This window comes from Streptomyces asoensis (assembly GCF_013085465.1).
Taxonomy (GTDB): domain Bacteria; phylum Actinomycetota; class Actinomycetes; order Streptomycetales; family Streptomycetaceae; genus Streptomyces; species Streptomyces cacaoi_A.
Window position 1 is genome coordinate 1,653,093 of the sequence record NZ_CP049838.1, and the last position, 57,671, is coordinate 1,710,763.

General features: G+C 70.1%; 48 protein-coding genes and 3 pseudogenes (1 of these 51 only partly in view). 21 read left to right on the forward strand and 30 right to left on the reverse strand.

Going from position 1 to position 57,671, the window contains the following annotated elements; all coding sequences use genetic code 11:
- The first annotated feature begins 110 nt into the window (after window positions 1-110).
- The 4 genes from G9272_RS07280 (at window position 111) to G9272_RS07295 (ending at window position 4,484) form a co-directional block, all read left to right on the forward strand.
- Window positions 111-1,130, forward strand: coding sequence for a LacI family DNA-binding transcriptional regulator (locus G9272_RS07280; protein ID WP_171395772.1), 1,020 nt, complete (start codon window positions 111-113; stop codon window positions 1,128-1,130).
- 86 nt (window positions 1,131-1,216) lie between these two features.
- The gene (locus G9272_RS07285; protein WP_171395773.1) at window positions 1,217-2,557 is read left to right on the forward strand and encodes an ABC transporter substrate-binding protein; all 1,341 of its coding nucleotides are present in this window, start codon (window positions 1,217-1,219) and stop codon (window positions 2,555-2,557) included.
- 64 nt (window positions 2,558-2,621) lie between these two features.
- The gene (locus G9272_RS07290; RefSeq protein WP_171395774.1) at window positions 2,622-3,620 is read left to right on the forward strand and encodes a carbohydrate ABC transporter permease; all 999 of its coding nucleotides are present in this window, start codon (window positions 2,622-2,624) and stop codon (window positions 3,618-3,620) included.
- 9 nt (window positions 3,621-3,629) lie between these two features.
- On the forward strand, window positions 3,630-4,484 hold the full coding sequence (locus G9272_RS07295; protein WP_171395775.1) for a carbohydrate ABC transporter permease: 855 nt from the start codon (window positions 3,630-3,632) through the stop codon (window positions 4,482-4,484).
- A gap of 166 nt (window positions 4,485-4,650) precedes the next feature.
- Here the strand turns inward: G9272_RS07295 and G9272_RS07300 are convergent, their stop codons facing one another.
- Complete coding sequence (locus G9272_RS07300; protein ID WP_171395776.1) at window positions 4,651-6,435, reverse strand: glycoside hydrolase family 6 protein; 1,785 nt, start codon at window positions 6,433-6,435, stop codon at window positions 4,651-4,653.
- An 808-nt stretch (window positions 6,436-7,243) separates the two neighbouring features.
- On the opposite strand from G9272_RS07300, the gene G9272_RS46390 reads away from it, so the two are divergent.
- From G9272_RS46390 to G9272_RS07325, 6 genes are all read left to right on the forward strand, one after another.
- The gene (locus G9272_RS46390) at window positions 7,244-7,903 is read left to right on the forward strand and encodes a cellulose binding domain-containing protein (RefSeq protein ID WP_437184257.1); all 660 of its coding nucleotides are present in this window, start codon (window positions 7,244-7,246) and stop codon (window positions 7,901-7,903) included.
- A 55-nt stretch (window positions 7,904-7,958) separates the two neighbouring features.
- Window positions 7,959-8,465, forward strand: coding sequence for a glycoside hydrolase family 48 protein (locus tag G9272_RS46395; protein WP_437184361.1), 507 nt, complete (start codon window positions 7,959-7,961; stop codon window positions 8,463-8,465).
- 441 nt (window positions 8,466-8,906) lie between these two features.
- Window positions 8,907-9,929: a LacI family DNA-binding transcriptional regulator gene (locus tag G9272_RS07310; protein ID WP_171395777.1), complete on the forward strand. Its 1,023-nt coding sequence runs from the start codon at window positions 8,907-8,909 to the stop codon at window positions 9,927-9,929.
- Window positions 9,930-10,158: 229 nt separating this feature from the next.
- A complete protein-coding gene (locus G9272_RS07315; protein WP_171395778.1) occupies window positions 10,159-11,289 on the forward strand; it encodes a GH12 family glycosyl hydrolase domain-containing protein in 1,131 nt (376 codons plus the stop codon).
- A 509-nt stretch (window positions 11,290-11,798) separates the two neighbouring features.
- On the forward strand, window positions 11,799-13,403 hold the full coding sequence (locus tag G9272_RS07320) for a glycoside hydrolase family 43 protein (RefSeq protein WP_171401890.1): 1,605 nt from the start codon (window positions 11,799-11,801) through the stop codon (window positions 13,401-13,403).
- 55 nt (window positions 13,404-13,458) lie between these two features.
- A complete protein-coding gene (locus tag G9272_RS07325; RefSeq protein WP_171395779.1) occupies window positions 13,459-15,474 on the forward strand; it encodes a non-reducing end alpha-L-arabinofuranosidase family hydrolase in 2,016 nt (671 codons plus the stop codon).
- 260 nt (window positions 15,475-15,734) lie between these two features.
- Here G9272_RS07325 and G9272_RS07330 read toward each other — a convergent pair whose 3' ends face one another.
- Entirely contained in the window at window positions 15,735-17,210 is a 1,476-nt protein-coding gene (locus tag G9272_RS07330; protein ID WP_216377810.1) for an RICIN domain-containing protein, read from the reverse strand.
- A 38-nt stretch (window positions 17,211-17,248) separates the two neighbouring features.
- A complete protein-coding gene (locus G9272_RS07335; protein WP_216377811.1) occupies window positions 17,249-18,619 on the reverse strand; it encodes a pectinesterase family protein in 1,371 nt (456 codons plus the stop codon).
- A gap of 596 nt (window positions 18,620-19,215) precedes the next feature.
- Here G9272_RS07335 and G9272_RS07340 point away from each other — a divergent pair.
- Entirely contained in the window at window positions 19,216-20,112 is an 897-nt protein-coding gene (locus G9272_RS07340) for a LysR family transcriptional regulator (protein ID WP_171395781.1), read from the forward strand.
- Window positions 20,113-20,182: 70 nt separating this feature from the next.
- Here the strand turns inward: G9272_RS07340 and G9272_RS07345 are convergent, their stop codons facing one another.
- From G9272_RS07345 to G9272_RS07355, 3 genes are all read right to left on the reverse strand, one after another.
- Window positions 20,183-20,953, reverse strand: a complete 771-nt coding sequence (locus G9272_RS07345; RefSeq protein ID WP_171395782.1) for an SDR family oxidoreductase — start codon at window positions 20,951-20,953, stop codon at window positions 20,183-20,185.
- 245 nt (window positions 20,954-21,198) lie between these two features.
- Window positions 21,199-21,501, reverse strand: a complete 303-nt coding sequence (locus G9272_RS07350; RefSeq protein ID WP_171395783.1) for a protealysin inhibitor emfourin — start codon at window positions 21,499-21,501, stop codon at window positions 21,199-21,201.
- Window positions 21,498-22,712, reverse strand: a complete 1,215-nt coding sequence (locus G9272_RS07355; protein WP_171395784.1) for a M4 family metallopeptidase — start codon at window positions 22,710-22,712, stop codon at window positions 21,498-21,500. Before G9272_RS07355 ends, G9272_RS07350 begins: the two co-directional genes overlap by 4 nt.
- A 471-nt stretch (window positions 22,713-23,183) precedes the next feature.
- Here G9272_RS07355 and G9272_RS07360 point away from each other — a divergent pair, with 471 nt between their 5' ends.
- Window positions 23,184-25,346 (forward strand): ATP-binding SpoIIE family protein phosphatase, encoded by a 2,163-nt coding sequence (locus tag G9272_RS07360; protein WP_171395785.1) that lies wholly within the window; start codon window positions 23,184-23,186, stop codon window positions 25,344-25,346.
- Between the two features lie 325 nt (window positions 25,347-25,671).
- Here G9272_RS07360 and G9272_RS07365 read toward each other — a convergent pair whose 3' ends face one another.
- Window positions 25,672-26,856, reverse strand: a complete 1,185-nt coding sequence (locus G9272_RS07365; RefSeq protein WP_171395786.1) for a type III polyketide synthase — start codon at window positions 26,854-26,856, stop codon at window positions 25,672-25,674.
- A gap of 301 nt (window positions 26,857-27,157) precedes the next feature.
- Window positions 27,158-27,949, reverse strand: coding sequence for a hypothetical protein (locus G9272_RS07370; protein WP_171395787.1), 792 nt, complete (start codon window positions 27,947-27,949; stop codon window positions 27,158-27,160).
- Between the two features lie 391 nt (window positions 27,950-28,340).
- On the opposite strand from G9272_RS07370, the pseudogene G9272_RS45185 reads away from it, so the two are divergent.
- Window positions 28,341-28,603 (forward strand): annotated as a pseudogene (locus G9272_RS45185) (IS630 family transposase); the annotation flags it as partial.
- Window positions 28,604-28,648: 45 nt separating this feature from the next.
- On the opposite strand, the gene G9272_RS07375 reads toward G9272_RS45185, so the two are convergent.
- Complete coding sequence (locus G9272_RS07375; RefSeq protein WP_253267748.1) at window positions 28,649-29,128, reverse strand: hypothetical protein; 480 nt, start codon at window positions 29,126-29,128, stop codon at window positions 28,649-28,651.
- Window positions 29,129-29,264: 136 nt separating this feature from the next.
- Window positions 29,265-29,840, reverse strand: a complete 576-nt coding sequence (locus tag G9272_RS45190; RefSeq protein WP_253268182.1) for an OsmC family protein — start codon at window positions 29,838-29,840, stop codon at window positions 29,265-29,267.
- On the opposite strand from G9272_RS45190, the pseudogene G9272_RS45195 reads away from it, so the two are divergent.
- From G9272_RS45195 to G9272_RS07400, 4 genes and pseudogenes are all read left to right on the forward strand, one after another.
- Window positions 29,832-30,029, forward strand: a pseudogene (locus tag G9272_RS45195) (O-acetyl-L-homoserine sulfhydrolase); the annotation flags it as partial. The gene G9272_RS45190 and the pseudogene G9272_RS45195 sit on opposite strands and share 9 nt — an antisense overlap.
- Window positions 29,957-30,478, forward strand: a pseudogene (locus tag G9272_RS07390) (homoserine O-acetyltransferase); the annotation flags it as partial. The pseudogenes G9272_RS45195 and G9272_RS07390, both read left to right, overlap by 73 nt.
- A gap of 174 nt (window positions 30,479-30,652) precedes the next feature.
- Entirely contained in the window at window positions 30,653-31,687 is a 1,035-nt protein-coding gene (locus G9272_RS07395) for an MDR family NADP-dependent oxidoreductase (RefSeq protein ID WP_171395790.1), read from the forward strand.
- A 53-nt stretch (window positions 31,688-31,740) separates the two neighbouring features.
- The gene (locus G9272_RS07400; RefSeq protein WP_171395791.1) at window positions 31,741-32,127 is read left to right on the forward strand and encodes a MerR family transcriptional regulator; all 387 of its coding nucleotides are present in this window, start codon (window positions 31,741-31,743) and stop codon (window positions 32,125-32,127) included.
- A gap of 148 nt (window positions 32,128-32,275) precedes the next feature.
- On the opposite strand, the gene G9272_RS07405 is transcribed toward G9272_RS07400, so the two are convergent.
- From G9272_RS07405 to G9272_RS07465, 13 genes are all read right to left on the reverse strand, one after another.
- Window positions 32,276-33,637, reverse strand: coding sequence for an aminomethyl transferase family protein (locus G9272_RS07405; RefSeq protein ID WP_253267749.1), 1,362 nt, complete (start codon window positions 33,635-33,637; stop codon window positions 32,276-32,278).
- A gap of 175 nt (window positions 33,638-33,812) precedes the next feature.
- Window positions 33,813-34,748 carry a LacI family DNA-binding transcriptional regulator gene (locus tag G9272_RS07410; protein ID WP_171395793.1) on the reverse strand — a complete coding sequence of 312 codons (936 nt, stop codon included), beginning with the start codon at window positions 34,746-34,748 and terminating at the stop codon, window positions 33,813-33,815.
- Between the two features lie 128 nt (window positions 34,749-34,876).
- Window positions 34,877-35,740, reverse strand: a complete 864-nt coding sequence (locus tag G9272_RS07415) for a bifunctional 5,10-methylenetetrahydrofolate dehydrogenase/5,10-methenyltetrahydrofolate cyclohydrolase (protein WP_171395794.1) — start codon at window positions 35,738-35,740, stop codon at window positions 34,877-34,879.
- 95 nt (window positions 35,741-35,835) lie between these two features.
- Window positions 35,836-36,741 (reverse strand): formyltetrahydrofolate deformylase, encoded by a 906-nt coding sequence (purU, locus tag G9272_RS07420; RefSeq protein WP_171395795.1) that lies wholly within the window; start codon window positions 36,739-36,741, stop codon window positions 35,836-35,838.
- The gene (locus G9272_RS07425) at window positions 36,738-37,610 is read right to left on the reverse strand and encodes a methylenetetrahydrofolate reductase (protein ID WP_171395796.1); all 873 of its coding nucleotides are present in this window, start codon (window positions 37,608-37,610) and stop codon (window positions 36,738-36,740) included. The genes purU and G9272_RS07425 overlap by 4 nt, the downstream gene beginning before the upstream one ends.
- A gap of 40 nt (window positions 37,611-37,650) precedes the next feature.
- Entirely contained in the window at window positions 37,651-38,994 is a 1,344-nt protein-coding gene (locus tag G9272_RS07430; RefSeq protein ID WP_171395797.1) for an aminomethyl transferase family protein, read from the reverse strand.
- Between the two features lie 248 nt (window positions 38,995-39,242).
- Complete coding sequence (locus G9272_RS07435) at window positions 39,243-39,995, reverse strand: SDR family NAD(P)-dependent oxidoreductase (RefSeq protein ID WP_171395798.1); 753 nt, start codon at window positions 39,993-39,995, stop codon at window positions 39,243-39,245.
- Window positions 39,992-40,963, reverse strand: coding sequence for a fumarylacetoacetate hydrolase family protein (locus G9272_RS07440; protein WP_171395799.1), 972 nt, complete (start codon window positions 40,961-40,963; stop codon window positions 39,992-39,994). The genes G9272_RS07435 and G9272_RS07440 overlap by 4 nt, the downstream gene beginning before the upstream one ends.
- Before the next feature lie 77 nt (window positions 40,964-41,040).
- Entirely contained in the window at window positions 41,041-41,973 is a 933-nt protein-coding gene (locus G9272_RS07445; protein ID WP_171395800.1) for a VOC family protein, read from the reverse strand.
- A gap of 5 nt (window positions 41,974-41,978) precedes the next feature.
- Window positions 41,979-42,986, reverse strand: coding sequence for an amidohydrolase family protein (locus tag G9272_RS07450; protein ID WP_171395801.1), 1,008 nt, complete (start codon window positions 42,984-42,986; stop codon window positions 41,979-41,981).
- Window positions 42,983-44,113: an FAD-dependent oxidoreductase gene (locus tag G9272_RS07455; protein WP_171395802.1), complete on the reverse strand. Its 1,131-nt coding sequence runs from the start codon at window positions 44,111-44,113 to the stop codon at window positions 42,983-42,985. The genes G9272_RS07450 and G9272_RS07455 overlap by 4 nt, the downstream gene beginning before the upstream one ends.
- A 23-nt stretch (window positions 44,114-44,136) precedes the next feature.
- Complete coding sequence (locus tag G9272_RS07460; RefSeq protein WP_171395803.1) at window positions 44,137-45,099, reverse strand: cyclase family protein; 963 nt, start codon at window positions 45,097-45,099, stop codon at window positions 44,137-44,139.
- A complete protein-coding gene (locus G9272_RS07465; protein ID WP_171395804.1) occupies window positions 45,096-46,118 on the reverse strand; it encodes a fumarylacetoacetate hydrolase family protein in 1,023 nt (340 codons plus the stop codon). Before G9272_RS07465 ends, G9272_RS07460 begins: the two co-directional genes overlap by 4 nt.
- A 125-nt stretch (window positions 46,119-46,243) precedes the next feature.
- Here G9272_RS07465 and G9272_RS07470 point away from each other — a divergent pair, with 125 nt between their 5' ends.
- Both G9272_RS07470 and G9272_RS07475 read left to right on the forward strand, forming a co-directional pair.
- Window positions 46,244-47,182 carry a LysR family transcriptional regulator gene (locus tag G9272_RS07470; protein ID WP_171395805.1) on the forward strand — a complete coding sequence of 313 codons (939 nt, stop codon included), beginning with the start codon at window positions 46,244-46,246 and terminating at the stop codon, window positions 47,180-47,182.
- Between the two features lie 274 nt (window positions 47,183-47,456).
- Window positions 47,457-48,755: an MFS transporter gene (locus G9272_RS07475; protein WP_171395806.1), complete on the forward strand. Its 1,299-nt coding sequence runs from the start codon at window positions 47,457-47,459 to the stop codon at window positions 48,753-48,755.
- 46 nt (window positions 48,756-48,801) lie between these two features.
- Here G9272_RS07475 and G9272_RS07480 read toward each other — a convergent pair whose 3' ends face one another.
- On the reverse strand, window positions 48,802-49,278 hold the full coding sequence (locus G9272_RS07480) for an RrF2 family transcriptional regulator (protein WP_171395807.1): 477 nt from the start codon (window positions 49,276-49,278) through the stop codon (window positions 48,802-48,804).
- A 182-nt stretch (window positions 49,279-49,460) separates the two neighbouring features.
- Between G9272_RS07480 and G9272_RS07485 the strand changes: the two genes are divergently transcribed.
- Window positions 49,461-50,192 (forward strand): SDR family oxidoreductase, encoded by a 732-nt coding sequence (locus G9272_RS07485; protein ID WP_171395808.1) that lies wholly within the window; start codon window positions 49,461-49,463, stop codon window positions 50,190-50,192.
- 34 nt (window positions 50,193-50,226) lie between these two features.
- On the opposite strand, the gene G9272_RS07490 is transcribed toward G9272_RS07485, so the two are convergent.
- The 6 genes from G9272_RS07490 to G9272_RS07515 form a co-directional block, all read right to left on the reverse strand.
- Window positions 50,227-50,895 carry a potassium-transporting ATPase subunit C gene (locus G9272_RS07490; RefSeq protein ID WP_171395809.1) on the reverse strand — a complete coding sequence of 223 codons (669 nt, stop codon included), beginning with the start codon at window positions 50,893-50,895 and terminating at the stop codon, window positions 50,227-50,229.
- Window positions 50,896-50,901: 6 nt separating this feature from the next.
- Complete coding sequence (gene kdpB, locus G9272_RS07495; protein WP_253267750.1) at window positions 50,902-53,031, reverse strand: potassium-transporting ATPase subunit KdpB; 2,130 nt, start codon at window positions 53,029-53,031, stop codon at window positions 50,902-50,904.
- Complete coding sequence (gene kdpA, locus G9272_RS07500; RefSeq protein ID WP_171395810.1) at window positions 53,028-54,692, reverse strand: potassium-transporting ATPase subunit KdpA; 1,665 nt, start codon at window positions 54,690-54,692, stop codon at window positions 53,028-53,030. The genes kdpB and kdpA overlap by 4 nt, the downstream gene beginning before the upstream one ends.
- A gap of 6 nt (window positions 54,693-54,698) precedes the next feature.
- Window positions 54,699-54,788, reverse strand: coding sequence for a K(+)-transporting ATPase subunit F (kdpF, locus tag G9272_RS07505; protein WP_016434100.1), 90 nt, complete (start codon window positions 54,786-54,788; stop codon window positions 54,699-54,701).
- Window positions 54,785-54,952, reverse strand: a complete 168-nt coding sequence (locus tag G9272_RS07510; protein ID WP_171394565.1) for a hypothetical protein — start codon at window positions 54,950-54,952, stop codon at window positions 54,785-54,787. The genes kdpF and G9272_RS07510 overlap by 4 nt, the downstream gene beginning before the upstream one ends.
- A gap of 85 nt (window positions 54,953-55,037) precedes the next feature.
- Window positions 55,038-57,500, reverse strand: coding sequence for a SpoIIE family protein phosphatase (locus tag G9272_RS07515; RefSeq protein WP_171395811.1), 2,463 nt, complete (start codon window positions 57,498-57,500; stop codon window positions 55,038-55,040).
- 136 nt (window positions 57,501-57,636) lie between these two features.
- Here G9272_RS07515 and G9272_RS07520 point away from each other — a divergent pair, with 136 nt between their 5' ends.
- On the forward strand, window positions 57,637-57,671 hold the 5' end (the start) of the coding sequence (locus tag G9272_RS07520) for a SpoIIE family protein phosphatase (RefSeq protein WP_171395812.1). It continues 2,032 nt past the right edge of the window; 35 of the gene's 2,067 nt are visible here — the first part of the coding sequence; the start codon lies at window positions 57,637-57,639; its stop codon lies off the right edge, out of view.

A 57,671-nucleotide genomic window follows, 5' to 3' on the forward strand; every position in this document is an offset into this window, starting at 1 on the left:
ATCGGCCCAAGTAAATATGAACGCAAACGCTTGCGCAACAAGGTGGTCGGGTTTACGGTCACGTCACCCACAGATCACACCGACGTGAAACCAACGGGAGGAACTGCGCCGTGACGGCCAGCATCAACGACGTCGCTCAGGCGGTCGGCGTCTCCGCGTCCACCGTGTCCCGCGCCCTGCGCGGCCGGCCGGGCGTCTCCGACGAGGTGCGGGACCGCATCGCGGCCGTCGCCGCCCAGCTCGGCTACACCGCGTCCCGCTCCGCCTCCAGCCTGGCCAGCGGCCGCACCTACACCATCGGCGTCCTGGTCCCCTACGTGGGCCGCTGGTTCTTCGGCACCGTGCTGGACGCCGCCGAGCAGGTGTTCAGCGCAGCCGGATACGACGTGCTGCTGTACAACCTGGGCTCGCCGGAGACGCGCAAGCGTTTCTTCACCAAGCTGCCGGTCCGCAAGCGAGTGGACGCGGTGCTGTCGCTCCTCATTCCCGACGACGAGGAGTCTGCGGCGCTGCGCTCACTGGGGGTGCCGCTGGCCACCACGGTCGGCGGCGCCCGGCCCGGCTTCACCGTCGTCGGCATCGACGACCGGGTCGGCACCGAAAGCGCCGTACGGCATCTGGTCAACCTCGGCCACCGCCGCATCGGCATGATCAGCGGAGCCAGCGGGCCGCTGCACTGGACCACCCCCATCGAGCGCCGCAACGCCTACCTGGACGTCCTGGCCGAGGCGGGGATAGAGCACGACCCGGCATTGGAGGCGGACGGTGACTACACCGTCGAGGGCGGCGAGCGGGCCATGACCGAACTGCTGGCCGCCTCCCGACCGCCGACCGCCGTGTTCGCGCAGTCCGACGAGATGGCGATGGGCGCGCTGCGCGCCCTGCGCCGCCACCGGCTCAAGGCGCCGGACGACGTGTCCGTCGTCGGGTTCGACGACCACGAACTCGCCGACGTGGTCGGACTGACCACCGTCGCCCAGCCGGTCGCCGAGCAGGGCGCCGAGGCCGCACGGCTGCTGCTGCGCCGGCTCGACGAACCCGACGCCGAACCTCCGGGGCATGTCCGGATGCCCATCCGCCTCGTCCTGCGCGAGACCACCGCCCCGCCCCGCCCGCGCGGACCTCAGTAACACCCACCCCCCTGCGCCCCCACACCCCCACGCCTCGAGAGCACTCCCGCACCACGAACCCTCGCCACAGCACGGAGGCACACAGCATGAGCTCGACCAGAAAGTACCGCCGCACAGCCTGTACGGGCCTGGCTCTCGTCCTGCCCCTGGCGGCACTGGCCGCCTGCGGCGGGGGCGGCGGCGCCGACGCCTCCGCGGAGGCGGGCAGCGGCAAGGGCACCATCAGCGTCTGGGCCCACCAGGGCCAGAAGAGCGAGGACGCCGCCGTGCAGGCCGCGGTGAAGTCCTTCAACTCCTCGCAGCGCGACATCAAGGTCGAGCTGAAGCTGATACCCGGCAACGACTACACCAAGACCATCACCGCCACCAGCGCCTCCGAGCTGCCGGACGTGATGGAGTTCGACGGCCCGACGATGGCGAACTTCGTCTACAACAAGAAGCTCGCCCCCATCGACGACTACGTCTCCTCCAAGACGATGGCCAACGCCACCGACGCGAGCAAGTCGCAGGGAGAGATCGGCGGCAAGCACTACGGCCTGGGCATGTACGACTCGGGCCTGGGGATATACGGCAACAAGAAGCTGCTGGACGCGGCCGGCGTGAAGTACCCGACCGGCCTGTCCGACGACTGGACGGCCGCGCGGTTCACCGCCGCGCTCAAGGCGCTGAAGGCCAAGGACTCCGACGGCAAGACCCTCGACATCCAGGAGAACAACGGACTCACCACCGAGTGGGGCACCTACGGCTTCGCTCCCGTCGTCTGGTCGGCCGGCGGTTCGCTGATCAAGGGCGACAAGGCGGAGGGCGCCCTCGACACCCCGGCCGTGATCTCGGCCCTGGAGACCGTCCAGTCCTGGAAGACGTACGTCGACCCCAACACCGACGGCAACGCCTTCGCCAAGGGCCGCGTCGCCCTGAGCTGGGTCGGCCACTGGATGTACCCCACCTACAGCCAGGCCCTCGGTGACGACCTCGTCGTCCTGCCGCTGCCCGACTTCGGCAACGGCCCCAAGACCGGCCAGGGCTCCTGGGCCTGGGGCATCGGCGCCGACAGCAAGAACGCCAAGGCCGCCGGCGCCTTCATGGACTACCTCCTCAACGACACCAACGTCACCGCCATGACGACGGCCAACGGCGCCCCGCCCGCCACCAGGACCGCACTCGCGGCGAGCCCCCTCTACAAGCAGGGCGGCCCGCTCCAGCTCTTCGCCGACCAGCTCGCCAAGCCCTGCGGCGACAGCGACATCACCAAGACGTGCGTCGCCGTCACCCGCCCGGTGACCGCCGGATACCCCACCATCACCGCCAAGTTCGGTGAGGCCCTCAGCTCGATCTACGGCGGCGCCGAACCGAAGAGCGCCCTGGAGAAGGCCGCCCGCGCCATCGACCAGGACTTCTCCGACAACGCCGGCTACAAGATCCCGTAGGACCATCGGCCGGGGGCGGGCACGCTTGCGCCGCGCCCGCCCCCGCCGGGAACAGGACTCATCCGTGAAATCCGTCGAACCGGCGCACGCCGCGCCCCCCGCCCGGGAGAAGGCCCCACCCGTGACCGCCGCCGAACCCGCGCGTCCGGCGCGTTCCGTACGCAGGAACCGCGACTGGTTGCACGGACTGCTCATGTCCACGCCCGCCGTCGCCGGACTCATCGCCTTCGTCGGCATCCCGTTCGGGTACGCCGTCGTCCTCTCCTTCTACAACGTCCGCCTCGGCTCCCCGCTCGCACCGACCTTCTTCGGCCTGGAGCAGTACCGGCGCCTGTTCACCGACCCCGACCTGTCCGGCCCGTTCCTGCGGGCCCTGCTGAACAACCTGACCTTCGCCGTGGTCGTCGTACCCGTCCAGACGGCTCTGGCACTCGGGCTGGCGATCCTGCTCAACCGCAAGCTGAAGGCGATCGGTGTGTTCCGGTCCCTCTTCTTCATGCCGGTGGTCTTCCCGATGGCGCTGGTCGCCGTGATCTGGCGGCTCATTCTCGCCCGCAGCGACCAGGGAATGCTCAACTCCGCACTGCACACGGTGAGTTTCGGCAACTGGGGGGCCGTCGACTGGCTCGGCGACTCCGCCACCGCGATGGCCTCGATCATCGTGCTGTCCATCTGGCAGGGCGTCGGCTTCCAGATGGTCATCCTGCTCGCCGGTCTCCAGCAGATCCCGGGCGAGCTCTACGAGGCCGCCGAACTCGACCGTGCCTCCCGTTGGCAGCAGTTCCGCCACGTCACCCTGCCCGGCATCCGCGGCACCCTCGTCTTCGTCGCCATGCTCACCTCGGTGTTGTCCTTCCGGGTCTTCGACCAGGTCTACGTCCTCATCCGCGGCGGCGGCCTCGACGAGGACGCCGCCCGCACCGTGATGTACCAGGCCGTCACCACCGCCTTCGACCAGAACAACGTCGGTCAGGCGGCCGCGATCACCGTCGTCTTCTTCCTGATCGTCGTCGCCCTGACCCTCATCCAGCGCCGCGTCGTCCGGCCCGACAACGAGGACTGAGGACTGACCATGAGCACCCACACGGGCCTCACCCGCACACCCCTGCGCCGCTTCCTCGACTACGCCGTCCTCAGCGTGCTGGCGTTCATCTTCGCGCTGCCGGTGATCTACCTGTTCATGGGCAGCCTCAAGCCGTCCGACGAAGTCCTGAACGGCCTGTCCGGCTTCCTGCCCACCCACCTCTCCTTCGACAACTACACGGCCGTCCTCGACAGCCTCGACTCCGACAGCACCGGCTACTTCTGGCGCTTCATGGGCATCTCGCTGCTGCTGGCGTTCGTGGTGGTGACGGGTGGTCTCTTCGTCAACTCAATGGCCGCGTACGGACTGTCACGACTGAAGTGGCGCGGGCGGAACGCCGTCTTCGCCCTCGTCCTGCTGCTGATGCTGGTCCCGTTCGAGTCGGTGGCCGTCCCGCTCTTCTACATGTTCAACGGCCGGCGCAACACGCTCTTCATCCAGGCGATCCCGTTCATCGCCAACGCCTTCTCGGTCTACCAGTTCCACACGTTCTTCCGCACGATCCCGCCGAGCATCGAGGAAGCCGCCCGCCTCGACGGCGCGGGCCCCTGGCGCACCTTCTTCGCGATCATCGTCCCGATGTCGAAGCCGGCCTTCGCGTCCGTGGCGATCCTGACCTTCCTCACCCAGTGGGGCTCCTTCCTCTGGCCGGTCCTGATGGTCTCCGACCCCTCGGTACGCCCGCTGCCCCTGGAGATGAGCGTCTTCCAGGCCCAGCTGCCCCCGGACTGGGGCCAGATCCTCGCCTTCGGCGTCCTCCTCGTCCTGCCCGTACTGATCGTCTTCGCCTTCTTCCAACGCTGGTTCGTCCAGGGCGTCGCCAGCTCCGCCGTAAAGGGCTGAGAGTCCGTTCCGGTGGGAGGCAGTCCCGCACCGCGGCCTCGCCGGCAGGGATCAGCAGGCCGGGCCGGACCGCGCCCGACCCGTGGAGCGCGGGATCCGCCGGGATCGGTCCCTCGGCCCTGCCGAGCGGGACCGATCCCGGCGGTGAATTCACCGCGTCAGCGGGTCACGACAGCGGCGGGTACGCGTTCCGGATCAACTGCTGGAACTGGGCGGAGAACCAGTGTCCGGCCAGCGGCGAGTTCGACAGCGCACCCGTGGGGTTGTTGCCGTTGCGGGGGTTGCCGCCGTACGTCGGGTCGCACATTCGATCGAAGCCCTTGCCCTCGTCGTTGGGGACGGCGGCGCTGTTGCCGTCCGACTCCCCCGGCGGCTTGACCCACACATAGGCGTCGATACCGGCGGCGGGAGCCGCGGTCGGCCGTTCGCCGATGCCTGCGCCGCTCTGGTTGCACCAGTTGCCGGCGTGGATGCGCCGGTCGATGCGGCTGGCGTCGACGTAGCCGTCCACGGAGGTCGGCGATCCGGGACCGGTGGGCCGGGCGGAGCCGCCCCAGCCATTGCGTGAGGTGTCGATCAGCATGCCGAGTCCCGAGTCGAATCCGGCCGCGACGAGCTTGTCGCGCAGCGCCTGGGCGAAGGACTGCTCGTCCACGTACTGGTTCCAGTCCACCCACTTCGACTGACGTACGGTCTGACCACCCACCGTGTCGGTGACCTTGAGGTACGGCTCCTTGGTGGGACTGTAGTTCGCGGTGTTGACGATGAAGCCGGCCACGTCGTTCACGCTTGCGCCGTTCGTCGTCGCAACCTTGTGGAACTGCTGCACCGCGGGGCCGAGGTTGCTGTCCCAGCCGAGCCAGCCGTGGTGGGCGGCGTCGATGTAGTTGTAGACGTTGGGGATCGCGCCCAGCTTGTCCAGGGCGTAGCCGACGCCCTTCTCGTAGTTGCCGTTGCTCTTCATGGTCACGCAGGCGTCGGTGGTGGTGTTGGTGCCGCCCGCGTTGGTGACCAGGTTGGGCAGTGAGTCGGGCTCGATGACGGTGGCGATCCGCAGGCCCGCGTACTTGGATTCGGACAGGATCGACGTGATGGGGTCGATGTACTGGGACTTGTACTTGTCGAGGTCGTCGGGCCCCAGCTCGCCGTTGGAGGCGAGGGCGGCGCAGTCGCGGCCGGGCAGGTCGTAGATGACGAGCTGGACGACCAGCTCACCGGCGCCCTTCTGCTTCAGGGCCTCGTCGAGGTGGGCGCGCAGACCCATGCCGCCGTTGACGCCGTTGATGGCGGCGATACGGTCGAGCCAGACGGCAGTGGGCTGGTCGGCGATACGGCTGCCGCCCGGTTCGGCGGCGGCCTTGGCGGACCACTCGGGGTTCACGTACACCTTGGCGCCGGTGTAGGGGTTGCCGGCGCGGCTGCCACCGCCATCGCCATCGCCACCACCGGTGCTGCCACCCGTACTGCCGCCGCTGCTGCCGCCGGTTCCGCCGCCGGTGCTGCCGCCGGTGCTGCCGCCGGTTCCGCCCCCGTTGTCGACGCTGCACGTGACGCCGTCGAGCGTGAACGTGGCGGGCACGCTGTTGGTGCCGCTGTAGGAGCCGTTGAAGCCGAAGTCGACCGAGCCGCCGGTGCCGAGATTGCCGTTGTAGCTCTCGTTGGCGACGGTGACGTCGGTGCCGTTCTGGGTGACCTTCCCGTTCCAGCCGTTGGTGACCTTCTGGTTGCCGCCGTACGACCACTTCAGCGTCCAACCGGACTTGGCGGCCGCGTTGTTGGTGATGGTCACCGCGGCGGTGAAGCCGGTGTCCCACTGGCTCTGCACCTTGTAGTCGACGGCGCAGGGGACGGACGAGGTGGCAGCGCCGGCCTGGCCGACGAGCAGCGCCGTCCCCGTCGTCCCGGCGACCAGCGCCAGGGCGGTGAGCAGCGATGTCCTGGTGTAGCTCATGAGTGCGGGTTTCCTTCTCTCGATGGGGCCTTGCGAACGGAGGGCGCGCGAAAGTCGCGCTGCCCGACGCACTACGCGGTGGCTGTGCCGCCGCAGGCTGAGTTCAGGGACGGACCGGAGGAGCGGTGCCACGCGTTTCCTGTCCGCCCGGACAGGACGGCTCGCGCTCCTACCACTTCACGCCCCGGGCTTCCGTGAGCGGGTGCTCACGGACGCCTGGTGGTGCCTCGCATCGCCGGCCGCCGAAGCGCAGATGGACGGGGCGTGCGCCGTGCCCGTGCCGACGGGCGCGACCGCGGGATGCGCGTCCACGGTGCATGTCGTCCCGTTGAGCTCGAACGTCGTCGGTGCGGGATTGCTCGTCGACGGCACGGTCGTCGATCGGCTCAAAGCCCTGGGAGCCGCTGTGCCGCCGGCTGGTGACGGTGTGTCCCACCGTGCACGCGGCCGTGGCTCCCCGGGCCGAGAACACCGGCGGGCCCGCGCTCGGGACGAGCGCGACCGGACCGTCGCTGACTAAAAGTACTGAATGCGGGGGGTGTCGCATGAGCGGGTCCTTACAGCTTGGCGCGCCGCTACGGACGCGTCGAGTGATGGAACCGCTCCCACTGGTGAGGGGGAAGTTAGCGCCAACAGGCGAGGTTTCATAGGGTCCTTGCGAAACTTTCGCTCCCATCGGCCCAGTTCGAACATTGAACTTCTCGACGTCTTGACCGCGCCCGCCTTCATCTCCACGATGGGAGCGCTCCCACTGGATTCAGGCCTTGGCATCTCTCCGTGAGTCGCGTGACGCAAGGAGGAACAGCACATGGATCCCGGACGCAAACACAGAGCCGTACGGCGGCTCTGGACCGCCGTCGCCGCCGCGTTCGCCCTACCCCTGTCGATGCTCGCCACCGGCACGACCACCGCGAACGCGGCGTCCGTGCGGTGCAGCGTCGACTACAGGACCAACGACTGGGGTTCCGGCTTCACCGCCGACCTCACCCTCACCAACCGTGGCACCACCGCGATCGACGGCTGGACCCTGACCTACGGCTACACGGGCAACCAGAAGCTCGCGAACGGGTGGAACGGCAGCTGGTCCCAGGCCGGTCAGGCCATCACCGTCAAGAACGCCTCGTACAACGGCACCATCGCCCCGGGCAGCGCCGTCTCCACAGGAGCACAGTTCGGCTACAGCGGCACCAACACCGCCCCGACGGACTTCGCGGTCGACGGCACCAGCTGTGTCGGCGCTCACCAGCCGCCGATCACCGTGCTGACCAGCCCGGCCGTCGGCGCGGTCTACTCACGGGGTGACGTCGTGCCGCTCGCGGCGACCGCGGCGGCCGCGGACGGCGCGACGATCAGCAGGGTGGAGTTCTACGACGACACCACGCTGCTGGGCACGGACACGAGCGCGCCCTACACGCACTCCGCCTCTGGTTTGACCGTGGGCAGTCATTCCCTGCTGGCGAAGGCGTAAGCTGGGCGGGCCGCTACGCGACCCCGCCGGCCGGGACCCGGACGGCAGCTACCAGATCCCCTCCACCCTCCAGTGGTCGGGCCGGCCCGACACCTGGAACCCGTCAAGTCCCGGCGCCAACAGCGGACTTCACGTCACCGTCACCGACTACACCAACGACGTCGGGGTGGCCGCCGCGTACGCCAAGACACTCACGTACTACGGCGCCAAGTCCGGTGACGCGAAGGCGAGGTCGACGGCGAAGGCGCTGCTGGACGGCATGTGGGACCACCACCAGGACAGCCTCGGTGTCGCTGTTCCGGAGACCCGCAGCGACTACAGCCGGTTCGACGACAGCGTCTACGTGCCGAGCGGCTGGAGCGGGAAGATGCCGAACGGCGAGACCATCAACTCGTCCTCGACGTTCTCCTCGATCCGGTCCTTCTACAAGAACGATCCGGCCTGGTCGAAGATCGAGGCCTACCTCAAGGGCGGCGCCGCGCCCGTCTTCACCTACCACCGGTTCTGGGCCCAGGCGGACATCGCCCTGGCCATGGGCTCGTACGCGGAACTCCTCGAGTAGCCCCCGCCGGCGCTCCGCGTACGCGACCCCGTCATTAGGCGACGGGGTCACCCGGCCGGGCGGCCCCCACCCCTCACGGGGGCCGCCCGGTCCTCGCACCGGATTCCGGCAAGGCCTCGCACGATGCACGCGGCGGCTCATGCACGAGCACAGATACGCCGCCGCACGTGGTGCCCGACGCACGTCCAGGACCCCCTGGCGATACTCCCGGTCGGCCCGTCGAACGGCACGGTGTTCCCCTACGCAAACGCGGGGCGCCGGAGCCGTAGGCAGCGAGTTCCGCTCTCGACCACCAGCGACAGACATCCATACCCCCACTTGGAACGGGAGCGCTCCCAACCCGTGGACGCAGGACTACCCCCGGATCCCGTCACGCTCGTGAAGCCGTGTGCTCGGTCGCCCCCGGCCGGTAAGATCGGTGATCTCGTGGGGGAGGTGGACATGGGCAGACGACGCCCGGGGACACCGACGCTGGAGGAGGTGGCCGCCCACGCGCGGGTGGGAAGGGGCACGGTCTCCCGCGTCATCAACAACGCGGCGGGCGTGAAGGAGTCGACGCGCCGGGCCGTACAACGGGCCATCGAGGAACTGGGTTACGTGCCCAATCTCGCGGCCCGTTCCCTGGCCGGGCGGCGGGCCGACGCCGTCGCCCTGGTCATGACGGAGCCGGACTGGCGGCAGTTCGCCGAGCCCTTTTTCTCCGAGATCGTCCGCTCGCTCGGAGACGCGCTGACGGACACCGGGATCCAACTGCTGCTGACCCTGGTCCGCTCGGACGCCGAGCGACAGCGCTTCCTCGAGTACGCGCGCGGCGGCCGGGTCGACGGAGTCCTGCTGATGTCCGTGCACGCCGGTGATCCGCTGCCGGACATGCTCGCCGAAGCCCGGTTGCCGACCGTGCTGCTGGGGCGCCGCTCGGGCGAGGAGTATGTCAGCTACGTCGACGCGGACAACATCGGCGGAGCCCGCAGCGCCGTCTCCCACCTGCTGAGGCAGGGCCGCAGAGTGATAGCGACCATCACCGGGCCGCTCGACCTGTACGCCGCCCGGTGCCGGCTGCGCGGCTACGAAGAGGCCCTGGCGCTGGCGGGTCTGAAGAGCGCGCCGACCCTTGTCGCCCAGAGCGACTTCACGGCGGAGAGCGGACGCCGCGCCATGGCCGAGCTTTTCGAACGGCATCCGGACATCGACGGCGTCCTCGCCGCGTCGGACACCACAGCCGCGGGGGCTCTGGAGGCCCTGAACGCGGCCGGCCGTCGAGTGCCCGAGGATGTCGCCGTGATCGGCTTCGACGACTTTTCGCTGGCCCAGCGGACCGAACCACGCCTGACCACGGTACGCCAGCCGATCGAGGAGATCGGGCGAGCCATGATCCGACTGCTCCTGGAGGAGATGGAAGAGGGCGCCGTCGCCTGGCGTCACGTCATCCTCCGTACGGAGCTGGTGGTACGCGAGTCGACCTGACCTTCGCCGGCAAACCTGTCCGGGGAGCGCTCCCGGGGCGACGCACCGCGTCTCGGCGCCCCTGACTGACCTGCGGCTCCGAAATCGGTTGGGCATGTTCATGTCGGCAGCCTTGTCAATGACCTGAACCCTCCCTACAGTCCCAGCCGAACCCAGGATTGGGAGCGCTCCCATTCACAAGGTTGCGGGAGCGCTTCCGCTACTCCCCATCCCTCTGAAGAGGATCCGCATGCGTCCTTCACCGCACCATGCCCACAGCGCGCGTGGCCTGCTCGGCGCGCTGCTCACCTCGCTCGTCTCGCTCGCCGCGCTTCTGACCACAGCGTCAGTGGCGCAGGCCGACACCACCATCTGCCAACCCTTCGGTTCAACGACCGTCCAGGGCCGCTACGTGGTGCAGAACAACCGCTGGGGCACCGACGCCACCCAGTGCATCGCCGTCACCGACTCGGGATTCAGGATCACCCAGGCTGACGGATCCGTCCCCACGAACGGCGCTCCGAAGTCCTACCCGTCCGTCTACGACGGCTGCCACTACACCAACTGCTCGCCCGGCACCAAGCTTCCCGCTCGGCTCAGCACCATCTCCAACGCGCCCACCAGCATCTCGTACAGCTATGTGAGCGGCGCGGTCTACGACGCCGCGTACGACATCTGGCTCGACCCCACGCCCCGCACCGACGGCGTGAACCGGACCGAGATCATGATCTGGTTCAACAAGGTCGGATCCATCCAGCCCATCGGCTCGCCGGTCGGCACCGCCACCGTGGGCGGGCGTGAGTGGCAGGTGTGGTCCGGCAACAACGGCTCGAACGACGTACTGTCGTTCGTCGCACCGTCGGCGATCACCAACTGGGCTTTCGACGTCATGGACTTCACCCGGCAGGCCGTCTCCCGGGGACTCGCGCAGAACGACTGGTACCTGACGAGTGTTCAGGCCGGGTTCGAACCCTGGCAGAACGGCGCGGGCCTTGCCGTGACCTCGTTCTCCTCCACCGTCAACACGGGCTCCTCCGGCGACCCGGGCAACCCCGGAGGCTCCACGGCCTGCAAGGTGGCGTACGCGACGAACGTCTGGCAGGGCGGCTTCACCGCCGACGTCACCATCACCAACACCGGCTCCTCCCCCGTCAGCGGCTGGAAGCTCGCGTTCACCCTCCCCTCCGGGCAGCGGATCACCAATGCCTGGAACGCGAACCTGTCCGGGTCGTCAGGAGCTGTCACCGCGAGCAACGTGGCTCACAACGCAGAGGTGGCGGCCGGCGGCCAGGCGACCTTCGGGTTCCAGGGCACCTCCGGCGGCACGTTCGCCAAGCCCTCCGGCTTCAGCCTGAACGGCACCGCCTGCACCAGCGTGTGACACACGTTCACCCTCCGGGACCCGCCTGATTCGTCACGCCGACGGGCGGGTCCCGGAGGTCGCACAGCGCCGTCGGCTCCACTTGGCGGCGGGGTCAGTGCCGTGCGGACCGCGTCCCCTCCGGCGGCCTCGCGGACCCGCGCCGGGGCATTGCGTGCCAATGACCCTTACAGCTGCGTTCGAAATTTCGGTCCACTTTCGGATCGCCGGCCTTTACGGATACCAGAGGGACCTCAGGGCGCGTCAACACTTTCGGCAGGTCGGCCGTTTCCCTCTCACCCCGTCAACCACCGGTGGTGATGACCGTGGCCGACTTCACCGGTTGGCGAGCGTGATCGGCATCGAAACAATTCGGCGTTGTCACCGAATCATGCGAGGCGTATTGACGGGAGCTGTCGGCCTCGTATCATCCTGGTTGCTCGATGAGTCGACTGATGTTCGCAATACCGAACGTCGCGGGACCGATCCGCCACCACAGCGCTCCCTCGCAGAGAGATCGACACATGGATATGTCATGCCCTGATCAACCTCTGAGCCGGCGCCGGATGCTGGCCACCTCCACCGGCCTGGTCACCGGTGCCATGCTTGCGCCCACCCCCGCCCGCGCGGCCGCCGCGGCGTTCACGAACCCGGTGATCTGGCAGGACTTCGCGGACATCGACGTCATCCGCGTCGGCGCCACCTACTACGCCTCGGCGTCGACAATGCACTACTCGCCCGGGGCACCCGTCCTGCGGTCGTACGACCTGACGAACTGGGAGATCGCCGGTCACTCGGTGCCCGTGCTCGATTTCGGCGCCAAATACGACCTGAACGGCGCCCGTGGCTACGTCCGGGGCATCTGGGCGTCGTCGTTGGCCTACCGGCCGAGCAACAGAACCTTTTACTGGCTCGGCCAGATCGACTTCACCAGGACGTACATCCACACCGCAACCGCCGTCGAGGGTCCGTGGAGCCGGCTCACGACGATCAGCACGCCCTACTACGACGCGGGGCTGCTCGTCGACAGCGACGACACCCTGTACGTGGCCTACGGCAACACCACCATCAGCGTGGCCCAGCTCTCGCCCGACGGTCGCAGCCAGGTCCGCACGCAGCAGGTGTTCACCACACCATCGAGTGTCGGCACCCTCGAGGGCTCCCGCTTCTACAAGATCAACGGGCAGTACTACATCTTCCTGACCCGCCCCGCCAACGGCCAGTACATCCTGAAGTCGTCGAGCGGCCCCTTCGGTCCGTACACGATGCGGCAGGTCCTGCTGGACCTGCGCGGGCCGGTCCCCGGCGGTGGCGTCCCGCACCAGGGCGGGCTGGTGCAGACACAGAGCGGCGCCTGGTACTACCTGGCCTTCGTGGACGCGTACCCCGGCGGCCGGGTACCCGCCCTGGCGCCGATCACCTGGACCGCGGACGGCTGGCCCGTCGTGCAACTCGTGAACGGCGCCTGGGGCACCTCGTACCCCAGCCCGATCGTGCCCACTCCACCCCGCCAGGTCACCCCCATGGTCGGTGTCGACACCTTCGACGGCACGACCCTCAAACCGAAGTGGGAGTGGAACCACAACCCGGACAACGCCAAATGGTCGGTGGGCAACGGACTCACTCTGCGGACCGCGACCGTCACCAACGACCTGTACTGGGCCCGCAACACGCTCACCCACCGCGTCCAGGGCCCCACCTCGACCGCCACCGTCGAGCTCGACTTCTCGGCGATGCGGGACGGCGACCGCGCCGGACTCGCGCTGCTGCGTGACTCCTCCGCCTGGATCGGCGTCAAGCGCGACGGTGGCGTGACGCGGGTCGTGATGGTCAACGGGCTGACCATGGACGGCAACTGGAACACCACCGGCACCGGCACCGAGGCCGCGAGCGCGGCCGCGTCCGGCAGCCGCGTCTGGTTGCGCGCGGGCGCGGACATCCGCCCCGGCGCGGCACGCCCAGGAACCTTCTCCTACAGCACCGACGGCATCAACTTCATCCGCCTCGGCCCCTCCTTCTCCATGGGCAACGACTGGCGGTTCTTCATGGGCTACCGATTCGCCCTCTTCAACCACGCCACCCAGGCACTCGGCGGCGCGGTCCGCGTCCCGCGGTTCGAGCTGTCCACGCCCTGACCCGATCCGGCCGATCGCACCGGCCCAACCCCCCGCCAACCGTACGAGGAGAGCCATGAACCCGCTGAAACGGCTCGGCCGTCGCCGAGCCTCGGTGTTGTCCCTGCTGGCCGTGGCCGCCCTGGTGACGCCAGGGGCCGCGACCGCCGCGCCCGACGCCGTCCGGGCCTCCACACTCGGCGCGCAAGCCGCCCAGTCCGGACGGTACTTCGGGGCCGCGGTGGCCGCCGGAAAGCTCGGCGACGGCACGTACACCACGGTCCTGGACCGTGAGTTCAACTCGGTCACACCCGAGAACGAGATGAAGTGGGACACGACCGAGCGGTCTCGCGGCTCGTTCAACTTCGCCCCCGCCGACCAGATCGTGAACCGCGCGACGGCCCGCGGTCAGCGCGTGCGCGGCCACACCCTGGTGTGGCACTCCCAGCTGCCCAGCTGGGTCGGTTCCATCACGGACGCGAACACCCTGCGCAGCGTGATGAACAACCACATCACCACCGTGGCGAACCACTACAAGGGCCGGATCCACTCGTGGGACGTCGTCAACGAGGCCTTCGCCGACGGCGGCAGCGGCCAGCACCGGCCCTCGGTGTTCCAGAACCTGCTCGGCGACGGCTTCATCGAGCAGGCGTTCCGCACCGCACGGTCGGCCGACCCGGCGGCCAAGCTCTGCTACAACGACTACAACATCGAGAACTGGAGCGACGCGAAGACCCAGGGCGTCCACCGCATGGTGCGCGACTTCAAGGCGCGCGGCGTGCCCATCGACTGCGTCGGCTTCCAGGCCCACTTCGGCACCGGCGGCCCGCCGTCGAGTTTCCAGACCACGCTGGCGAACTTCGCCGCCCTCGGCGTCGATGTCCAGATCACCGAACTGGACATCGCCCAGGCGCCGACGGCGGCCTATGCGAACACGGTGAGGGCCTGCATGAACGTGGCGCGCTGCACCGGCATCACCGTCTGGGGCATCCGCGACAGCGACTCCTGGCGCAGCGGGGAGAACCCCCTGCTGTTCGACCGCAACGGCAACAAGAAGCCGGCCTACCAGTCGACTCTCACCGCGATGGGCGGCACGGCGGCGGCACGCAGCGCGGCCGCGCCCCGGTCCGCCGCCGCGCTGCCCGCCACCTTCTCCTGGAGCTCCAGCGGCGCCCTGATCGCGCCGAAGCCGGACGCGACACACAACATCGCGGGGATCAAGGACCCGTCGGTCGTCCACTACAACGGCAAGTACCACGTGTTCGCGAGCACCGCGAGTTCCGCCGGGTACAACCTCGTGTACCTGAACTTCTCCGACTGGTCGCAGGCGGGTTCGGCCACCCACCACTACCTGGACCGCACCGCCGTCGGCTCCGGATACCGGGCCGCGCCCCAGGTCTTCTACAACGCGCCGCAGCGCCTGTGGTACCTCGTCTACCAGACCGGCAACGCCTCGTACTCCACCAACCCCGACATCAGCAACCCGAACGGGTGGAGCGCGCCGCGCAACTTCTATTCGTCGATGCCGGACATCATCAGGCAGAACATCGGCAACGGCTACTGGGTCGACATGTGGGTGATCTGCGACAGCGCCAACTGCTACCTGTTCTCCTCCGACGACAACGGGCACCTCTACCGTTCCCAGACGACCGTCGGCCAGTTCCCGAACGGCTTCACCAACACCGTCATCGTGGCCCAGGACTCCAACAAGTACGCCCTGTTCGAAGCGAGCAACGTGTACAAGGTGCAGGGCAGTAACCAGTACCTGTTGCTCGTCGAGGCCATCGGCTCGGACGGCCGGCGCTACTTCCGCTCCTGGACGACGAGCAGCCTCGCCGGCTCGTGGACACCGCTGGCCGCGTCCGAGAGCAACCCGTTCGCCAAGGCGAGCAACGTGACCTTCCCCGCCGGTGCCTGGACCCGGGACATCAGCCACGGTGAGATGATCCGCGCGGGCTACGACCAGACGCTGACGATCCCCTCGTGCAGGCTCCAGTACCTGTACCAAGGCATGAACCCCGCCGCGGGCGGCGACTACAACACCCTGCCGTGGCGACTGGGCCTGCTCACCCAGACCAACTCGACCTGCTGACCAGTCGACGACGCGGGCCCCGAAGGTCGTGCAGGGGGTCGGCCAGGCGTTCGCCTCCGCCATGGCCGACCCCCTGTCCGGGCGTCAACCGAGGGCGATCGCGAAGATGTGCAGGGTGTTCCGGCCCGCTCCCACCTCCGCCCTGATGGCGGGCAGGGTCACGTAGGCGGGCGTCCTGAGGGATACACGTGTCAGCGGATGCCGGGTGCACGGTGGCCGTCCGGTGCCGCGGCGCGGAGGCGGCACCGGACGGCGGGCGGTCAGGTGCCGATGTTGGACTGGGGCCCGGAGTACTGCTTCAACAGAGCCGGGACGTTGCTCGCCGGGTCGAGGGTGTAGCCGTAGTAACTGCCCGGGTTGAAGGTGGTCCCGTTCGTCTTCTGGTCACCCGTGCAGTTGACGACGACACTGCCCGTCTGGGTCAGCGAGGCCGCTGTCGTGTCGTAGGTGTACGGGTCGTTCACGTTCTCGTAGTAGCTGTTCTCGATGACCGTCTTCGACGAGCCGCGCGAGAGGTTGCCGTACGAGGTGATGTTCTCCAGGTAGTTGTTGTACAGGTGCGCGAGCGCGACGTTGTCGATGCTGGGGTTGCGCTGGTTGGTGTCGTGGATCCAGTTGTGGTGGATGGTCATGCGGGCGGTGACGTTGTCGGTCCACCCGATACCGAAGGCCTTGTTGACCTCGCCGAGGTCGTTCCAGGACACGGTGAGGTAGCTGGTGTCCTTACGGCTGTCGATGAGCCCGTCGTTCATCCGCTGGATCCTGTTGTGGTCGATCCAGATGTGGTCGACGGTGTCCATCTGGATTCCGTCGTAGTCGTAGACCTTGTCGTCGGGGTCGTCGTCGGTCATCCGGGTGTCGCGGATGGTCAGGTTGCGGATGATCACGTTGTGGACCCCGGCGGCGAGATTGAACCCGCCGTTGACGATCTGACCCGCAGTGCCGACGCCGACGATGGTCTTGTCGGACTTCACCGGGATCTCGTAGCCGTAGGTGGGCACCGTGATGGCTCCGGGGACCTTGATGACGTACGGAGCGTCGGCGGACGCGTACTTCACCAGGTCGGCGTAGGTGGTGGCGGTGACCGTGCCGCCCGCCGCCCCGCCGGTGGTGCCGCCCCCGGTGGCGGCGAAACCGTCGGCCGTGTTCGACCAGGACCGGCCGCTCACCGGCTGGAACAGCCATTGCTTGTTGGTGTTGGCGGTGCAGGTTTCCTGGATGACGGGGTTGCCGGCGGTGGTGCTCGCGTTGAGGTCGCTGACACAGAGACCGCTGCTGACGCTCACGATCTGGTAAGTGCCGGTGCCTGAAGGGCTGAAGCGCCAGAGTTGGTTGCTGCTTCCCACACAGGTGTACTGCTGGAGCTGGACTCCGCCGGCAGTGCTGGAGTCGGGGACGTCGAGGCACTTGCCGCTGCCCACGGACATCAACTCGTACGTGGAGGAGCCCCTGTCGATGACCGTCCACTGCTGGTTGGTCTGACTGCCGACGCAGTTCCACTGCTGCACAAGGGCTTTGTTGGCGGTGCTCATGCCGACGACGTCCAGGCACATACCACTCTTGGTGACAGCCAGGGTGTACGTTCCGCCGGCACCCGGAGTCGCGGCCTGCGCGGGCCCCGCGGAAGCACCCACCACCAGGATCGGCACCGCCAGAACGAACGCGACCATCGCGTGGAGGAGGCGGCGATGTGTCTTCAGGATGCGTGTGCGGGTGAGTACGCGGCTCTGTCGCACGGGTGTGCTCCTTCCTGAGGTCGGCTGGTGGTCGTCGCTCACAGCGGATTCCACCCGTCGGAGCCCGCGAGGTACTTCTGCGGGGTGTAGTCGGCGGCTGCGGCGTCGCTGAGCTGCGGCCGGTTGCTGTTGACCGTCGCTCCGGCGCCCGTGTTCCTGTATTCGCTGAACCGCGCGTTCTGCCAGGAGTTGGACGACATGTCCGTCCACGGCTGGGCAGTGGCGAGGGTGGCGCTGAGCGACGACTCCCGGTAGAGCACCTGCGCGTCCGGGTACCAGGGACGGCCCAACTGGGTGGTGTTGTTGGTCGCGCCCGTGATGTTCGACCGGTAGAAGAGGAAGCCGTATCGCTTCGCGATGTCCGTGCTGGCCGCGGTGATCGGGCCGCCGGTCGTCCGTTTCTCGTAGATGTCGCAGTCGTTGAAGACGATCGTGCCGGCGCCGAAGATGAAGTCGACCGTGCCTTCCACATAGGAGTTCAGCACGTACGCCCGTGCCCCGGTGTTGACCAGGAAGGTGTCCTGGTCGCCCAGCAGCCGGACGTTGTTGAAGACAGCGCGGTCCGCATTCAGGTTCAGCGCCACCGCCTGTTGACCCGACGTGGTCGTGCTTTCGTCGAAGTCGTTCGAGACGGTGAGGTTGGTGGCCGTGAAGTCGTGCCCGTTGGCGAACATGGTGGCGCTGCCCGAGGTGCCGTAGCCGCCGGCGCTGTGGTTGTTGACGATCACGGTCGCCGAGGACGAGGAACCGAGCCCCCGCAGGGTGATGTAGGGCTTGTTGCTCGGGATCGTCACGATCTCGCGGTAGGTCCCGGGTGCGATGGTGATGACGACGGGCTGGGTGTTGCCCGAGGGCACCGCGTCCACGGCCGCTTGGACGGTCGTGTAGGTTCCCGACCCATCGGCGGCCACCGTCGGCTTGCTGCCGATCAGGGTGAAGGCCCACTGCTTGTTGGTGTTGGCGGTGCAGGTTTCCTGGATGACGGGGTTGCCGGCGGTGGTGCTCGCGTTGAGGTCGCTGACACAGAGACCGCTGCTGACGCTCACGATCTGGTAAGTGCCGGTGCCTGAAGGGCTGAAGCGCCAGAGTTGGTTGCTGCTTCCCACACAGGTGTACTGCTGGAGCTGGACTCCGCCGGCAGTGCTGGAGTCGGGGACGTCGAGGCACTTGCCGCTGCCCACGGACATCAACTCGTACGTGGAGGAGCCCCTGTCGATGACCGTCCACTGCTGGTTGGTCTGACTGCCGACGCAGTTCCACTGCTGCACAAGGGCTTTGTTGGCGGTGCTCATGCCGACGACGTCCAGGCACATACCACTCTTGGTGACAGCCAGGGTGTACGTTCCGCCGGCACCCGGAGTCGCGGCCTGCGCGGGCCCCGCGGAAGCACCCACCACCAGGATCGGCACCGCCAGAACGAACGCGATGGCCGATTGAACCCAGCGGCGTAATCGCGATGCGGCGTTCGGGCGTTCGGATGTCGTTCTACGCATGGTGTTCCTTCCTCGTGCGGTGCGCGTTCATGACCGCTGTCCCGTTTCTGTTGAGGACATGACATATCTGAGGCGAGAGGTGCGGAGGATCGAAGACTCAAACACTTCAGTGCTGCGGCGTCGCCTTGTCGGCTCGCGCGGTCGGCTCGCACTGTCTGCCGTCGCGCCGGAGATTGCGGGCCCCCTCCATTGCGCCCACGTTTCGTATATGACGTATGGAGTACGACGGCCATGAACGTAGGAGCCCTCCACACATTCGTCAATGCTTCTTACAAAATCGGCCGCTTGGTCAACTGGTCCTCGACACCCGGCTCGCGCAACAGCCGTTCGACGGCTCAGCGGGCCACCGCAAAGCGCCACCGGACGTCCGCGTCACCCCGGTGGGGCCTTCGCCATGTTCGACGGTCGGTGACGGACAGGGAGTAAACGCGTCGGCTCCCGAGTTGGCACACCTATTACCACGATGACCACGGGGTGGACCGCGGTCGACCGCACGGAGGGGACGGGAGCCGGTGAGCCTTCGTCAGTACGAGTACGCGCTGGCCATTGCCGAGGAGGGCTCGGTGACGGCGGCGGCGGAGCTGCTGCACGTCGCCCAGCCGTCGATGTCCCAGCAGATCCGCGGCCTGGAGCGGGAACTCGGCGTGCAACTCTTCGCCCGCACGCCGACCGGACTGGTGCCCACCGTGGTCGGCCGCGCGTTCCTGCGGGAGGCGGAGATCGCGGTCAGCGCGTCGCGGCGGGCGAGGGCGACGGCGCGGGCCGGTGCCGATGAGCTGGTGGGCGAGCTGGTCGTCGCGGTGCAGATGGGCTTCGGCACACGGCAGCTGCCGGGCGCGCTGGGCGCACTGCGTCGCCGCTTCCCGCGGCTGGAGGTCACCGTCTTCGAGGAGCCGAGCTCCGCCGAGCTGGAACGGCTGTGCCGCCGGGGCGTGTTGAACCTTGCCCTGATGGCGGCGTGCGAGCGCAGCCCCACCGACGCCCACCACCTCGGCGACGAGGAGTTCGTCGTGGTGCTGGGTGCCGGGCACCGGCTGCTCGCCGCGGACCGGGTCGAGCTGCGCGAGCTGGCGGGGGAGCCGTGGGTGAGGTTCGACCGCGACAGCGCGCTCGACGGCGTGCTGCTGAACGTGCTGCGGGACAACGATCTGGCCCCGACCACAGCCGCCCGCGTGTCCCAGACGGCGACGGCCGTCCGCTGGGCCGACCACGGGCTGGGGGTGACGCTCGTCCCGGCCTCCGCGGTGCCCCACGGTTACGAGCACCTCGCGCGCCCGGTGTTCCCGGTCATGGCCCAGCCCGTCATCGCCGTGGTCCGGCACGGCGCGGGCCCGGCGGAGACGGCCCTGCTCGACCTCCTGCGTCAGGAGACCTGGTCCGAGCCCGCTTCCTCCTCACCGGTGTCCTGACGGGCGAGAAGGAAGCGGGCGCCGCTTGATTCCTTGTGTCGAAACCGGCGGTTCCGGAATGCCGCCGGCGTCAACCCCTGGGGAATTCACCGCCGTCCACGACGAGATTGCTCCCGGTCAGCCAGCTCGCCCGGTCGGACACGAGGAACAGCACCGCGTGGGCGATGTCGTCGGGCTGACCATCGCGCCCCAGCGGCACGGTGGTGCCGTTCTGGCCCTGCGCCGGGTCCAGGCGCGCCCACTGCTCCCGCGTCAGTTCGCCGCCGGGGGTGGCGGTTCTGCCGGGAGTCACGGTGTTGACCCGGATTCCGGACGGGGCCAGCTCCAGGGCCAGTCCCCGGCTGTAGTTCTCCAGCGCCGCCTTCGCCGCCGTGTAGTGCAGGAACGGTGGTGGCGTGACGGGGACCGCGGCCGACGAGACGTGCACGATCACCCCTGAACGCCGTTCCCGCATCCCCGGTGTCAGCAGCGAGTCCAGCCGCACCGAGGCCAGGTAGTTCAGGTCCAGCTGGTCCTGCCACTCCTCGTCGGGGATGGCCGAGGTGCTCTCGTACGGTCGCGCCCCACCCGCGTTGTGGACCAGGATGTCCACCCCGCCGAGCGCCTCCTGCGCTGCCGCGGCGAGCGTCTCCGCTCCAGCCCGTGTCCGCACGTCGGCCTCCACGAAGGTGGCCCCCTCCGCCACCGTGCTCGTCGCCGACCTGGCGGTCGTGAGCACCTCGGCGCCCGCGTCCAGGAGTTGGCGGACGATGGCCGCTCCTATTCCGCGAGAACCACCTGTGACCAGGGCCCGCTTTCCCGCGAGTTCTCGCGTGCCCGAGCCGTTTTCGATCGTGGTCATGCCCTCGGTCCTCTCGATCGCGAATGCGTCCGCTCGACGGAAGAAGAATCGACGTGCGCAGAGCGCGAATCTTCGGAGAAATCGCGGTGGGCACCTCGTCGAGCTGGTTCAAAGTACGTTCGGGAAAGAACGAGAGGCAAAGACGAAATGACAGCAGGTGCCATAAGGAATTCCTATGGCACACTCCCGCAGGTCGATCCGGTGCCGCACGGGTCGGGTGGCCGACCGTCTGACCCCTGGCGCGGTCACTGCTGCGCGAAGTGCTTCTTGAGCCAGGTGAGCAAGGCCGCGAACGCAGGGGTCATGGCCGCGTCCGACTGCTCGAGGACCGTCACGCGGTCGCCGTCCTGCACTGTGATCGTGTAGCTCATCGCATCCCTGGCGCGGCCGGTCCCGTCCCCCTGGGGCATCGAGACGGCCGCCGCCAGCAGCTGGGCCAGTTCAGCCGCAGCGGTCTCGGGCAGGGCATCTGTGTCCAGCACCTCGGACGGGCGGCGGAGGTTGCTGGCTGCCGCCAGCCCGCCGTATGCCTCCAGAGTCACCGTCACCTGGTGCCCTTCAGCGCGGCCACGTCCTGGGCCAGCGCGGTGACCTTGTCGTTCAGTGCCCCGAGCTGCCTGGCGAGGGCCGCCCTGCCGTCCTCCCGGCCCGCGCCGCCGTTCCCGTTGACCGCAAAGCTCCGTACCCGGGCGACTCCGGTCGGGACGCCCGTGATCGGGACTTCCACCTCCTGCCACGCCGACAGCACGGCCGACTGCTCGGGGCTGCCGACGCCGAACAGTTCCCCGGCCTTCTGGAAGGTGGTGCCCGCGAAGTCCTGGAACTGGTCCTCGGCGCCGGACGCCTTGAGCGATTCGTACCAGATGTTTCCAGCAGCCTTCCATGCGAATCCGCCGATGCGCACGGCCGTCAGGAAGAACGCCTTGTTCGGAATTCCGGAGTTGAAGTGCACTCCGCCGGAATCCCCTCGTTTGGTGTCGGGCAGGTGGATGAATTTGCTCATACGGTCGGGCTGGGGATCCTTTCCGAACTTCGGATTGTTGTAAGCGTGCCCCGGGTCCTTCATCGACCGCAGGGCGTCGCCACCGATTCCCGGAGTCCACACGTCAGCCCCGATCAGCCAGTCCGCCTCCTCGGCGGTCTGTTTCAGCGACCACTGCTTGACCAGCGACCCGAAGACGTCCGACATCGACTCGTTCAGGGCTCCGGACTGATTGTGGTACTCGAATTCCGAGGTGTGATCGGTTATTCCGTGGGTCAACTCGTGGGAGATCACTTCGAGGGATCCGGTGAGGTTACTGAACTCCTTTCCGTCCCCGTCACCGAAAAGCATCTCGCGTCCGTCCCAGAATGCATTGTTGACTTGGAAGCCGAAGTGGACGTATCCGTCCAGGCGCATTCCGCGGCCGTCGATCGAATTTCGCTGGAACACCTCATTGTAGAAATCGCGCGTAAGGCCGAGTGCGTCGAACGCCTGGTTGACGGACGGGTCCGCGGACTCCGGGCCGTCCTCCGGCCTGGCCAGGACAGCGTTGGAGAGGAATTCCTCCTGCTCACAGTCGAAGACGGTGCGCCGGCCGTTTCCGGGGGCGGCCGCGCCGGCGGCGAAAGACGCTCGGACCGCTCGCTCACCCCGCAGGCGAGCAGTTACGAGCAGGGTGTCCAGGGCGGCTTCGCGCACCTCCCTGTCCTCGCTGTCCAGGAGCTTGTCGAGAATGTACGGGGGGATGATGCAGTTGATGGGGCGAGCCCTGCTCATGGGAAACCTCCTGAGCGAGAAGGCCGACGGCCGAGCATTCATCTCTTTTAATATGCAACATGGCCGGTTTAATATGCAACATGACCGGTCGCAGAAAAACGGCCAGCTGCCCGCCGGCGTGGCGGCAGCGGGAGAAGTGTCGACACCGACCATCCCCGTTTCCAGCGGCGCAGTCACGCTGATATCACCAGTCTCCTGCCGTCCGTGGTGACTGGCAAACGCAGGTCCAGGAACAAGAGCCGCGCACGAATTGCGTGAATGTCAGAAACGCGAACGGGCGCTGCCGGTGCCGCAGTGGCCATCAGCGTCGACGCCGGCGCCACGGTCAGCGTTCACCGCGCGATCCGCTGGTGTGGGCGAACCGACCCCCGGTGTTATTCAATGAGGTGTGCGGTGAGGGATCTCGGGGCCCCGTCGCACGGGTCCGAGTAACGACCCCGGCGCTGCGCCGGGGATTGCTGAGAGAGCCGCATGGACTCCACGCCCTCCTCCTCGCCCTCATCGCCGTTTGACCTGGTCAGCCGCGCACTGGGGCGCTACATCCCGCGCGGCGGATCGGCAGCGGCCACCGGTTCCGACAACGCGCGGGGCGACCGCACCACCGACCGACGCGTACCCGAGAACCCGGCAGCCGACCGTCACGATCAGATTCTCGGCGTGGTCAACCTGGACAGCGATCTGAGAATCGCCCGCTCCAATCTGGACGCCGCCGTTTTCGCGGGTCTGGACGCCGTGGCCGGGAGTCCATTCGCCGATCTCCTGCCTCCCGGGGACGTACCGACGGTCACCCGGCGGTTGCGGCAGGTCCTGGAGATCGGTGAGGCACACGTCGCCCGCATCCAGCGCCTGCGGCGCGGCGACGGGTCGGAGCTGGTCGTCTCGATGAGCATCCTGCCCGCCGCTGCGCCTCAGGAAGGCTTGACCGTCTCCCTGATCGCCATGGCCAGAAGGCTGCACCTGTACGCCGCCGAGACCGCGATCGGCACCTCGCTGGACATCGGCGAGACGGCGCAGTCGCTGGCGGAGTCCCTGCTGGCCTGGGGGGACGTGGCCGCCGTCGACCTCGACTTCGCCGTGTGGACGGGCGAGGGAGTCACCGAGCGGGCGCAGGGGCGTATCCGGCTACGGCGGGCAGCCCTGGTGCCGGACCGGGTGTGGCCCGAGGGTTACGTGACTCCGGGCGACGATCTTCCGAGCGACGCGAGCCGCCTGCTGGCGCAGGCGGTACGGCGGGACGATGCCCCGCAGGCCATCGTCATACCCGACCGGGAGGCGGTCGAGCGGCTGCTCGGCAGTCCGCGAGCGATCCGTGCCCTGGTGCCCGGTGACCGGTCGGCGAGTGTGGCGTGCATACCGCTGGTCCTGGACGGCGTGCCGCCCGTCGTGCTGGGCGTGGCGGAGGTCTGGCGGCGGGCGGACCTCCCCTTCCGCGACAGCGAGTTGTTCGACCTCCAGGAACTGGTCGCCAGGACCGCCCATCATGTCGACCTGGCCCGCCAACACCAGCGCGAGCACACTCAGGTGCTGGCCTTGCAGCGCCGGCTGCTGCCCCGGACAGGCGGCCACACCCTTGAGATCGCCAGCGTCTACCAGCCCGCCACCCCCGACAGCGCGGGCGTCGGTGGCGACTGGGTGAACAGCTTTCCGCTGCCGGACGGCCGTACCGCGCTGGTCGTCGGTGACGTCGTCGGGCACGGCCTGGGAGCCGCGGCAACCATGGGCCAGCTGAGCATGGAGGCCCGCGCACTGCTGTCCGCGGGGCTGGCGCCCGACGAGGTGCTGGAGCACCTGGACGAGACCGTGACGCTGCTGGACGACGCGGAGTCCGGGCTGGCGGCCGGCTACAGCGCCCTCGGCTCCACCTGCTGCATCGCCCTCTACGACCCGGTCGGCCACCACGTGGCGCTCTCCAGCGCCGGCCACCTTCCCCCGGTCCTGGTGCTTCCGAACGGCCGCGCGGGCCCGCTCGCGGTCAGCCCTCACCCCGGCCTGGGCGCCGAGTTCGCGCTGCGGGAGCCGTTCGAGGTGTACACGTTCGGCGCGCCCCCGGGCTCCCTGCTCGCCCTCTACACCGACGGCCTGGTGGAGGATCCGGCCCTGTCGATCGACGAGGGGATCAGCAGGCTGGCGGATGTCCTGTCCGCGGTGCACCCCTGGGACGCCCTTCAGCAGGCCGCACGGCACGTCGTCTCCGTGCTGGCGCCCGTGCGCCAGCGCGACGACGTGACCCTGCTGCTCGTGCGCATGATCGGCTACCGCAAGGGGGACACCGCGACCTGGCGGCTGCCCGCCCGCGACGACGCGCCCGCCCGTGCCCGCGCGCACGTCTCCGCGCTGCTGCGGCAGTGGGACACCAGGGGCGACACCCAGGACGACGTATCGCTGCTGGTCAGCGAGCTGGTCACGAACGCGGTGCGCTTTGCCACCGGCCCCATCACGATACGACTGATCAGGGCCGGTCACGGCCTGCTGTGCGAGGTGGGCGACACCGGCAACGGCAGGCCACGTCTGAGCCGAGGCGGCCTCCTCGACGACGGCGGGCGTGGCCTGCGCATCGTGCACAGGCTCACCACCCGATGGGGGGTGCGGTGGACGGACACCGGCAAGGTGATCTGGGCGGAAGTCGCAAGGTGACGCGGCCGCCGGGCGGGGTCCGGACGCGCGCGCCGGTGATCAGCGCGGGCGCGCGGCCGGCGTACGCGAGTGCGGCGAGCGTAGGGGCGGCGTGCGCGTCATCCGGCGCCGCCGACGGTACGGACGGCGCCCTCAGCGGTACCGGTGGCGTGACCGGTGATGCGGGGGCCCGTCTGCCCGTACCGGTGGCGTGACCGGTGATGCGGCGGCCCGTCTGCCCGTACCGGGGGCGTGACCGGTGATGCGGCGGCCCGTCTGCCCGTACCGGTGGCGTGACCGGTGATGCGGGCGGCCCGTCTGCCCGTGCGGGTGGCGGGGGCTCGCGCTACAGCCACTCCCCTTCCAGGGCGGTGGCGGTGAGGCCCGGTGCCGCCGCGTACAGGACGGCGCGACTGCCCGACTTCTGCCCGGCGTCGTGCGCCCGCCTCAGGATGTCGAACACGGCGGCGCCTCCGCGGTTGCCGCTGGTGTAGCTGTCCCGGCTGTAGTCCAGCAGCCCCGACGGCCACGCGTCGGGCATCGTCTGCTCCATGTACTCCAGCACCCGGGTCCCGCCGGGGTGCGCGAGCAGCACGTCGGGGTGCCAGGAGTCGGGGTCGTCCTGGTAGCGGAGGCGCAGCCACTCCCACATCGCGGTGACCGTCTCCTGTACGGCGCGCGGCCCACGCCGGTCCATCACGAAGTGGGTGCCGTCCGCCCGTGTATCCAGGCGGTGCAGGTCCTGGGTGCCGGGGAGGGTGTGGTGCCAGGCGGCGTCCAGCCGCAGCACCGACTCGTGCCTCTGGCGGCCCGTGACCACCACGGCGACCGCGGTGTCCGCGAACAGCAACCGGACGATCAGGGACTCGATGGTGTCGTCCGCGGGCTGGTAGGTCGTGCTCAGCGCCTCCGCGATCACGACCAGGACCACCCGTTCGGGGTCCGCGGCCACGAGATCCGCCGCGAGGGCCAGGGAGCGGGTCCCCGCGACACAGGCCCACTGGGTGGCCGGCAGCAGCATCACGTCGTTGCGGAGCTGAAGCTTGTTGGCCAGGGCGATGTCCAGACCGGGCAGCGCCGGGGTGGTGGAGTGACTGGTGATCAGGCAGTCGATGTCCGCGACGTCCAGCCCGGCGATCTGTAGGGCCCCGCGCGCCGCGCGCTCCCCGTAGGACTGCACGGCCTCCCAGGCCGGCGCGGTGCGCTCCTGGACGGTCTGCGGCGCCGGTATCGCCTCGAGGGCGGCGATCACGCGGTCCACGTCCTGCTCGGTGAACCCGCCACGTGCCAGCGCCTTTTGGGCGGGCGCGACGCCGACAGACCGCAGGCCGCCGCCGTTGCCGGGCGCGACGGCGGTCTCCAGCGGCAGCATCCATCCGCGGGTCTCGATGCCCGTACTGGCCGCGATGCCGTCGATCCGCGGCGCCCACGCCGCGTCCGGGTGCCGGTCGCGCACCTCCGCCACGATCTGGCTGGTCTCCACGGCGTGCTCACCGTGTATCACGGCAGGGGGGCAGAGGTAAGCGGCCATGATGGGCACCTTTCCGGGGGAACAAGGGGGAACGTCACGAGGGCTGCGGCATGGGCCACTTTGGAACTTCACGCCCATGCCGATGGGCTCCGCTTCGGGAGTCGCCGGCCCTGTCGAGCATGGACGCCAAATGGACATTTCCGCTGTGACCCAGACAACTTGGGCGACCCTTGGGGGCGTGATACGGCACACACCGCTGAAACGGGGGGTGTTCAGGCCGGTTCCACCGGTCTTACCTGACTCACCGTCACCCAGGTTGCGACCTGCTCGCGACGTGAGGTGTTCGCCGACGCGCTCCGGCTCAAGGAGCGGTGGTGTCGGAACCGCTCGCGGCACCGCTGCCGGACGGCCCGGACGTCGCCGAGGCCCAGGGACTGGAGCTGGGACTGGGACTGTGACTCGGGCTGGGACCAGACCCGGTGTCCGGCGCCGCGCTCGCGTTCGGCGAGGCGGAGCTGTCCGACTGCGGCGCCGTGCCGTCGGACGCACCTGGGGTGGGTGTCCAGCTGTCGGCGGGACCAGGGGTACCGGCCGAGCCACCGCCCACCGAGGTTCCCCTGCCCGGCTCGTTCTTGACGACGGCCGCCACCGGCTTGCCCATGATCAGCTCCACCGCGGTCACCGTGACCATCGCCAGGGCGAACACCAGGCCCGTCGCCAGGCCGTACTTCTTCCAGGCGATGGCCCTCCGGACGGAGCCACCCCGATACGTGGTGACCGACTCACCTTCGGAGGGCGTGCAGGGCCGTACCCCGTCGACAACCGAAGCGTCGGCCGGTGATCCGAACGCCGCCCGGGCGTCCGCGCGGTGTTCAGCCCGCTCCTCGCCCGGCGTCCTCGGCACTCCTACCGGCGGCACCCGACTACGGATCCCCTCGCCCGTCCGTCGGAAAGCATGCGAGAAGACCGCGGCCCCGGTGGTCGCGCTGGCACTGACCACGGCGGCGCCGATGATCGTCCCGGTCACCCCCAGCAGGGACGCCAGTACCGCGCCCACCACCGTCGCGAGCGCGCTCGCCACCACCTGCACAGCAGTCAGGTCGAGCACCTTGCGCTGAGGCGCCCGTCCCTCTTCTTCTCTGCGATTCTCCATCGATATCCCTTGATAGTTCCGGAGCCCGACATCTCGCCGGCCACTGTGTGACGGCCGGAGTGGTGCCGCCCACGGTGGGGCTGACGCGAGCTCGACGGAGGCCCGTCCGCCGGGCGCAGGAGCACGGGAGGCTCCTTCGACTGTGCGGACGGTTCAACGGGACGACTGCCCGGCTGACGGTGATTCACCTGCGATCGCCGACCCCGACCGGTGTCCGGTCAGCCGCACCGGCACTCAGGTCACCACGATCCAGCGCGGTGCGCAGCGACCGGGTCGGTGGCCTGGGGGATGACCTCGAAGGACTCGCCCGGTGCTGTGACCGCATGGGTTCGCCGGTTCGGTGGTCGTGGCGGTTGGATGTGTGGTGACGTCCGATCCGACCGCTGGAGGCGTGTCGGCAGAGCCCGTTCGGGTGTGCCGACTGACCGGTCAGGAGGGGCAGCGGCAGCAGATCGTGCGCCGGAGCAGCACCAGCACGCCCAGTTGGTCCAGGCCGACGAGGACACGGTCCGCGACGTGATCCACCGGTGCAACGAGATCGGCCTGGCCTGCCTGGCCCCTCAGCGGGCGGGAGGCCTTCCCCGCCAACTCAGCTCTGCCAATGAGGACTTCGTCGCCCGCACGGCCGCCACTCGCCCAGCCAGGATCGGCCGGCGAAACCGCAGCCTGACAGCCTGTTTCCGAGCCTCCGGCCGGTGGTCATTCGATCCCGAGGGGGCCGATGCCCAGATCCTCACGCATGCGGCGGCGCATCTCGGCCATGGCCGTGCGGCGCTGTTGGATGAAGGCCGTGTCCTCGGCGGAGCCGACGGCCACCCCGCGGGCATAGGCGTCGCGCATCCGACGCAGGCTGTGAAACGCATCGTTCCCGGCCGCAACAACGAGCGGCGGACCCACGAGCCAGAGCCGCTCGCTTGCCGTGTGCAATCCGGTCCCACGGAAGGCTTCGCGCACCGCCGCATCACGCGCTGACTCGGACATGTGATCGCCCAGGGCGACAGCCCGTATCTCCTCCCCCGCGTCTTTGAGGGCGGAGGCGTACTCGGTGTACACGGCGCGTCGCACTTCCAGAGCGTGTCGTGCTTCCTCGCGCCGCCACCTGTTCCGATCGGCGATCAAGGTGGCGGCGATGCCGATAGCGGCACCTGTCAGCGTGGAGAGCAGAGGCATCCAGTCCATGCGCCGCATGCTGTCCCAACCACCGCAGCCACACCAGCGGCTCTCACTCTCCGGCACAGGGAACCACGCAGGGCCTTGCGGTCGACGGGCGATGTCCGCGCTGGTCGGCAATGCGCTGCCGCGCCCTACGCCCGGCTCATATCTCCTCCGGGCTGCCCGTCAGGACGACGCGGCCCGTGATGGACTGAGGGTTGATCAGGAGGTTGCAGATCGGGCACTTGCGCTCGACCGTCTCGTGCAGCTCGCGGATGCGCTCCCTGTCGGCCGGTGAGGTGACGTGCACGGTGTAGCTGATGTTGTGCGGGTGGATCGGCACCTCCTCGAAGCCCGGCCGGCCGGCTCGCGGGTCCTGGTCGGCCTGGACCTCGACCTCCAGGGAGTCCAGCGGGATCCGCAGGTCGGCGGCCTGGATGAGGAAGATGTGGGTGAGGCAGCTGGACAGCACGCCGAGCTGGATCTCCGGGGAGGCGGGCCCGAGGTCGTAGCCGGCGAAGTCGAGCGGGGAGTCGCTGATGATCTGGTGCCGGCGGATACGGATGCGCCGTACGCCGCTGCGTTCCTCGGCCGTGGTACGGGCCCGCAACCGGTTCGGTTCGGTGGGCGGGGCGGTGCGCTGCGCCTCCCGCTTCGCGAGCAGGGCGGCTCGCTTGACCTCCAGGTACTCGCGCAGCCCCGGCTGCGGGTCGGGGGCGGTGTCGAGCGGCAGCGCCATCTTCCGCGCGGCGCCGGCGCGGTCCTCGCCTTCGAACTGCGGGACGGGGTCGAGGCCGGCAAGCGGTTCGTCGACGGCGTCGAGCTGTTCAGCCATCTCGCCAACATCGGCGACGCATCCAGCTCCATGCCATCCGCGACGACCCGCACTGGCGTGGCGGCGACTACCACGACACGGGCCGGGGTCCGGACGCGGGACTCGGCCTGGCCCGCCGCGTCGCCCACGTCACCTACCGCAGCGAGCCGGAGCTACAAGTCCGCTTCGGTCGCGCGCCCCAGGGTACGGAGGACCCCTGGAACGGCGGCCGGTACCAGGTCGAGTCCCATCTCGACCACCACGCCGCCAAGCTGGCGCGCCGCTTCGACGCGGGCAGCTATGTCGTGCTGGCGGACGCCATGAACACGCACGACATCGGCCGCGGTCGCGGTGGTACGCGCGCCGCGCTGCGCCGCGTGACCGCCAGGACGCTGGTCGCCGGAGTGAGCTCGGACCGCCTGTATCCCCTAGGCCAGCAGGCGGAGTTGGCCGAGGGGATCCACGCAGCGGACCACCTTCGGGTGATCGAATCCCCCTACGGCCACGACGGCTTCCTCATCGAAGTGGAGCAGGTCGCCGCGCTCGTACGCGAACTCGTCGGCCAGCGGCGGCCGTTCGGGCCGCTCAGGTTCTTCGGAGCGCGCCGATCCCGCTGCGGTGCAACAGCCTTGCCTCTGACGCGTACGTCAGGGGTTAGCGTCTGCGCGCCGACAGCCGGACCGGTCCGGCTGTCACAGTCCGCGCGCCCACCTTCGAACCCGTTCAGGAGCCCCGACATGGCCGCTGTCCTGCCCGCGACGACCCGCGAGATCCTGCTGTCCGAGCTACCCGGCGGGCTGCCGGGACCCGAGCACTTCACGTTCACGCGGAAGCCGGTGCCCGTCCCCGGTCCGGGACAGGTCGTCGTCCGGAACCGGTACTTCCTCGTCTTCCCCGGCCTGCGCACGCTGATCGGCGGCCAGGCCGACGGCGTACCGCTGCCTCGCATCCACGTCGGTGACGCGCTGTTCGGTCCCGCGGTCGGTGAGGTCGTCGCGGCCGGGCCCGGCGGTCCGTTGCGCCCGGGGGACACGGTCACGCATCTGCTCGGGTGGCGCGAGCACGCGCTGGTGGCGGCGGCCGACTGCGCTCCGCTGGGCGATGTGCTGCCCGACCCGGTGGCCCATCTGTCCTCCGGGTCGGCTGCCTACGGAGCACTGACCCGGCTCGCCGAAGTCCGCCCCGGCGACACCGTGTTCGTCACGGGCGCGGCGGGAGCCGTGGGCACGCTGGCGGGCCCCGTCGCGCGGCTGCTGGGCGCGGGGCGGGTCATCGGCAGCACCCGGTCGGCGGACAAGGCCGAGCGGCTGCGGGCCGAACTGGGCTACGACGCGGTCGTGGTCCCGGGACCTCGGCCGATCGACGAGCAACTGGCCGCGGCGGCGCCGGACGGCATCGACGTGCTGCTGGACAACGTCGGCGGCGACCAGTTGGCCGCGGCTGTGCGCGCCGGGCGCCGGGGTGCCCGCTTCGCATTGGTCGGCGCGCTGTCGGGACAGTTGTCGCCGCGCCGGGACGGTTGCAGCGCACCCGCGGAGATCGACACCTTCCGGCTCGTCAACCAAGGCATCTCGCTGCACGGTTACAGCGGCATGGACCATCCCGAGGTGGCGGAGGAATGGACCAAGCGTTTCGGGGACTGGCTGCGCTCCGGGGAGATCGTCTTCCCGCAGGTACGGATCCCGGGCATGGATGACGCGCCCCGGGCGTTGCAGGAACTGTTCGAGGGGCGGCACTTCGGGACGGTCGTCGTGGAGTTGCCGCCGACGTGAGGCGTCGTCGCGCGCGGTCGCGGCGACCGGGACCGAGGCGCGAGGTCGGGGACATGCGGATCGGAGATGCGGCGGCAGCCGCGGGGACCACCCCACGGGCACTGCGGTTCTACGAGGAACGGGGCCTGCTGCCACCACCGCGGCGCACGGCCACCGGGCAACGTGAGTACGGGCCGGACGAGGTGGCGAGAGTCCGTGTCGTCCGTGAGCTGCTGGCGCTCGGGCTCACCGTCGAGGACCTGCGCAGTTTCGCCGACCGGATCGGCCTGCTGGTGGAGAATCCCCGACGGCGATGCGGGCCTCCGGACTCCGGCGGGCCCGACTCCGACCGGCCCGGCGCCGGGGTGGTCGACCGCAGGATCGCAGCCCTCGACGCCGAGATCGACCGGCTGAGCCGACTGCGGGCCGGCCTGGCCCTGCGCACATACGAACGCCCCTGACGATCCGTCACGCGAGGTGCACAGCTCACCGGGATAGATGACGCCGGATACGGTTCCCTCCGCCACACCGCGGTGGCGGGGGCACGACGGTCACGTCGTGCCCCCGCCCCTCTCCCGCCCCTCCCCCGGTCCGCCCGGGCTCCCCGGACTACAGCGTGGTGACGTCGGTCCGGCGCCGGTCGGGTTTGAAGGGCAGCGCGGTCACCGTCGCCCTGACCTCCCGCTGCGCGGTCCCCGGCCTGCCCCACAGGACCACCACCTCGGTACCCGGAGAGGCGTGGGCCCGGTCGATCACGACGAGGGAGATCGTCGACCGCAGGTTGACACTCACGGTCCGGCCCGTGGACACCCCCGCCCGGCGTCCGCCGACGAGCACCTGGTCGAAGGCGGGGCCGCGGCCACGCGGCAGCTCCATCGGGTCCGGGAGGTCGCCCTCGCCGAGGGGCGCGGTCAGGATGCCGGAGACGTCCTCGGCGTTCCAGCGCAGGCCCGTGAGCGTCCGCTGCGGCTCCCCCTTCGCGGCCTCGGCGACCAGCGCGTCGCGCCCCAGGAACTCGCGGTCGGGAACGCCGCCCCGGAAACCCCAGCCGAGCTCGCCCGGCTTGCGGAAGTAGTCCGTGACGCCGTTCTCCGGGACGAAGCTGCCGCCGGGCTCTCCCCTCCTGAACTGCCGGGGCGCACCCGGCGTGAGGATGGACGCGGGGAGGTAGTCGAGGCCGTTCGTGGCGATGCCCGCCTCGATGTGCTGCACCGGCTGGGAGCGCAGCCCCAGTTCGCGGATCCCCAGCGGGCGACCGCTCGCCACGACGGCCGACCAGATCGCGTTGGCGTGAGCGGTGGAGCCGTGCAGTTCGTAGCCGAGCTCGCCCGAGATACCCGTACGCAGGACCCGCACCGGGACCCCGTCGACGCGTGCCGCGCGGCTGCGGCCGAAGCCGATGTCGCGCAGACTCTCGCCCGTGAGCCTCTCCAGCGTGTCCAGGGCCGCCGGACCCTGGACCCCGAAGATGAAGAGGTCGGGGCTGACGTCCTCGGCCTCCGCGTCCCAACTGCCCTGGCCCAGCTGCCACAGCAGCCAGTCCGCGCTGCCGGCCGTGTAGAGGAACTCCTCCTCCCCCAGACGGCACACGATCCCCTCGGACGCCACCCAGCCGTTCCCGTCGAGCTGGACGTGGTGCTTGATCTGGCCGAGCTCGAAGCGGGACAGGTTCCGCATGCCGAGCCAGGCGAGGAAGGCCAGGGCCTCCCGTCCCCTGACGACGACCTTGTGCAGCGACGACCAGTCGCCCACATAGCAGGACGTGACGTGCGCACGGCACTCCTCGACCCAGCCCGTGTACTCGAGCGGCAGCAGCGTCTGGGCGAAGGCCCCGAAGGAGGCCAGGTGGTTGCTCTCGTCCTGGGCCGCGGCGGCGGGGCTGAAGTAGGCCGGCCGCTGCGTGACGAAAGGGGCGTCCTTCAGTCGCAACACCGCTTCGTACGTGCTCCGCTGAACCTCGACTGCGTCCACAGGATCCTCCGGCTCATGAAGGCAGCTGCTAAATCGTTTAAGCGGGACCGTAACAGACGGTTTCACCGACGGCGACGCGCTGAAGGCTCCGCACGCCGCATCCATTGCTGACGCGACGCGGGACGGACGCGGCCGCTCCCGGCGACGGCGCCGACCCGTCACGGCTCGACGGCGGTCACACGGACGCGCGGTCCACGATCCGACCGCGCACCGGTGCCAGGCCCTCCGTGTCGACACCGAGGGCGTCCCTCGCGGCGATCCGTCCGAGGATCTCGGCGTCGATGTGCACGGTGGTGAGCGCGGGCGTGGTCAGGGAGCCGTACTCGGTGTCGTCGAAACCGATCACGGCCACGTCCTCGGGCACCCGTAGCCCGAGGTCACGCAGGGCCGTGAGGCTGCGCAGCGCGATGTCGTCGTCGAAGGCGGCCAGGGCGGTCACCTCCGCGTGCGCCGCCAGGAACGCCTCGACGGCGGCCGCGCCGGCCTCCCGCGGCCGCGGCACGACGAAACACTCCAGGGGCGCGAGTCCCCGTCGCCGGGCGGCCTCGCGGGCGAAGCCGAGCCGGGCCTCCGTCAGCGGGAACTCGTGGTCGGGCAGGGCCATCGCGATCCGGGTGTGCCCGCGTTCGGCGAGGAAGTCGATCTGGAGTGCGGCGTTGGCGGCGAAGCCGCTCTCCCAGTCCTGCTCGTCCGGCTCGTCCGACGTGTGTCCGCGCATGTAGACCTCGCCGAGCCTGAGCACCGCCCGCGGCACGATGGCGTCGAGGATCTTCTGCGTGGCCTCGGGCGCCGCGTGTCCGTGCCGGACGAGGAGGACGTGGTCGTGCTCGGCCAGTTCCTCGTCCAGCCCCCGGACGTAACTCCGGGAGAAGTTGCCCTCGATGCCCCGGTCGACGTTCAGCACGACGATGCGCGAGGACCCCTCGCGCAGGGCGCGGGCGATGCCGTGCGGGACGTACCCCAACTCGTGGGCGGCCTCCGTGACCCGCTCCCGGGTGGCCGCGGAGATCGTCTGCCGTGGGTCGTCGTTCAGCACGAAGCTCACCGTCGCCCGTGACACACCCGATGCCTTGGCGACGTCGCTCAGCGTCACCCGACCGGAACGGCCCACGTCGACCCACTCCCTCTCAGCCGGACCACGCGCCCCTGACGAGTGGTGTCACCCTGCGGCGTCCCACCTGCGTCCCACGTACAGAACGATTAAGTGCCGGGGCGCCAGCCTACGCGACGAGATGGCGGCTAGGCCGCGACGATCTCGCGTTCGGCGCCCCATCGGGCGGCACGCAGCGTGTTGACCATGAGCATGGCGATGGTCATGGGTCCCACGCCGCCGGGAACGGGGGTGATCCGGTCGGCGATCCCGTCGAGTTCGGCGGAGCGGACGTCGCCGGCCAGACCGTGCGGCGTGCGGTGGATCCCCACGTCGATGACGACGGCACCGGGCGCCACGTGTTCGGAGCCGACGAGCCCGCGGACGCCGGTGGCGACCACGACGATGTCGGCGGCCCGGGTGACGGCCGGGAGGTCGGTGGTGTGTTCGTGCGCGATCGACACGGTCGCGCCGCGCCGCAGCAGCAGTTGGGCCAGCGGCCGTCCGACCAGTGCGCCCCAGCCGACCACGGCGACGCGGGCGCCCTTGAGCGCGATGCCCTCGGCGTCGAGGAGTTCGATGACGCCGCTGGGTGTGCAGGGACGCAGTCCACGTTCCCCGCGGGCGAGCAGACCGGCGCTGGCGGTGGTGAGGCCGTCGACGTCCTTGGTGACGGGGATGCGGTCGATCAGGGTGGCGGCGTCCAGCTGCCGGGGCAGCGGGAGTTGCAGCAGGATGCCGGAGACCCGCGGGTCGGCCGCGAGCTCGTCGATCACCGCGGCCACGTCCTCCTGAGTGGCCTGTCCAGGCAGCTTCCGGTGGAAGTCGCGCATGCCGGCCTCCCGCACGGCGCGTCGCTTGGCGGCGACGTACACGGCGCTCGCCGGATCGTCGCCGACGAGAACGGTCGCCAGTCCGGGAACCGTTCCCGCCTCCGCGGCCGCGGCGACCTCCTCGGCGACCCGGGCACGGATCCGCCGGGCGATCCGGCTGCCGTCGATCGTGGTGGTCATGGTGGCGAACCGCCTTCTCGTGGGGGGCCGGACGGGCCCGCCGGGGGTATGGCACACGACCAGCGGGCGTGCGGTGCGCAGTGTGTGGTGCGCCGTCAGGCGAAGACGATGGTGTGGTTGCCGTCGCGGATCACGCGGTCCTCGGCATGCCACAGGACGGCGCGGGAGAGCACCGCGCGTTCCACGTCGGCGCCACGGCGGGTGAGGTCGCCGGCGGTGTGGGCGTGGGTGACGCGGACGACGTCCTGCTCGATGATCGGGCCCTCGTCGAGGTTCTCGGTGACGTAGTGGGCGGTGGCGCCGACCAGTTTCACGCCGCGTTCCTTGGCCTTGGCATACGGTCCGGCGCCGATGAAGGCGGGCAGGAAGGAGTGGTGGATGTTGATGATCGGGACGCCGACCCGGTCGATGAAGTCCGCCGACAGGATCTGCATGTAGCGGGCCAGGACGACGAAGTCGACGTTGCCCTGGAGCAGCCGGAGGTGTTCCGCCTCCGCGGCGGACTTGTCCGACCCCTGGCAGGGGACGTGGAAGAAGGGGACGCCGAAACTCCGCACCTCCTCGGCCACATCGGGATGGTTGGAGATCACCATGGCGACGGTGACGGGGAGTTGGCCCTGCCGGTGGCGCCAGAGCAGGTCGAGCAGGCAGTGGTCGGACTTCGAGGCGAAGATCGCGACCCGCTTGGGCACGGAGAGGTCGCGGAGCGTGTAGCGGAGCCCGAACTCGTCCACCAGGGACCGGTCCAGGTCGGCCCGCAGGGCGGGCAGCGCGGCCCGGAGGCCGTCGAGGCCGAACACGGTGCGCTGGAAGAAGGCGCCGCCCTGCGGATTGTCCGAGTACTGGTCGAGGGAGACGATGTTCGCGCCGTGGCCGCTGAGGACGGAGGTCACGGCGGCGACGATGCCGGTGGCGTCGGCGCCCTGCACGATGAGCGAGGCCTGCGGGGCCGGCGGCCCGCTCTTGGCGGCGCGGGCCGGGGCGTCCTGGGTGAGGGTCATGCCAGGCTGTCCTTCCGGAAGCGGGCGGCCCAGTCGGAGGTGGCCTTGATCCCGCCGAACGTATAGAAGTGGATTTTCAACTCGCCGTGGCGGGCGGGGTCGTGGGCCGCCGCGAGAGCACGCAGGAAACGGTCCGGTCCCGCCGTACCCATGAGGTTGGTCAGGGAGAAGCCGTACTTCTTGACGACGGAGGCGCTGGTGCCGACGCCGAAGCGGGCCGCGTACGCCATGAGCCGACGCACTCCGGCGGGACCGGGCACGCCGATCCTGATCGGCAGAGCGACACCCCGGCTGCGGACCTCCTCCACCCAGGCGAGCACCGGGTCGACGTCGAAGCCGAACTGGGTGATGACGCCGGCCTCCAGCGGCTGGGCGGCGAGTGCCGCGTGCTTGTCGCGCAGCGCGGACCACAGGGCGGTGCCGTCGATCGCGGGGTGGCCCTCGGGGTAGCCGGCGATGCCGACGTGACGGACGCCGTACTCCCGCAGCAGCCCCGTGTCGATCAGGGACAGCGCGTCCGCGTAGGGACCCTCCGGGTGTGCCGGGTCCCCGCCGACGAGGAACACGTTGTCGGAGGTGCCGTCCGCGCGCAGTCCGGCCAGGAACCGCTCGAAGTCGTCGCGGGATCCGAGCCGACGGGCGGATATGTGCGGTACGGGCACGAAGCCGAGCCGCTTGACCGCCCGGGCCGCGTCCAGCCGCAGTCGGAGGTCCTCGTTGCCGAGGAAGGTGACGTTGATCCGGGTGCCCTGGGGAATGCTGTCGCGGGCCTCCTCCAGCTTGGGGACGTCCTTCCCGGTCATCTCCAGGGAGAAGTCGTCCAGCAGCGAGGTGCCGACCGCTGTGCGTACCGTGCTCGCGGGTTGCATCGTCTTGACGTCTCTCGTTTCGCTTCTCGGTCGACCCGCGTCAGCGGTTGTGGCGGTACAGGGTGCGTGCGTGCTCGTTGAACGGGGACGGCTGGACGGTGGCGCGGATGCGGGGGAAGCCGAGGTCGGCCCCGGGGTCGGTGCCGGCACCGGGGTGCTCGCCCCAGACGACCGTCACCTCGGTGCCCGTCGCGGTGTGTTCGGGGTCGATGAGGGCCTGCGTGAGGACCGTGCCCACCGGGTCGATCGACGCGCTCTGCATCGTCACGCCGACCGGACCGGCCGCGCCCTCCACCCGGTGACGGGCGTAGGTGAGGACGAAGCCCGGGTCCTCGCCGCCTCCGATGACGGAGCGGACGTCGTCCGGGTCCAGGACGAGGGTGACCTTGGTGCGCAGCGGCTCGTCCTTCGCCTTCAGCAGGGCGTCCCGGCCCACGAAGTCGTGGTTGAAGGAGATCATCTTCCCGTAGCCGAGCTCGTACGGGGACACGTAGTAGTCCTCGATGTCCTCCGAGTAGTAGCTGCCGTTCAGCGGGCGCTTGCCCTCGATACCGAACAGAGGCAGGTACCGGCGGTATTCCAGCAGGTCCGGGTCGGTGTAGATACCGGGCACCGGCGAGGGGATCCAGCCGCTCTCCACGCTCGGGGTGGCGTACGCGAGGGCGCCGACCTGGACCAGGCCGAGCGGCTCGCCGACCTTGAGGAACGCCTCGTGGACGTATGCGGCGTGCTCCCAGGGGCCGATGAACTCGAAACCGGCCTGACCGGCCATGCCGTGGCGCAGGGCGCGCAGGGGGCGGCCGTCGAGGGTGACCGCGCTGGAGTGGAAGAACTTCGTCTCCGGCAGCGGCCCGCCGAAGGCCCGCTCCACGAGTTCCGTCGCCAGCGGACCCTGGATCTGGTAGCGGAACAGCTTCGGGTCACCGCCGCCGGGCCGGAAGGCGGAGGACGGGTCGGTGGCGAAACCGACGTCGTACCCGCCCTTCTCGGCGTGGTACTGCACCCAGTGCTGCGCGGCCGGGATCCCGCTGAGCAGGTACTTGTTCTCGCCCTCGCGGGCCAGGATGCCGTCGGTCACGATGTGGCCGTGCCGGGTGACCGGCACGTACTGCTTGGCCTGCCCGATCGCGAACTTCTCGAAGTTGTTGACGCCGTGGTCGGCCAGCACCCGGGTGGCGTCCGGGCCCTCGATCCACATGTCGTACATGTGGTGCGAGAGGTTGAGGAGCGCCACGCCCTGATGCCAGGCGGTCTGCTCCTGACGCCAGCCGGCGTACTCGCGGTCCACGACCTCGGGGAGCCACGGCTCCGCGTTCGGCTGCCACAGCAGCCTGATCGGGGATCCGGCCTGCTCGATGGCGTTCTGGAGGGAGGGGGTGGTCATGTGCGGCTCCTTTGCCGAGGGTTCGTCCCGTCGCGCATCCCGTCGCGCTAAATCGATTTAGTAAAGGACAGAAGTGAACCACCCGAGGTCCGACCACTGACGGAGCTCCACTAAAACGATCTAGTGCAAACTACCAAAGCGAATCCGTCCGCACGAGGTACGCACGCGGAATCTATGCCTGCGCTCCGTGTGCTGGACGATCTTCGGTAAGCCGTCCTTGGCGGTGTGCTCCATGAGGTCGGGGCGTCTCACGGCGTCGCTCCACGCAGGGCGTCGGAGACGGACTTCACGCCGCCGTGCGCGGTGAGGCCGCCGTCGACGGGGATCTCCGCGCCGGTGATGAAGGAGGCCTCGTCGGACAGCAGGAACACCACGAGCGGGGCCACCTCGTGCGCGGTGCCGGTGCGGCCGAGCGGTGTCTCGCGGACGTTCGCGTCACGGAAGGCGGGCGCCGCGGAGGCGGTCATCTCGGTCTCGATGAAACCGGGGTGGATCGTGTTCACGCGGATGCCGCGCGGGCCGAGTTCCGTCGCGGCGCTCTTCGACAGGCCGCGCAGGGCCCATTTGCTCGCCGTGTAGGCGACCGGGTAGTGGCCGGTGAGGGCGGCGGAGGAGCCGACGTTGACGATCGAGGAACCCGGCGGCATCAGCGGGCTCAGGTGCTGGATGCCGAGCAGCGGGCCGGTGACGTTGACGGCGTGGACGCGGGCGAAGTCCTCGGGCCGTACGTCACCGAGGCGGGCGCGCCAGGTGATGCCCGCGTTGTTGACCAGGCCGTGGACCTCGCCGTACGACTCCCGCAGGGCTGAGGCCAGTTCGGCCCAGTCGTCACCGCTGGTGACGTCGAGGCGTCGGCACTCGCCCGTCGGCCGGGCGTCGGTGGCGATGACCCGGGCGCCCTCGCGGACCAGGGCCGCGGCCTCCGCCGCGCCCTGGCCGCGGGCCGCGCCGGTGACGACCACGACCTTGCCCAGGAGCCTCCCCCGGTGCGGATCGGTCACGGCCGCTCCCGGGTACGGCGGCGGGCGGCGGGGAGCGGCACCGGATCGACGCCTGCCACCACCGTGTTGGAGACCGTGCCGATGCCCTCCACGGTGAGGGTGACCGTGTCACCGGGCTTCAGCGGCGGCGGTGACTGCTTTGCGCGCACTCCCCACAGCTCCGCCAGACAGCCGCCGTTGCCGCAGGTGCCCGAGCCGAGCACGTCGCCGGGGCGGACGACGGTGCCCCGTGAGGCGTAGGCGGCCATTTCCTCGAAGGTCCAGCTCATGTTGGACAGCAGGTCCTCGCCGATGACCTCTCCGTTCACCGAGGCGGTCAGCGCCAGGCGCAGGAAGCCGTCGGCGTCCCGGTACGGTTCCAGCTCGTCCGCGGTGACCAGGTACGGCCCGAGGGTGGCGGCCGTGTCCTTGCCCTTGCACGGGCCGAGGCGGACCTGCATCTCGCGGGACTGGAGGTCCCGGGCCGACCAGTCGTTGAAGACCGTGTAGCCGATGATGTGGTCCCGTGCCCGTTCGGGGGTGAGGTCCCGTCCCTCGCGGCCGATGACCGCCGCGACCTCCAGCTCGAAGTCGAGCAGGCCGCTGCCCGGCGGCACCGGCACGTCGTCGTGGGCGCCGATGACCGCGTACGGGTTGGTGAAGTAGAAGGTCGGGGCGTCGTACCAGGCTTCCGGTACCCCGCCGGCCCCGTCCACGGACCGTCGTACCCCTTCGACGTGTTCCTCGAAGGTGACGAAGTCCCGCACGGTGGGCGGCTCCAGCGGTGGCAGCAGCCGCACCTCGGACACCTGGGGGCCCGCCGGAACGCCGAGGGTGGCGGCGCCGACGCCGAGCAGCGCGTCGAGGCCGTCGCCGGACCGGATCAGCTCCGTCAGCGAGCGCGCGCCGGGCACCGGGCGGAGGGTGCCGTCCTCGTCGACGACGGCGACCCGGCGCCGGTGCTGGTGTTCGTAGGTGGCGAAACGCATGGACGGCTCCAGGCTCCGGGGAACGTACGGGATCGGACCGGCGGGGATCGGACCGGCGGGGACCGAACAGGCGGGGATCAGACCGGCGGGGCGATGAACACACCGCGGTCGACGTCGTTGAACGACTCCTTGGCGACGAGCTCGTTCATGGGGTTGGCGGTGCCCCACTGGTCGGCGATCTCGGGCTGGGAGAAGTCGTAGACGTGCGGGTGCCAGGTGTCCTCGTCCAGCAGTTCCAGCTCCGTCGTGTACTCGACGGTGTTGCCCTGCGGGTCGAGGAAGTAGGTGAAGGTGTTGTCGCCGGCCGTGTGCCGGCCCGGGCCCCAGAGCTTGCGGGCCCCCGAGCGGATCACCCGGCCGGAGCCGCGCAGGTACTCGTCGATACCGCGCATCTCGAAGGAGACGTGGTGCAGGGAGGTGTGCGGGCCCTTGGCGATCGCCATGGAGTGGTGCTGGTTGCTGATCCGCATGAAGTGCATGGCCTCACCCATCCGGGGATGCATGAGGGTGTCGGAGAGCCGGAAGCCCAGGTGGCGCTCGTACCACTCCCGAGTGACGTTCAGGTCCGGGGAGTTGAGGACGACGTGCGAGAGCTTGACCGGGATGGCCTCCTTCTCCTCGATCTTGCGGTGCTGCCGGGTCTCGACGTCCGCCGAGACCTCGACGGTGCGGCCGTCGACGTCGAAGAAGCGGAAGCCGTAGCCGCCACCCGGGGTCTCGACCTTGCCCGGCCGCGATACCAGCCGGACGCCCCCGGCGAGGAGTCGCTCGGCGAGGGTGTCCACGTCCGCCGCGCTCGCCGCGCCGTAGGACACCAGGTCGAGGCGCTTCTCGTCGGCCTTGCGCAGCCGTACGACGTAACTCTCGGGGCTGCCCTCGGCGGCCAGGAAGGAGATCCCGGAGTCCTCGGCGACCTTGGTCAGGCCCCAGACACCGGCGTAGAAGTCGAGTTGCCTGTCGTAGTCGGGCACGGCGAGGTCGACGTGCCGCAGGTGGGTGAGCAGACGCATGGAGGTCAGTCCTTCCGGAGGAGGGCGGCGGCGTTGCCGCCTCGTACGGCGTGGAAGTCGGCGTCGGGCAGCCGGGCCGCGCGCAGCGCGCCGACGGGGTCCTCGGTGCCCATGTCGAAGGGGAAGTCCGAGCCGAGGAGTACGCGGTCGGCGCCGACGGCGCGGACCAACTCCCTCAGGACGTGCGGGTCGTGGACCAGCGAGTCGAAGTACAGCCGCCTGAGGTAGCTGCTGGGCAGGTGGGCGCAGCCCGCTCCCGCGTCGGCGCGCGTCGACCAGGCGTGGTCGGAGCGGCCGATGTGGGTGGGCAGATAGCCGCCGCCGTGCGCGGCGATCAGCTTCAGATCGGGGTGCCGGTCCAGCACCCCGGAGAAGACGATGTGGGAGAGCGCGACGGCGTTCTCGGTGGGCTGGCCCACGGTGTTGGACAGGTACCAGCGGTCCAGGCGCTCGTCGAGCGTGCAGCCGAAGGGGTGCAGGAAGACGATCGCGCCGGTCTCCCCGGCCCGCGCCCAGAAGGGCTCGTACGCCGGGTCGGACAGTTCCCGCCCCGGGGCGTGGGAGGAGATCTCGACCCCGGACAGGCCCTGTTCCAGGGCGTGTTCGAGGGCCCGTACGGCCAGGTCCGGGTGCTGGAGCGGAACGAGCCCGAGTCCCTTCAGCCGGTCGGGCGCGCGGGCGCAGTGCGCGGCGGTCGCCTCGCCCGCGAGCCGGTACAGCTTCTCGGCGGTCTCCTCGTCGGCCCAGTAGTGGTAGTGCGAGGGCGAGGGACTCACCAGCTGCACGTCCACGCCCTGCGCGTCCATGGCGGCCAGCCGCACGGTGACATCGGTCAGCCGCGGGACGCGCTCACGGACCATGGGGCCGCTGACGGCCAGGGAGGCGGGGCCGTTGCGCCGGGCGTCCAGCTCCCTGGCCGCGGTGAGACCGGGGTGGCCGGTGACGAGGGCGTCGACCTCGGGGAGCAGGACGTGGGCGTGCACGTCGACGGTCGGCGACGGGTGGTCGGTCACGGCAGTTCCTTGAGCATCGTCATCGTCCGGCCGATCAGACCCGGGACGTCGGCGTCGCGGACGCCGTCCAGTTGCCACTGCCCGAGCTGCACGGACGCCTCGACGACGGCCCGCACCCGGGGGATGCGGCGCTCGTAGTACCGCTGGAGCAGGTCGTCGTCCCAGTCCCGGCCGGCGGTGAGGAGTTCGACGAGGACGGAGGCGTCCTCCAGGGACATGGCCGCGCCCTGCGCGAGGGTGGGCGGGCAGCAGTGCGCGGCGTCGCCGATCAGCACCACCCGGCCGCGGTGCCAGGAGCCCTCGACCAGCAGCCGGTCGAACCAGGTGTAGTTGACCTTCGCCGGGTCCGTGATGTGCGGGGTGATCTCGGCCCAGTGGCCGCCGTATCCCCGCGCGAGCCGGCGCATCTCGTCGGCGTAGCGGGCCGGGTCGATGGAGGCGCGGTCGCGGCAGGCCTCGACGACGTAGGCGTAGATGGTGTGCTCGCTGGTCGGGCAGTAGCCGGCGATGTACGCCGGGCCGCCGTAGGCCAGGTCGGTGCGCACCAGGCCCGCGGGGCGTGGGGCGGTGGTGCGCCAGATGGCCATGCCGGTCGGCTCGGGTTTCGCCGTGATGCCGATGGCGGCGCGGGTCGCGGAGTTGAGTCCGTCGGCGGCGATCACCAGGTCGTACCGGGCGGTGGTGCCGTCGCTGAAGCGCGCCGAGACGCCGTCGGCGTCCTGGTCCAGGGCCTCGGCGGTGGTGCCCAGGCGGACTCCGGCGCCGCTGGCGCGGACGGCGTCGATGAGGATCTGCTGCAACCGCGGCCGCTGCATGCCCAGGGTGGCGGGCAGGTCGTCGCCGCCGGTCCGGATGTCCTCGGCCTCGTGGAGAACGGTGCCGTCGGGGGCGACGACACCCAGCGAACCGAAGGCCCGGCCGGAGGATTCGACCTGGTCCAGAACGCCGAGGTCGCGCAGCACGCGCAGGGCGTTGCCCTGGAGGGTGATGCCGGAGCCGGTCGTGGCGTTCCAGTCGGGCCTGGCCTCGATCAGGTCCACGGTGACGCCGGCGCGGCGCAGCAGGACGGTCACGGCGTTGCCTGCGGCGCCGCCGCCGACGACGAGGACCGTGCGGGGTGTGGTCATGGGAAGCTCCCTTGTCACGCGGGCTACTTGACCGCGACCGGGTTGACGGGTGAGCCGACGGCTCCGGTGATGGGCAGGGGTGCGGCGGTGAGCCAGAACTCGTACCGGCCGTCCGCCGCGCAGTCGGCGGCGAGCGCGTCGGGGTCCCACATCTCCCCGATGAGCAGGCCCATGTTGGGGATGGCGACCTGGTGCAGGGGCTGGAAGGCCGCGTCGAACTCGTTCGGCCGTACCTCGAAGCCCCAGGTGTCGGTGGCGATCGCGGCGATCTCGGTGCGGTGCAGCCAGCCGGCCGTGGTGAAGGACAGGCCGGGCGAGTCGCCGCCCGCGTAGTCGCCCCAGCCCTCGCGCCGGGCCCGGGCCAGCCGGCCGGTCCGCACGACGACGATGTCCCCGCGGCCGACCGCCACGCCGTGCGCGTCGGCGGTCGCGGTCAGGTGCTCCTCGGTGATGGCGAACCCGTCGGGCAACTCTCCTTCGTCACCGATGACTTGACCGACATCGAGGAGCACCCCGCGCCCCGCGACGTACGGCGCCATGTGCTCGATGCCGGTGACGAGGTCGCCGTCCGAGGTGACGACCCGCTCGGCCGGCCGCCCGTTCCACGCCTTGCCGTGGTCGAAGATGTGGCCGAGCCCGTCCCACTGGGTGGAGCACTGGAGCGGCATCGCGATCACGTCGTCGGCGCCGCCGATGCCGTGCGGGAAGCCCTGGTTGCCGAGGGCGGCGTCGGTACCGGTGTCGAGCATGGTGTGCACCGGGTTGGTGCGCCGCCGCCAGCCCTTCTGCGGGCCGTTCATGTCGAAGGACTGCGCGAGCGAGAAGCTGACTCCGCGGCGGACCAGTGCGGCGCCCTCGCGGCGCTTCGCCTCGTCGAGGAAGTTCAGGGTGCCCAGCACATCGTGTTCGCCCCAACGGCCCCAGTTGGAGAAGGACTTGGCGGCTTCGGCGATCGCGCCCTCGGGGTCGCGGCGGTCCGGGCTCACGACGCCCCCTGGGCGATACAGCGGGTGCGCTGGGCACCGAGCCCGGTGATCGAGCCGTCCATGACGTCGCCGTCGCGCAGCAGCCGCCCCCAGTGCATGCCGTTGCCGGCCGGGGAACCCGTCAACACCAGGTCGCCGGGCAGGAGTTGGGCGGTCTGTGAGGCGTACGACACCAGCCGGGCGATGCCGAAGAGCATGTCCTCGGTGGACTCGTCCTGCATGGTCTCGCCGTTCAGCTTCAGGGTGACCCGCAGATCGCCCGGGTCGGCGATCGACGCGGCCGGCACGATCCAGGGGCCGAGCGGGGTGAAGCCGGGCGCGTTCTTGCTGCGCAGCCAGTCCGTGCCGATGGCCTTCATGTCCCGGCGGAAGACGGTGGCACGGTCGGTGAGGTCGTTGGCGATCGTGTACCCGGCGACGTGCGCCAGGGCCTCCGACGCGGACACCCGGTAGGCCGGCTTGCCGACGACGACCGCCAACTCCAGCTCCCAGTCCGGCTGTTCGGCCCAGGATGGCAGGACGACATCGTCGTAAGGCCCGGTGATCGCACTCGGCAGACCGATGAACACGTACGGCAGGTCCTCCGCCGCCCGTCGGTCCATGACCTCGGCGATCTCCGCCCGGGCCGCTTCCGGTGTGCGCGGGTCGTCGGGCGCGCGGTGGGCGAGCTCCAGGTCGATCACGTGCTGCCGGTAGTTGGCGCCGGACTGGAAGACCTGGCGGGGCTCGACCGGGGCGTGCACCCGCAGTCCGTCGAGCGGCTGCCAGGCGTCGGCGGTGGCGGCGGTGTCGGTGGCGCCGTTCGCCGCGAGGGCGCCCAGGCGCGGCAGCACCTCGTCCCAGCGCTCGAAGAGCCGCCGAGTGGTCAGGGCGGGGTCGCCGAGGGCGCCGCGAAGGTCCAGCACCCGCCCTTCGGGGACCACGAGCCCGGGGAAAGATGCCTGGTCAGGGGCGGAGAGGGTGCCGAGGGCGAAGGGTCCGGAGAAGGACGCGGAAGGGGCTGCGGGTTTCACTGACATGTCCTCCTGGTTGCGATGCGACTAATCTGGCCCCACCTCCCGTAATCTGGGAAATCGATTCTTTGGATATCGATCATCCATCGCATGAATAACGCTGCCTGGGGCGGCCTCGGTGTGGAGGCGTTGTGTACCTGTCCGGCCTCGATCTCAATCTCGTCCTGTCCCTGCGGGCGCTGCTGGAGGAACGCAACGTCACCCGCGCCGGGCAGCGCATCGGGCTCAGCCAGCCCGCGATGAGCGCGGCCCTGGCCCGTCTGCGCCGTCACTTCGACGACGAGCTGCTCTCCCGCGTCGGTGGCCAGTACGAGCTCACGGCCCTCGGGCGCGCGCTGCTCGACCGCACCGCCACCGCCTGTGACCTGCTGGAAAGGGTGTTCAGCAGCAGGGCCGAGTTCGTTCCCGGCAGCGAGGAGCACGAGTTCACCCTGCTCTCCTCCGACTACGCCGTCGCCGTGTTCGGTGCCGAGCTCGCCCGGACCGTGCACGCCGAGGCTCCCGGGGTACGGCTGCGCTTCCAGCGGCCTCCGACCGACGTGACGGAGGAGACGGCGGCACTGCTCAGCACGGCCGACGGACTGCTGATGCCGCACGGCGTCATCAGTGGCTTCCCCACCGTCGAGCTGTTCACCGACGGCTGGGCCTTTCTCGTCGCCGAGACCAACGACGAGGTCGGCGACCGGCTGACCATGGACGACCTGGCACGGCTGCCCTGGGTCACCTACCAGCGCACCTACGACGCCCCCGCCGCCCGCCAGTTGAGCATGCTCGGCATCGAACCCCGCGTCGAGGTCTCCGTCGACAGCTTCCAGGTACTGCCGTTCCTGGTGGCCGGCACCCGCCGGATCGCCCTGGTGCAGCAGCGCCTGGCCGAGCAGCTGCGCGGGGTGGCCGCCGTACGCGTCATGGCGGCTCCGTACGAGGTGGTCCCTCTCCAGGAAGCCCTGTGGTGGCACCCGGTCCACACCCACGACGCGGCCCATATGTGGCTGCGCGAGACCGCGGCCCGCGTGGGAGCGGAGCTGAGCGCGCCCGCGTCCGGCCCCCGGGCCGCATCCAAGGCGTGAATGATCCACATCTTCGATCTCGATCGGCCAGGGGGTAGGCAGGTTCCGCGGGGTACCTCATAGTCGTCTCAACCCGGCGCCGGAGCCGCCCCGCTCACCGCTGCCGGGGCGGCGCAGACCCCGGTGAGCCGGACCTTCGCGACGCCACGGCGATCATCGGTGCCCCCACACTCCGGCCACACCGAGCGCTCCGGATCCGCCCCGTGTTCCGGGCGGACTCACCGAAACGGCCGCGCCCCCGTCCCCCTCCCGATACACCAGGTGGAGTTCCCGCATGCCCGCACCCGTGCCCCCGCTCCCGTCCCCGCCGCTCGCCGCCGTCGAGGACGCGCCGTCCGAGCAGCCCGTGTCCGGAGCCGGCCACCGGCTTCGCATCACGCTGCTGATGGCCGGCAGCTGTCTGCCCATCCTGGGCGCCGTGCTCATCGCCCCCGTCCTGCCGCGGATGCGGGACCACTTCGCCGGCACACCCGGCGTCGAGGCGCTGGTCCCGATGGCCCTGACGATCCCGGCCCTGTCCCTGGCACTGCTGGCGCCCATCGCCGGCATCGTCGCCGACCGGCTCGGCCGTGAACGCCTCCTCGTGATCGCCACCGTGCTCTACGCCGTCGTCGGCACCGCCCCGCTGTGGCTGGACTCCCTCGGCGCCATCGTCGCCAGCCGCGCCCTCGTCGGTGTCGTCGAGGCCGCCATCATGACCTGCTGCACCACGCTGATCGGCGACCACTACTCCGGCCGGCAGCGCGACCGCTACCTGGCCATGCAGACGATGTGCGCCGCGATCTCCGCGACGGCCTTCTTCGTCCTGGGCGGCGCGGCGGGATCGGCCGGCTGGCGCACGCCGTTCTGGGCCTACGCCGTCAGCCTGCTCCTCGCCCCCGCCATGGCCGCCTTCCTGCCCCGACCCCGGCCGACCGACAACACCACCGCCCCCTCCCCCACCACACCCGCCGACACGACCACCGCCCCCACCCCCACCACACCCCCCGAGCCGGCCGGGCGCTCCTTCCCTTGGCGGCCGCTGGCCGGAACGTGTGCGCTCACCGTCTTCGGCGCCGTCCTCTTCTACACCGTCCAGGTGGAGATGGCCTTCCTCCTCGACGACATGGGCGTGACCGACCCCGGCATGATCGGGCTCGCCATCGCCGCCTCCAGCATCGCGACCGTGATCGGCGCGGTCGTCTTCACCAGGCTCGGCCGCACCCCGGACACCTGGCTGCCCGCCGTCTTCGCCCTGTGCGCCCTGGGTTTCGCCGTGATGTGGCTCGCCCCCGACCCCGTCGTGCTGACCGTCGGCGCCGTGATCAACTGCTTCGGCGGCGGCATCATGCTGCCGAGCCTGCTCACCCTCGCGCTGTCCAAGCTCGACTACGCCGACCGCGGCCGCGGCACCGGACTGTGGACGGGTTCCTTCTTCATCGGCCAGTTCATCTGCCCACTCGTGGTCCTCGCGCTCACCTCGGCCGTCGGCAGTCCGGCGGGCGCCCTGGGCGTGCTCGCGGTCGCCGGATCGGTCGGGGCGATCGGACTGGGCCTCGCCGCCCGTCGGCACGTGCCCCTCACCGCGAGGTGACGATCCTCCCGCGCGCCCGACGGGCCGGGCGCAAGGTGCTCCGGTCTCAGGTGTCGGCCGGGCTCAGCCAGGCGCCGATGCCGGCGAGGGCGCCGTTCCCGTAGTCGGACTCGACGTCGTTGGCCAGGTCGGCGATGGTGACGGACCCCAGGGACGCGCGCCACGCCGACTCGGCGGAGGCCATGGCACGGGAGATCGCACACGGCGCGGTGCAGGCCTCGGGCGGACTCGCCATCGGGCCGCGTTGGCGGATCTCCGTACAGACGAAGGCCGGGCCGGGCCCGTCGATCGCCTCGACGACGTCGAGCACTGTGATCAACGCGGGCGACCGGGTCAGGACGTAGCCGCCCGACTTTCCCTGCACCGCCTGCACAAGCCCGGCGCGCGAAAGGGCCTGGAGCTGCTTGGCGAGATAGGTGGGCGGGACATCGTGCAGCTGCGCGAGCCGCGCCGCCGGCACCGGCTCCTCCACCGAGGTCAGCACGACACAGCAGTGCAGAGCCCACTCCACGCCACCGGACATTTTCACCCCCTCACCCTACCTGCGCCCCATTGACACGGACACGAGATGTCCGAGTATCATCCCGGATAGAAAGTGTCCGAGTTTATGGGCGGCGCGGCAGTGTCGCTGCGACAGTGATTACATAAGCCGCATATCACGTACGGGTCGCGTAACGGGCATGGTCATCGAGGGAAGGGCAGATCATGAAGTTCGCAGTCATCGGCGGCACCGGGCTGATCGGGTCGCAGGTCGTGGAGAACCTCAACGGGGCCGGACATCAGGCGGTCCCGCACTCACCGTCCACGGGCGTGGACATCATCACCGGCCGAGGCCTCGAGGCAGCGCTCGCGGGCGCGGACGTCGTCGTCAACCTGTCGAACTCGCCGACCTTCGACGAGGCCTCGCTCGCCTTCTTCCAGACCTCGATGGACAACCTCCTCGCCGCGAGCGAGAAGGCCGGAGTCGGGCACTTCGTCATCCTCTCCATCGTCGGCGTGGACCGGGTTCCCGACCTGGACTACTACCGGGCGAAGGTCCTCCAGGAGGACATCCTCAAGGCCGGGGCCGTCCCCTACTCCATCGTCCGCGCCACGCAGTTCATGGAGTTCATGGACGCGGTCCTGTCCTGGACCGCCGACGGTGACACCGTCCGCCTGCCCGCCACGCCGATCCAGCCGATCGCCGCCGCGGACGTGGCCCGCCTCGTCGCCGAGACGGCCGCGGGCGCACCGCTCAACGGCGTCCTCGACATCGCGGGCCCCGACCGCTACCCCCTCGACGAACTCGGCCGGCTCACCCTCGCCGCCAAGAGCGACGCGCGGACCGTCGTCACCGACGACAGCGCCGGCATGTTCGCCGCGGTCGACGGTGACGTTCTCACCGCCCCGGCCGGCGCCCGCATCGCCCCCACCCGCTACAGCGACTGGCTCTCCTGACCGCCGGCACTCCCCCACGCGTCGCGTAACGCCATCAGCCCTTGGCCAGGAGTGCCTTGAGCGCGATGTTGAGCTCCAGGACGTTGACCCGGGGCTCGCCGATGAAGCCGAGGGTGCGGCCGTCGGTGTGCTCGCCGACCAGTCTCCGGACCCGGGCGACGGTCAGGCCGTTCTTCTCGGCGATCCGGTGGACCTGGATGTCCGCGTACTGCGGGGAGATGTCCGGGTCCAGGCCGGAGCCTGAGGAGGTGACGGCGTCGGCGGGCACGGCCGAGGGGCTGACCTTGTAGTCGGCTGTCGAGTTGTCCTTGACGACCGCCGCCTTCGCGGCCGTCACCCAGTCGATCAGGTCCCTGTTGTCCGCGGAGCGGTTGGTGGCGCCGGACAGGATCAGCTTGTACCGGGTGTTGACGCCGTTGGTGCCGAGGCCGTTCTGCGGGCGGCCCTGGAACCACTTCAGGTCGGGCTCCGGGGTCTCCTGCCCCTTCTCCAGCGGCAGGTTGTACGCCTGGCCGATGAGCGAGGAGCCGACGACCTTGCCGTCCGCCTTGATCTCGGAGCCGTTCGCCTTGTCGCCGAACAGCCCCTGGGCGATGCCGGTGACGACCAGCGGGTAGATGACGCCGGTGACCAGGGTCAGCACGAGGAGGGCGCGCAGGCCCGCCCCGAGCAACCGGGCGGTGTTTGCCAGGGAGTTGTTCATGGCGGTTCAGCCGATCCCGGGGATGAGGGAGATGAGCAGGTCGATGAGCTTGATGCCGACGAAGGGCGCTACCAGGCCGCCGATGCCGTAGATCGTCAGGTTGCGGCGGAGCATCTTGTCCGCGCTCACCGGCCGGTACCGCACGCCCCTCAGGGACAGCGGGACCAGGGCGATGATGATCAGCGCGTTGAAGATGACGGCGGACAGGATCGCGGAGTCCGGGGAGGACAGGCCCATGATGTTGAGCCTGTCCAGGCCGGGATAGACCGCCGCGAACAGCGCGGGGATGATCGCGAAGTACTTGGCGACGTCGTTGGCGATGGAGAACGTCGTCAACGCGCCCCGGGTGATGAGAAGTTGCTTGCCGATCTCGACGATCTCGATGAGCTTGGTCGGGTTGGAGTCGAGGTCGACCATGTTGCCGGCCTCCTTCGCGGCCGACGTACCCGTGTTCATCGCGACACCGACGTCCGCCTGGGCCAGCGCGGGTGCGTCGTTGGTGCCGTCGCCGGTCATCGCGACGAGCTTGCCGCCCGCCTGCTCCCGTTTGATGAGCGCCATCTTGTCCTCGGGGGTGGCCTCCGCGAGGAAGTCGTCGACACCGGCCTCCTCGGCGATCGCCTTCGCCGTGAGCGGGTTGTCGCCCGTGATCATGATGGTCTTGATGCCCATACGGCGCAGCTCGTCGAACCGCTCGCGCATGCCGTCCTTGACGACGTCCTTGAGGTGGATGACGCCCAACACCCGTGCCCCGTCGGTGCCTTCGGTGGCCACGAGCAGCGGCGTGCCGCCCGCCTCGGAGATCCGGTCGGTGAGCGCGCCGGCGTCCTCGGACACCTCGCCGCCCCGCTCCCGCACCCAGGCGACGACCGAACCGGCCGCGCCCTTGCGGATCTTGCGGCCGTCGACGTCCACGCCCGACATCCGGGTCTGGGCGGTGAAGGCGATCCAATCGGCGCCGGCCAGTTCGCCCTGATGGCGCTCCCTCAGCCCGTACCTCTCCTTCGCCAGGACGACGATGGAGCGGCCCTCAGGCGTCTCGTCGGCCAGCGACGACAGCTGGGCGGCGTCGGCGAGTTCGGCCTCGCCGGTGCCGCGCACCGGCACGAACTCGGCGGCCTGGCGGTTGCCCAGGGTGATGGTGCCGGTCTTGTCGAGCAGCAGGGTCGAGACGTCACCCGCGGCCTCGACGGCCCGGCCGGACATGGCCAGGACGTTCCTCTGCACCAGGCGGTCCATGCCCGCGATGCCGATCGCCGACAGCAGCGCGCCGATCGTGGTGGGGATGAGACAGACCAGCAGTGCCACCAGCACGACCATCGTCAGATGCGTGCCCGCGTAGTCCGCGAACGGCGGCAGCGTCGCCACCGCCAGCAGGAAGACGATCGTGAGCGAGGCGAGCAGGATGTTCAGCGCGATCTCGTTCGGCGTCTTCTGCCGGGCCGCGCCCTCGACCAGGCTGATCATCCGGTCGATGAAGGTCTCGCCCGGCTTCGTCGTGATCCTGATGACGATCCGGTCGGAGAGGACCTTCGTGCCGCCGGTGACAGCGCTGCGGTCACCCCCCGACTCACGGATGACGGGCGCCGACTCACCGGTGATCGCCGACTCGTCGACGCTCGCGACGCCCTCGACGACGTCACCGTCACCCGGGATGACATCACCGGCCTCGCACACGACGAGGTCGCCGATCCTCAACCCGGTTCCCGGGACCCGCTCTTCGGAGTTCCCGGCGAGCCGTCGGGCCACCGTGTCGGTCTTGGCCCTGCGCAAGGTGTCGGCCTGCGCCTTGCCTCGGCCCTCGGCGACCGCTTCCGCCAGGTTGGCGAAGACCACGGTCAGCCACAGCCAGGCGCTGATGGTCCAGCCGAACCAGTCGCCCGGGTCCTTGAAGGAGAACATGGTGGTGAGCAGGGAACCGATCCACACCACGAACATCACGGGCGACTTGACCATCACCCGCGGGTCTAGTTTGCGGAAGGCGTCCGGCAGGGCCTTGACGAGTTGCCTGGGGTCGAACAGGCCCGCACCGACGCGGCCCTGGTCCTGGTGACCGGTCGGCACATCCTGGTGCGGCGCCCGTGTCGGGACGGCTGTGGACATCGAGTCCTCTTGCTTCGTTACGTCGGTCGTCATGACGCCAGCCCTTCGGCGAGCGGTCCCAGCGCGAGCGCCGGGAAGTAGGTCAGGCCGGTGATGATCAGGATCGCGCCCACCAACAGGCCGGTGAACAGCGGCTTTTCGGTACGCAGGGTGCCCGCCGTCGCCGGGATCGGCCGCTGCTCGGCGAGCGAGCCGGCCAGCGCCAGCACGAACACCATCGGCAGGAAGCGGCCGAGGAGCATCGCCACGCCCAGGGTGCTGTTGAACCACTGCGTGTCCGCGTTGAGACCGGCGAAGGCCGAGCCGTTGTTGTTGGACGCCGAGGTGTAGGCGTAGAGGATCTCGGAGAAGCCGTGCGCGCCGGAGTTGGTCATGGAGTCGCCCGGGGTGGGCAGCGCCATCGCCGCGGCGGCGAAGACCAGAACCAGCGCCGGGGTGACGAGGAGGTAGCAGGCCGCGCACTTGATCTCGCGGGTGCCGATCTTCTTGCCCAGGTACTCGGGGGTCCGGCCGACCATCAGACCGGCGATGAACACCGCGATGACCGCCATGATCAGCATGCCGTACAGGCCGGAGCCGGTACCGCCGGGCGCGATCTCGCCCAGCATCATGCCGAGCATGGTGATGCCGCCGCCCAGGCCGGTGAAGGAGGAGTGGAAGGAGTCCACCGCGCCGGTCGAGGTGAGCGTCGTCGACACCGCGAAGACGGACGAGGAACCGACCCCGAAGCGGACCTCCTTGCCCTCCAACGCGCCCCCGGCGATCTGGAGCGCCGGGCCGTGATGGGCGAACTCGGTCCACATCATCAGGGCGACGAAGCCGACCCAGATGGTGGCCATCGTCGCGAGGATCGCGTAACCCTGCTTGACGGAGCCGACCATGATGCCGAAGGTGCGGGTCAGCGCGAGCGGGATCACCAGCAGCAGGAAGATCTCGAAGAGGTTCGTGAACGGGGTCGGGTTCTCGAACGGGTGGGCGGAGTTGGCGTTGAAGTAGCCGCCACCGTTGGTGCCCAGCTCCTTGATGGCCTCCTGGGAGGCGACCGCACCGCCGTTCCACTGCTGCGAGCCGCCGAAGAACTGGCCGACCTCGTGAATGCCGGAGAAGTTCTGGATGGCGCCGCAGGCGACCAGGACGATCGCGGCGCCGACGGCGAGCGGCAGCAGGAGGCGGACGGTCCCGCGCACCAGGTCCGACCAGAAATTGCCCAGCTCACCGGTACGGGATCGGGCGAACCCCCGTACGAGGGCCACCGCGACGGCGATGCCGACGGCCGCGGAGACGAAGTTCTGCACCGCCAGGCCGGCCGTCTGCACGACGTGGCCCATGGCCTGCTCGCCGTAGTACGACTGCCAGTTGGTGTTCGTGACGAAGGACGCGGCGGTGTTGAACGCCTGGTCCGGGTCGATCGCCCTGAAGCCCAGCGAGCCGGGCAGATGCCCCTGGAGCCGCTGGAGCAGATACAGGAAGAGGACGCCGACCGCGGAGAAGGCCAGCACGCCCCGCAGGTAGGCGGGCCAGCGCATCTCGGTGTTCGGGTCGGCGCCGATGGCCTTGTAGATCCACTTCTCGACGCGCCAGTGTGTGTCGGTGGAGTAGACCCTGGCCATGTAGGCGCCGAGGGGGACGTAGGCGAGCGCCAGCGCCGCTGTGAGAGCCAGCAGCTGGAGCACGCCGGCGAGTACGGGACCCATGGCCGCTCAGAACCTCTCCGGGAAGATCAGGGCGAGGACCAGATAGCCCAGCAGGGCGACGGCCACGACGAGGCCGACGATGTTCTCGGCGGTCACAGCTTGGTCACCCCCTTGGCGACGAGGGCCACCAGCGCGAAGACCGCGATCGTGGTGACGACGAAGGCCGGATCGGCCATCGCGAACTCCTTGGAGAGGGTCGGAAGAGGTACGGACAGGTCGAGAGAACACCGTCCGTGGCCGGAAACGACCGTCGTTGACACGTCCCTGACGGCGGCGTCCACGCCTTTGACGCCGCCCTTACGGCCGGCGGTCGGTGGTGGGGTCCGCGGGGGGGCGCGGACCGGGTCACGGGATCTCCTGCTCGGCCCAGATGATCTTTCCGTCGGCCGTGTACCGGGCGCCCCACCGGTGGGCCAGCTGCGCCACCAGGAAGAGGCCACGGCCGCCCTCGTCGGTGATCCGGGCATGCCTCAACCGTGGGGCCGTGCTGCTGGCGTCGGAGACCTCGCAGGTCAGGCGTGCGTCGAGGAGCAGCCGCAGCCGTATGGGGGGTGTGGCATAGCGCACGGCGTTGGTGACCAGCTCGCTCACGATGAGCTCGGACGTCATGGCCAGATCGCCCAGCCCCCAGGCCTCCACCTGCCGGGTGGCCCGGGCCCGGACGTCGGAGACGGCGGCCGGGTCCACCGGCACCTCCCAGGAGACGACGTGGTCGGGGCCGAGGGCGTGCGTGCGCGCCAGGAGCAGGGCGATGTCGTCGGGCTGGGGCACGGGCACGAGCTGTCGCACCGCCGAGGTGCACAGGGTCGCCAGATCGGCGTCGGACCGGGCGAGCAGCTCGCCGAGCCGGAGCATGCCTTCTTCGATGTCCCGGTCGGCTCCCTCCACGAGGCCGTCGGTGTAGAGACCGATCAGGCTGTTCTCGGCGAGCTCGATCTCCGTCGATTCGAACGCCATCCCGCCGAGCCCCAGCGGAGGACCGGCCGGGGGCTCCGGGAACGAGACCTGCCCGTCGGGGGCGACGACCACGGGCGGCGGGTGTCCGGCCCGGGCCATCGTGCACCGTCGGGTGACCGGGTCGTAGACGGCGTACAGGCAGGTCGCCCCCAGGAAGGCGGTGGCGCCCTGATGGGCGGCCGTGTCGTCGGTCCGCTCCACGCTCAGCCGGAGCACGAGGTCGTCGAGGTGGGCCAGCAGCTCGTCGGGGGGCATCTCCATGTCGGCGAGGGTCTGTACCGCGGTGCGCAGCCGGCCCATGGTCGCCGCGGCGGCGATACCGTGCCCCACCACGTCGCCGACGACGAGGCCCACCCTGGCCCCGGACAGGGGGATCACGTCGAACCAGTCGCCGCCCACCCCGTCCGTGGGGTCCGCCGGCAGGTAGGAGGAGGCCAGCTCCAGCGCCGTTCCGCCCGCCAGGGCGTGGGGCAGCAGGCTGCGCTGAAGGGTGACCGCCGCCGTGTGCTCCCGGGTGTACCGGCGGGCGTTGTCGACGCACAGCGCCGCCCGCGCCACCAGCTCCCGGGCCAGCAGGACGTCGTCGGACCGGAACGAGACGGGGTTGAGGGACCGGACGAAGGTGGCGAGGCCCAGGGCGGTGTTCCGCGCCCGCATCGGCACGGAGATGAGGGAGTGCAGGCCGAACTCGCGGATGCTCGCCGCCCGCTCGGGCTGTTCGGAGGTCCACAGCTCGTCGGAGGGATCGAGCACGGGGATGAGGATCGGTTCGCCGTCGATGAGCAGGCCTGCGTCGTGCGGCGGGGGCAGGAAGTCCACCCGGTCCCCGATCCGTGCCACGGCCTCCGGGCAGCCCTCGCGCACCGAACACATCCCGGCGCGCCGCATCACCGGCCGCGCGGGCGCCGGTCCCGCGTCGGTCAGCCACGCGCCGTGTCCTTCGGTGCTGAGCACCGGCTCCAGGAGGTCGACGATGACGAAGTCCGCGAATCCGGGAACGGCGAAGTCGGCGAGCTCCTGGGCCGTGCGCATCACGTCCAGGGTCGTGCCGACGCGGGTCCCGGCCTCGTTGACCAGCGACAGCAGCCGGCGGGCGTTCCACCGCTCGGTGACGTCCTGGACCATGTAGCAGACCCCGGTGACGGAGTCGTCGTCACCCACCAGGGGGAAGAACGACGTGGAGTAGGCGTGGCGGCGGTGCGGGTCGGCCCAACTCCACCCCAGGTACTCGTAGTCGGTGACCGGGACCCCGGTCTCCAGCACCTTGCCCATCAGTCCCTCGATGGCGGCCGCCTGAAGTCCGGGCAGCAGGTCGCTCAGCCGGCGCCCCAGACGCTGTTCGCGGGGCACACCGCCGAAGCGTTCCAGCGTGTCGTTCAGCCACACATAGCGCAGCTCCAGGTCCATCACCGCCATCCCGACCGGGGAACGGGTCAGGAACCCGTCGAGGACGGACTGGCCCACCGTCCACTGCTCGCTCCGCCTGCGCGCCGAGAGCAGGAAGCACTCGTCGTCGCCGATCCGAAAGGAGGCGGAGACCCGCAGGTCGACGTCGACGGGGCGGCCGTCGCGGGGCCGTACGGAGATGACCCCGCTCCACCCCATCCCGGCCCGGCACCGCGCCGCGACACCGGCCACCCGTGCCGGGTCCCGGTCCATCGCCACCAGCTCCGCGGCCGAGCGACCGACGACCTCCGACGCCGGGCGGCCGAGCAGTGCTTCCGCACCACGCGTCCAGCCGACCACGACGCCGGCCGCGGACACGATCGCCGCCGCGTCGGTGGACGCATCGAGGAGATCGTGCGGTCCCGCGGGCGTCGGGGCGTCGAAAGCTTCTCGCGCAGAATCCATGGGTCCCGTCCTCTACACGACCATGGTCCTGCTTGTCCGACCGATGCGCACGGCGCCGTCGGCTCCGCCTCCGAGGCCCCCGGTTTCCGGACCTGCCGAACCAAGGCAGCATGGAGGTACAGGAGGAGGCTCCGCGATGACAGCCGAACCCATCCGGTCGGGCGGGGACGC

Bases quoted from the DNA above. Each gene is read 5' to 3' on its own strand.
- G9272_RS07285 (WP_171395773.1), top strand. From the start codon at position 1,217: ATGAGCTCGACCAGAAAGTACCGCCGCACAGCCTGTACGGGCCTGGCT.
- G9272_RS07295 (WP_171395775.1), top strand. From the start codon at position 3,630: ATGAGCACCCACACGGGCCTCACCCGCACACCCCTGCGCCGCTTCCTC.
- G9272_RS07300 (WP_171395776.1), bottom strand. From the start codon at position 6,435: ATGAGCTACACCAGGACATCGCTGCTCACCGCCCTGGCGCTGGTCGCC.
- G9272_RS46390 (WP_437184257.1), top strand. From the start codon at position 7,244: ATGGATCCCGGACGCAAACACAGAGCCGTACGGCGGCTCTGGACCGCC.
- G9272_RS07310 (WP_171395777.1), top strand. From the start codon at position 8,907: ATGGGCAGACGACGCCCGGGGACACCGACGCTGGAGGAGGTGGCCGCC.
- G9272_RS07315 (WP_171395778.1), top strand. From the start codon at position 10,159: ATGCGTCCTTCACCGCACCATGCCCACAGCGCGCGTGGCCTGCTCGGC.
- G9272_RS07320 (WP_171401890.1), top strand. From the start codon at position 11,799: ATGTCATGCCCTGATCAACCTCTGAGCCGGCGCCGGATGCTGGCCACC.
- G9272_RS07325 (WP_171395779.1), top strand. From the start codon at position 13,459: ATGAACCCGCTGAAACGGCTCGGCCGTCGCCGAGCCTCGGTGTTGTCC.
- G9272_RS07345 (WP_171395782.1), bottom strand. From the start codon at position 20,953: ATGACCACGATCGAAAACGGCTCGGGCACGCGAGAACTCGCGGGAAAG.
- G9272_RS07355 (WP_171395784.1), bottom strand. From the start codon at position 22,712: ATGAGCAGGGCTCGCCCCATCAACTGCATCATCCCCCCGTACATTCTC.
- G9272_RS07360 (WP_171395785.1), top strand. From the start codon at position 23,184: ATGGACTCCACGCCCTCCTCCTCGCCCTCATCGCCGTTTGACCTGGTC.
- G9272_RS07365 (WP_171395786.1), bottom strand. From the start codon at position 26,856: ATGGCCGCTTACCTCTGCCCCCCTGCCGTGATACACGGTGAGCACGCC.
- G9272_RS07370 (WP_171395787.1), bottom strand. From the start codon at position 27,949: ATGGAGAATCGCAGAGAAGAAGAGGGACGGGCGCCTCAGCGCAAGGTG.
- G9272_RS07375 (WP_253267748.1), bottom strand. From the start codon at position 29,128: ATGGACTGGATGCCTCTGCTCTCCACGCTGACAGGTGCCGCTATCGGC.
- G9272_RS45190 (WP_253268182.1), bottom strand. From the start codon at position 29,840: ATGGCGCTGCCGCTCGACACCGCCCCCGACCCGCAGCCGGGGCTGCGC.
- G9272_RS07395 (WP_171395790.1), top strand. From the start codon at position 30,653: ATGGCCGCTGTCCTGCCCGCGACGACCCGCGAGATCCTGCTGTCCGAG.
- G9272_RS07400 (WP_171395791.1), top strand. From the start codon at position 31,741: ATGCGGATCGGAGATGCGGCGGCAGCCGCGGGGACCACCCCACGGGCA.
- G9272_RS07415 (WP_171395794.1), bottom strand. From the start codon at position 35,740: ATGACCACCACGATCGACGGCAGCCGGATCGCCCGGCGGATCCGTGCC.
- purU (WP_171395795.1), bottom strand. From the start codon at position 36,741: ATGACCCTCACCCAGGACGCCCCGGCCCGCGCCGCCAAGAGCGGGCCG.
- G9272_RS07425 (WP_171395796.1), bottom strand. From the start codon at position 37,610: ATGCAACCCGCGAGCACGGTACGCACAGCGGTCGGCACCTCGCTGCTG.
- G9272_RS07430 (WP_171395797.1), bottom strand. From the start codon at position 38,994: ATGACCACCCCCTCCCTCCAGAACGCCATCGAGCAGGCCGGATCCCCG.
- G9272_RS07440 (WP_171395799.1), bottom strand. From the start codon at position 40,963: ATGCGTTTCGCCACCTACGAACACCAGCACCGGCGCCGGGTCGCCGTC.
- G9272_RS07445 (WP_171395800.1), bottom strand. From the start codon at position 41,973: ATGCGTCTGCTCACCCACCTGCGGCACGTCGACCTCGCCGTGCCCGAC.
- G9272_RS07455 (WP_171395802.1), bottom strand. From the start codon at position 44,113: ATGACCACACCCCGCACGGTCCTCGTCGTCGGCGGCGGCGCCGCAGGC.
- G9272_RS07465 (WP_171395804.1), bottom strand. From the start codon at position 46,118: ATGTCAGTGAAACCCGCAGCCCCTTCCGCGTCCTTCTCCGGACCCTTC.
- G9272_RS07475 (WP_171395806.1), top strand. From the start codon at position 47,457: ATGCCCGCACCCGTGCCCCCGCTCCCGTCCCCGCCGCTCGCCGCCGTC.
- G9272_RS07480 (WP_171395807.1), bottom strand. From the start codon at position 49,278: ATGTCCGGTGGCGTGGAGTGGGCTCTGCACTGCTGTGTCGTGCTGACC.
- G9272_RS07485 (WP_171395808.1), top strand. From the start codon at position 49,461: ATGAAGTTCGCAGTCATCGGCGGCACCGGGCTGATCGGGTCGCAGGTC.
- G9272_RS07490 (WP_171395809.1), bottom strand. From the start codon at position 50,895: ATGAACAACTCCCTGGCAAACACCGCCCGGTTGCTCGGGGCGGGCCTG.
- kdpB (WP_253267750.1), bottom strand. From the start codon at position 53,031: ATGACGACCGACGTAACGAAGCAAGAGGACTCGATGTCCACAGCCGTC.
- kdpA (WP_171395810.1), bottom strand. From the start codon at position 54,692: ATGGGTCCCGTACTCGCCGGCGTGCTCCAGCTGCTGGCTCTCACAGCG.
- G9272_RS07515 (WP_171395811.1), bottom strand. From the start codon at position 57,500: ATGGATTCTGCGCGAGAAGCTTTCGACGCCCCGACGCCCGCGGGACCG.